The 55372-nt window shown below is 58.5% G+C and carries 62 protein-coding genes and 1 riboswitch (2 of these 63 running past the window's edge); of the genes, 36 read left to right on the forward strand and 26 right to left on the reverse strand.

Annotated features, from left to right (window positions below; genetic code table 11):
- The 3 genes from BLT54_RS12035 to smpB form a co-directional block, all read right to left on the reverse strand.
- A protein-coding gene (locus BLT54_RS12035) for an amino acid aminotransferase (protein WP_074645294.1) crosses the window boundary here: on the reverse strand, positions 1–1003 show its 5' portion. It extends 182 nt beyond the left edge of the window; 1003 of the gene's 1185 nt are visible here — the first part of the coding sequence; its start codon is at positions 1001–1003; its stop codon lies off the left edge, out of view.
- Positions 1003–1857 (reverse strand): 3-mercaptopyruvate sulfurtransferase, encoded by an 855-nt coding sequence (gene sseA, locus BLT54_RS12040; protein WP_074645297.1) that lies wholly within the window; start codon positions 1855–1857, stop codon positions 1003–1005. The genes BLT54_RS12035 and sseA overlap by 1 nt, the downstream gene beginning before the upstream one ends.
- A 155-nt stretch (positions 1858–2012) precedes the next feature.
- The gene (gene smpB / locus BLT54_RS12045) at positions 2013–2495 is read right to left on the reverse strand and encodes an SsrA-binding protein SmpB (protein WP_074645301.1); all 483 of its coding nucleotides are present in this window, start codon (positions 2493–2495) and stop codon (positions 2013–2015) included.
- Positions 2496–2600: 105 nt separating this feature from the next.
- On the opposite strand from smpB, the gene BLT54_RS12050 reads away from it, so the two are divergent.
- Complete coding sequence (locus BLT54_RS12050; protein ID WP_074645303.1) at positions 2601–3041, forward strand: ion channel; 441 nt, start codon at positions 2601–2603, stop codon at positions 3039–3041.
- Positions 3042–3090: 49 nt separating this feature from the next.
- Here the strand turns inward: BLT54_RS12050 and dapA are convergent, their stop codons facing one another.
- Positions 3091–3963: a 4-hydroxy-tetrahydrodipicolinate synthase gene (gene dapA / locus BLT54_RS12055; protein WP_074645305.1), complete on the reverse strand. Its 873-nt coding sequence runs from the start codon at positions 3961–3963 to the stop codon at positions 3091–3093.
- A gap of 170 nt (positions 3964–4133) precedes the next feature.
- Between dapA and BLT54_RS12060 the strand changes: the two genes are divergently transcribed.
- Positions 4134–6074, forward strand: a complete 1941-nt coding sequence (locus tag BLT54_RS12060; protein WP_074645307.1) for a lytic transglycosylase domain-containing protein — start codon at positions 4134–4136, stop codon at positions 6072–6074.
- A gap of 6 nt (positions 6075–6080) precedes the next feature.
- On the opposite strand, the gene BLT54_RS12065 is transcribed toward BLT54_RS12060, so the two are convergent.
- Both BLT54_RS12065 and mnmC2 read right to left on the reverse strand, forming a co-directional pair.
- Entirely contained in the window at positions 6081–6971 is an 891-nt protein-coding gene (locus BLT54_RS12065; RefSeq protein WP_074645309.1) for a DMT family transporter, read from the reverse strand.
- Positions 6968–7633, reverse strand: coding sequence for a tRNA (5-methylaminomethyl-2-thiouridine)(34)-methyltransferase MnmC2 (gene mnmC2, locus BLT54_RS12070; RefSeq protein WP_074645311.1), 666 nt, complete (start codon positions 7631–7633; stop codon positions 6968–6970). The genes BLT54_RS12065 and mnmC2 overlap by 4 nt, the downstream gene beginning before the upstream one ends.
- Before the next feature lie 76 nt (positions 7634–7709).
- Here mnmC2 and BLT54_RS12075 point away from each other — a divergent pair, with 76 nt between their 5' ends.
- Complete coding sequence (locus tag BLT54_RS12075) at positions 7710–8750, forward strand: NAD(P)/FAD-dependent oxidoreductase (RefSeq protein WP_074645314.1); 1041 nt, start codon at positions 7710–7712, stop codon at positions 8748–8750.
- A gap of 55 nt (positions 8751–8805) precedes the next feature.
- Here BLT54_RS12075 and cobO read toward each other — a convergent pair whose 3' ends face one another.
- The 3 genes from cobO to BLT54_RS12090 are packed head-to-tail and all read right to left on the reverse strand — an operon-like array spanning position 8806 to position 10508.
- Complete coding sequence (gene cobO / locus BLT54_RS12080; protein WP_074645316.1) at positions 8806–9420, reverse strand: cob(I)yrinic acid a,c-diamide adenosyltransferase; 615 nt, start codon at positions 9418–9420, stop codon at positions 8806–8808.
- A 12-nt stretch (positions 9421–9432) separates the two neighbouring features.
- Positions 9433–10149: an LrgB family protein gene (locus BLT54_RS12085; protein WP_074645318.1), complete on the reverse strand. Its 717-nt coding sequence runs from the start codon at positions 10147–10149 to the stop codon at positions 9433–9435.
- Positions 10146–10508: a CidA/LrgA family protein gene (locus BLT54_RS12090; RefSeq protein ID WP_176832877.1), complete on the reverse strand. Its 363-nt coding sequence runs from the start codon at positions 10506–10508 to the stop codon at positions 10146–10148. Before BLT54_RS12090 ends, BLT54_RS12085 begins: the two co-directional genes overlap by 4 nt.
- A 359-nt stretch (positions 10509–10867) precedes the next feature.
- Between BLT54_RS12090 and BLT54_RS12095 the strand changes: the two genes are divergently transcribed.
- Together BLT54_RS12095 and BLT54_RS12100 are read left to right on the forward strand one after the other, a co-directional pair.
- Positions 10868–11716 (forward strand): MOSC domain-containing protein, encoded by an 849-nt coding sequence (locus BLT54_RS12095; protein WP_074645320.1) that lies wholly within the window; start codon positions 10868–10870, stop codon positions 11714–11716.
- A 53-nt stretch (positions 11717–11769) separates the two neighbouring features.
- Positions 11770–12165, forward strand: coding sequence for a hypothetical protein (locus BLT54_RS12100; protein ID WP_074645322.1), 396 nt, complete (start codon positions 11770–11772; stop codon positions 12163–12165).
- Here the strand turns inward: BLT54_RS12100 and BLT54_RS12105 are convergent.
- Together BLT54_RS12105 and cobN are read right to left on the reverse strand one after the other, a co-directional pair.
- Entirely contained in the window at positions 12143–12622 is a 480-nt protein-coding gene (locus tag BLT54_RS12105; protein WP_074645324.1) for a GNAT family N-acetyltransferase, read from the reverse strand. The two genes, BLT54_RS12100 and BLT54_RS12105, sit on opposite strands and share 23 nt — an antisense overlap.
- Positions 12619–16296, reverse strand: a complete 3678-nt coding sequence (gene cobN, locus BLT54_RS12110; RefSeq protein ID WP_074645327.1) for a cobaltochelatase subunit CobN — start codon at positions 16294–16296, stop codon at positions 12619–12621. Before cobN ends, BLT54_RS12105 begins: the two co-directional genes overlap by 4 nt.
- Positions 16297–16365: 69 nt before the next feature.
- Here cobN and BLT54_RS22560 point away from each other — a divergent pair, with 69 nt between their 5' ends.
- A complete protein-coding gene (locus BLT54_RS22560) occupies positions 16366–16533 on the forward strand; it encodes a hypothetical protein (RefSeq protein WP_176832878.1) in 168 nt (55 codons plus the stop codon).
- Positions 16534–16561: 28 nt separating this feature from the next.
- Here BLT54_RS22560 and cobW read toward each other — a convergent pair whose 3' ends face one another.
- Together cobW and BLT54_RS12120 are read right to left on the reverse strand one after the other, a co-directional pair.
- Positions 16562–17626, reverse strand: a complete 1065-nt coding sequence (gene cobW / locus BLT54_RS12115; protein WP_074645329.1) for a cobalamin biosynthesis protein CobW — start codon at positions 17624–17626, stop codon at positions 16562–16564.
- 77 nt (positions 17627–17703) lie between these two features.
- Complete coding sequence (locus BLT54_RS12120) at positions 17704–18378, reverse strand: energy-coupling factor ABC transporter permease (protein ID WP_074645331.1); 675 nt, start codon at positions 18376–18378, stop codon at positions 17704–17706.
- Between the two features lie 35 nt (positions 18379–18413).
- Positions 18414–18636, reverse strand: a riboswitch (cobalamin riboswitch).
- A gap of 199 nt (positions 18637–18835) precedes the next feature.
- On the opposite strand from BLT54_RS12120, the gene smc reads away from it, so the two are divergent.
- The gene (smc, locus tag BLT54_RS12125; RefSeq protein WP_074645334.1) at positions 18836–22291 is read left to right on the forward strand and encodes a chromosome segregation protein SMC; all 3456 of its coding nucleotides are present in this window, start codon (positions 18836–18838) and stop codon (positions 22289–22291) included.
- Between the two features lie 41 nt (positions 22292–22332).
- Here the strand turns inward: smc and BLT54_RS12130 are convergent, their stop codons facing one another.
- From BLT54_RS12130 to BLT54_RS12145, 4 genes are read right to left on the reverse strand one after another with little or no spacing between them, the layout of a single operon-like run.
- Positions 22333–23505 carry a lytic murein transglycosylase gene (locus BLT54_RS12130; protein ID WP_074645336.1) on the reverse strand — a complete coding sequence of 391 codons (1173 nt, stop codon included), beginning with the start codon at positions 23503–23505 and terminating at the stop codon, positions 22333–22335.
- Positions 23506–23556: 51 nt separating this feature from the next.
- Entirely contained in the window at positions 23557–24462 is a 906-nt protein-coding gene (cbiB, locus tag BLT54_RS12135; protein ID WP_074645338.1) for an adenosylcobinamide-phosphate synthase CbiB, read from the reverse strand.
- Positions 24459–25394, reverse strand: coding sequence for a threonine-phosphate decarboxylase (locus tag BLT54_RS12140; protein ID WP_074645341.1), 936 nt, complete (start codon positions 25392–25394; stop codon positions 24459–24461). Before BLT54_RS12140 ends, cbiB begins: the two co-directional genes overlap by 4 nt.
- Complete coding sequence (locus BLT54_RS12145; RefSeq protein WP_074645343.1) at positions 25391–25786, reverse strand: DUF1636 family protein; 396 nt, start codon at positions 25784–25786, stop codon at positions 25391–25393. The genes BLT54_RS12140 and BLT54_RS12145 overlap by 4 nt, the downstream gene beginning before the upstream one ends.
- Before the next feature lie 184 nt (positions 25787–25970).
- Between BLT54_RS12145 and BLT54_RS12150 the strand changes: the two genes are divergently transcribed.
- A complete protein-coding gene (locus BLT54_RS12150) occupies positions 25971–26336 on the forward strand; it encodes a response regulator transcription factor (protein ID WP_074645345.1) in 366 nt (121 codons plus the stop codon).
- 21 nt (positions 26337–26357) lie between these two features.
- On the opposite strand, the gene BLT54_RS12155 is transcribed toward BLT54_RS12150, so the two are convergent.
- Positions 26358–27332: a glutathione S-transferase family protein gene (locus BLT54_RS12155; RefSeq protein WP_074645346.1), complete on the reverse strand. Its 975-nt coding sequence runs from the start codon at positions 27330–27332 to the stop codon at positions 26358–26360.
- Between the two features lie 297 nt (positions 27333–27629).
- Here BLT54_RS12155 and BLT54_RS12160 point away from each other — a divergent pair, with 297 nt between their 5' ends.
- The 8 genes from BLT54_RS12160 to BLT54_RS12195 all read left to right on the forward strand — a co-directional run bounded on the left by BLT54_RS12160 (position 27630) and on the right by BLT54_RS12195 (position 34775).
- Positions 27630–27845: a DUF6732 family protein gene (locus BLT54_RS12160; RefSeq protein ID WP_074645348.1), complete on the forward strand. Its 216-nt coding sequence runs from the start codon at positions 27630–27632 to the stop codon at positions 27843–27845.
- A 6-nt stretch (positions 27846–27851) separates the two neighbouring features.
- The gene (locus BLT54_RS12165) at positions 27852–29147 is read left to right on the forward strand and encodes a sirohydrochlorin chelatase (protein ID WP_074645350.1); all 1296 of its coding nucleotides are present in this window, start codon (positions 27852–27854) and stop codon (positions 29145–29147) included.
- 5 nt (positions 29148–29152) lie between these two features.
- Complete coding sequence (locus BLT54_RS12170) at positions 29153–29791, forward strand: precorrin-8X methylmutase (protein WP_176832879.1); 639 nt, start codon at positions 29153–29155, stop codon at positions 29789–29791.
- Positions 29788–31002, forward strand: coding sequence for a precorrin-6y C5,15-methyltransferase (decarboxylating) subunit CbiE (gene cbiE, locus BLT54_RS12175; RefSeq protein ID WP_074645354.1), 1215 nt, complete (start codon positions 29788–29790; stop codon positions 31000–31002). Before BLT54_RS12170 ends, cbiE begins: the two co-directional genes overlap by 4 nt.
- Positions 30999–31715, forward strand: a complete 717-nt coding sequence (gene cobI, locus BLT54_RS12180; protein ID WP_074645356.1) for a precorrin-2 C(20)-methyltransferase — start codon at positions 30999–31001, stop codon at positions 31713–31715. Before cbiE ends, cobI begins: the two co-directional genes overlap by 4 nt.
- A complete protein-coding gene (cobJ, locus tag BLT54_RS12185; protein ID WP_074645358.1) occupies positions 31706–33532 on the forward strand; it encodes a precorrin-3B C(17)-methyltransferase in 1827 nt (608 codons plus the stop codon). Before cobI ends, cobJ begins: the two co-directional genes overlap by 10 nt.
- The gene (cobM, locus tag BLT54_RS12190) at positions 33529–34296 is read left to right on the forward strand and encodes a precorrin-4 C(11)-methyltransferase (RefSeq protein ID WP_074645360.1); all 768 of its coding nucleotides are present in this window, start codon (positions 33529–33531) and stop codon (positions 34294–34296) included. The genes cobJ and cobM overlap by 4 nt, the downstream gene beginning before the upstream one ends.
- 125 nt (positions 34297–34421) lie before the next feature.
- Complete coding sequence (locus BLT54_RS12195) at positions 34422–34775, forward strand: hypothetical protein (protein ID WP_074645362.1); 354 nt, start codon at positions 34422–34424, stop codon at positions 34773–34775.
- Here the strand turns inward: BLT54_RS12195 and BLT54_RS12200 are convergent.
- Positions 34769–35947: a MalY/PatB family protein gene (locus BLT54_RS12200; protein ID WP_074645364.1), complete on the reverse strand. Its 1179-nt coding sequence runs from the start codon at positions 35945–35947 to the stop codon at positions 34769–34771. The genes BLT54_RS12195 and BLT54_RS12200 overlap by 7 nt on opposite strands.
- A 135-nt stretch (positions 35948–36082) precedes the next feature.
- Here BLT54_RS12200 and def (BLT54_RS12205) point away from each other — a divergent pair, with 135 nt between their 5' ends.
- The 6 genes from def (BLT54_RS12205) to BLT54_RS22565 are packed head-to-tail and all read left to right on the forward strand — an operon-like array spanning position 36083 to position 38896.
- On the forward strand, positions 36083–36604 hold the full coding sequence (def, locus tag BLT54_RS12205) for a peptide deformylase (protein WP_074645463.1): 522 nt from the start codon (positions 36083–36085) through the stop codon (positions 36602–36604).
- Entirely contained in the window at positions 36604–37095 is a 492-nt protein-coding gene (def, locus tag BLT54_RS12210; RefSeq protein ID WP_074645366.1) for a peptide deformylase, read from the forward strand. The genes def (BLT54_RS12205) and def (BLT54_RS12210) overlap by 1 nt, the downstream gene beginning before the upstream one ends.
- Positions 37092–37595, forward strand: coding sequence for a peptide deformylase (gene def / locus BLT54_RS12215; protein WP_074645368.1), 504 nt, complete (start codon positions 37092–37094; stop codon positions 37593–37595). Before def (BLT54_RS12210) ends, def (BLT54_RS12215) begins: the two co-directional genes overlap by 4 nt.
- On the forward strand, positions 37592–38497 hold the full coding sequence (gene fmt, locus BLT54_RS12220) for a methionyl-tRNA formyltransferase (protein ID WP_074645370.1): 906 nt from the start codon (positions 37592–37594) through the stop codon (positions 38495–38497). The genes def (BLT54_RS12215) and fmt overlap by 4 nt, the downstream gene beginning before the upstream one ends.
- Before the next feature lie 9 nt (positions 38498–38506).
- Positions 38507–38749 carry a hypothetical protein gene (locus tag BLT54_RS12225; protein ID WP_074645372.1) on the forward strand — a complete coding sequence of 81 codons (243 nt, stop codon included), beginning with the start codon at positions 38507–38509 and terminating at the stop codon, positions 38747–38749.
- Positions 38750–38758: 9 nt separating this feature from the next.
- The gene (locus tag BLT54_RS22565) at positions 38759–38896 is read left to right on the forward strand and encodes a hypothetical protein (RefSeq protein ID WP_176832880.1); all 138 of its coding nucleotides are present in this window, start codon (positions 38759–38761) and stop codon (positions 38894–38896) included.
- Between the two features lie 45 nt (positions 38897–38941).
- On the opposite strand, the gene BLT54_RS12230 is transcribed toward BLT54_RS22565, so the two are convergent.
- The 4 genes from BLT54_RS12230 to BLT54_RS12245 form a co-directional block, all read right to left on the reverse strand.
- Complete coding sequence (locus BLT54_RS12230) at positions 38942–39565, reverse strand: trimeric intracellular cation channel family protein (RefSeq protein ID WP_074645374.1); 624 nt, start codon at positions 39563–39565, stop codon at positions 38942–38944.
- On the reverse strand, positions 39562–40023 hold the full coding sequence (gene rnhA, locus BLT54_RS12235; RefSeq protein ID WP_074645376.1) for a ribonuclease HI: 462 nt from the start codon (positions 40021–40023) through the stop codon (positions 39562–39564). The genes BLT54_RS12230 and rnhA overlap by 4 nt, the downstream gene beginning before the upstream one ends.
- A gap of 89 nt (positions 40024–40112) precedes the next feature.
- Positions 40113–41063, reverse strand: coding sequence for a 4-hydroxy-3-methylbut-2-enyl diphosphate reductase (ispH, locus tag BLT54_RS12240; protein ID WP_074645378.1), 951 nt, complete (start codon positions 41061–41063; stop codon positions 40113–40115).
- 142 nt (positions 41064–41205) lie between these two features.
- Positions 41206–41766: a LabA-like NYN domain-containing protein gene (locus BLT54_RS12245; protein ID WP_074645380.1), complete on the reverse strand. Its 561-nt coding sequence runs from the start codon at positions 41764–41766 to the stop codon at positions 41206–41208.
- A 168-nt stretch (positions 41767–41934) separates the two neighbouring features.
- On the opposite strand from BLT54_RS12245, the gene folK reads away from it, so the two are divergent.
- The 13 genes from folK (at position 41935) to recO (ending at position 51827) form a co-directional block, all read left to right on the forward strand.
- Complete coding sequence (folK, locus tag BLT54_RS12250) at positions 41935–42513, forward strand: 2-amino-4-hydroxy-6-hydroxymethyldihydropteridine diphosphokinase (RefSeq protein ID WP_074645382.1); 579 nt, start codon at positions 41935–41937, stop codon at positions 42511–42513.
- Positions 42514–42595: 82 nt separating this feature from the next.
- A complete protein-coding gene (gene rpoZ, locus BLT54_RS12255) occupies positions 42596–42949 on the forward strand; it encodes a DNA-directed RNA polymerase subunit omega (protein WP_009569925.1) in 354 nt (117 codons plus the stop codon).
- A 39-nt stretch (positions 42950–42988) separates the two neighbouring features.
- Positions 42989–45106 carry a RelA/SpoT family protein gene (locus tag BLT54_RS12260; RefSeq protein ID WP_074645384.1) on the forward strand — a complete coding sequence of 706 codons (2118 nt, stop codon included), beginning with the start codon at positions 42989–42991 and terminating at the stop codon, positions 45104–45106.
- 24 nt (positions 45107–45130) lie between these two features.
- Positions 45131–45787 (forward strand): DUF2062 domain-containing protein, encoded by a 657-nt coding sequence (locus tag BLT54_RS12265; protein WP_074645386.1) that lies wholly within the window; start codon positions 45131–45133, stop codon positions 45785–45787.
- Between the two features lie 99 nt (positions 45788–45886).
- Positions 45887–46648, forward strand: a complete 762-nt coding sequence (locus BLT54_RS12270) for a pyridoxine 5'-phosphate synthase (RefSeq protein WP_074645388.1) — start codon at positions 45887–45889, stop codon at positions 46646–46648.
- A complete protein-coding gene (locus BLT54_RS12275; protein WP_083351800.1) occupies positions 46645–47268 on the forward strand; it encodes a LysE family translocator in 624 nt (207 codons plus the stop codon). Before BLT54_RS12270 ends, BLT54_RS12275 begins: the two co-directional genes overlap by 4 nt.
- Position 47269: 1 nt before the next feature.
- On the forward strand, positions 47270–47734 hold the full coding sequence (locus BLT54_RS12280; protein ID WP_074645390.1) for a hypothetical protein: 465 nt from the start codon (positions 47270–47272) through the stop codon (positions 47732–47734).
- Complete coding sequence (gene acpS, locus BLT54_RS12285; RefSeq protein WP_074645392.1) at positions 47731–48135, forward strand: holo-ACP synthase; 405 nt, start codon at positions 47731–47733, stop codon at positions 48133–48135. The genes BLT54_RS12280 and acpS overlap by 4 nt, the downstream gene beginning before the upstream one ends.
- Positions 48136–48273: 138 nt before the next feature.
- Positions 48274–49050 (forward strand): signal peptidase I, encoded by a 777-nt coding sequence (lepB, locus tag BLT54_RS12290; RefSeq protein ID WP_074645394.1) that lies wholly within the window; start codon positions 48274–48276, stop codon positions 49048–49050.
- A complete protein-coding gene (gene rnc, locus BLT54_RS12295; RefSeq protein ID WP_074645396.1) occupies positions 49047–49730 on the forward strand; it encodes a ribonuclease III in 684 nt (227 codons plus the stop codon). The genes lepB and rnc overlap by 4 nt, the downstream gene beginning before the upstream one ends.
- A gap of 1 nt (position 49731) precedes the next feature.
- Positions 49732–50655, forward strand: a complete 924-nt coding sequence (era, locus tag BLT54_RS12300) for a GTPase Era (RefSeq protein ID WP_074645398.1) — start codon at positions 49732–49734, stop codon at positions 50653–50655.
- On the forward strand, positions 50655–50993 hold the full coding sequence (locus tag BLT54_RS12305; protein WP_074645400.1) for a DUF1491 family protein: 339 nt from the start codon (positions 50655–50657) through the stop codon (positions 50991–50993). The genes era and BLT54_RS12305 overlap by 1 nt, the downstream gene beginning before the upstream one ends.
- An 87-nt stretch (positions 50994–51080) precedes the next feature.
- Positions 51081–51827 carry a DNA repair protein RecO gene (gene recO, locus BLT54_RS12310; protein ID WP_074645402.1) on the forward strand — a complete coding sequence of 249 codons (747 nt, stop codon included), beginning with the start codon at positions 51081–51083 and terminating at the stop codon, positions 51825–51827.
- Positions 51828–51932: 105 nt separating this feature from the next.
- On the opposite strand, the gene BLT54_RS12315 is transcribed toward recO, so the two are convergent.
- The gene (locus BLT54_RS12315) at positions 51933–53606 is read right to left on the reverse strand and encodes an acyl-CoA dehydrogenase family protein (protein ID WP_074645404.1); all 1674 of its coding nucleotides are present in this window, start codon (positions 53604–53606) and stop codon (positions 51933–51935) included.
- A 207-nt stretch (positions 53607–53813) separates the two neighbouring features.
- On the opposite strand from BLT54_RS12315, the gene BLT54_RS12320 reads away from it, so the two are divergent.
- Entirely contained in the window at positions 53814–54587 is a 774-nt protein-coding gene (locus tag BLT54_RS12320) for a sulfite exporter TauE/SafE family protein (protein WP_074645406.1), read from the forward strand.
- A gap of 9 nt (positions 54588–54596) precedes the next feature.
- Here the strand turns inward: BLT54_RS12320 and BLT54_RS12325 are convergent, their stop codons facing one another.
- Positions 54597–54881: a c-type cytochrome gene (locus BLT54_RS12325; protein WP_074645408.1), complete on the reverse strand. Its 285-nt coding sequence runs from the start codon at positions 54879–54881 to the stop codon at positions 54597–54599.
- 136 nt (positions 54882–55017) lie between these two features.
- Positions 55018–55372, reverse strand: the 3' end of a protein-coding gene (locus BLT54_RS12330) for a phosphoenolpyruvate carboxykinase (RefSeq protein WP_074645410.1). 1244 nt of this gene lie beyond the right edge of the window; only the last 355 of its 1599 coding nucleotides appear in the window; its start codon lies beyond the right edge, outside the window; the stop codon is at positions 55018–55020.

A 55372-nucleotide genomic window follows, 5' to 3' on the forward strand; every position in this document is an offset into this window, starting at 1 on the left:
ACCGATCCGAATTGGTCAGACGGCGCAGTTCATCGGCGAGTTGCGTGCGCAGACCCAACATGCCCAAACGGACCTCTTCAAGTTCCGCCATCCAATCGGCTTTCAACGCCGCATCGTCCAAGATCATCGTCACCAACCGCGCGCCGTGATCGGGTGGGAAGGAATAGTTTTGACGGTTGAGGAAGTTCAACGTGCCTTGGGTCACGGCGGTCTGTTCGGCTTTCTCGGAGATTGCCATGAGACAGCCGGTGCGCTCGCGGTAAATCCCGAAGTTTTTCGAACAGCTCGACGCGATCAGCATCTCAGGCAGTTTTGCGGCCAAAAGACGGGTCGCTGCGGCGTCTTCTTCAAGACCGTCGCCGAAGCCTTGATAGGCGATGTCCACCAGCGCCATCGCGCCTTTTTCAAGGATCAGATCGGCCACCAGATCGAATTGCTCCAGCGTCAGGTTCGCGCCCGTTGGGTTGTGACAGCAGCCATGCAACAACACCACGTCGCCGGATTTCACCTCTTTGAGGCTCTCCATCATCGCATCGAAATCGACGGTGCAATTGACCTCATCGAAATAGGCATAGGATTTGTTGGTCAGGCCCATGAATTTGATGATCGACACATGGTTCGGCCAGGTCGGGTTCGACGTCCAGATGGTCACATCCGGGTTCACCAATTTCGCCAATTCAAATGCCTGACGGATCGCACCGGTGCCGCCCGGCGTCGCAATCGCGCCGACGCGGGCGTGATCCACGCTATCCGCCAAAACCAGCGTTTTCATCGCCGCGCCAAAGGCCGGATCGCCGGAAAGGGCGGTGTATTTTTTGGTGGTCTCGACCTCCCAAAGCTGTTTTTCGGCGGCTTTGATCGCCCGCATCACCGGGGTTTCGCCATCAGCGTTTTTATAAATGCCAACGCCAAGGTCGATTTTAGTGTCGCGCGGATCGTCGCGATACAGCGCCATCAGTTCGAGGATTTTATCCGCAGGTTGCGGTTTCAGAGTGCTCAGCATTACGCTTCTCCAGTTGCGACACGCAGGTCGCCGTACATACCCCATTCTGCCCAAGATCCGTCATAGAGCGAGAATGTCGCCCCAAGACGGGTGAGCGCGAGGCCCAAAATGGCGGCGGTTATCCCCGATCCACAGGTGGTGATCGCCGGTTTAGAAAGATCGACCCCCGCGCCCACAAACACGGCACGCAGATTGTCAGTGGATTTCAACGTGCCCTGCGGGGTCAAAAGTTCCTGAAAGGGCACGTTGCGGGAATTCGGGATATGGCCAGAGCGCAGACCGGGCCGGGGCTCAGAGGCCTCGCCTTTGAACCGTGCGGCGGAGCGCGCATCAATGATCGTGTAATCGCCCAGCTTCGAGGAGGCCGCGACCTGTGTCACATCGCGCAGAAGCTCGGGCCGAATCTCGGTGATCATATGGCGGTCGCGGATGGTCGGCGGCTCGGCCGTCACAGGATGGCCCTCGGCCTTCCATTTTGGCAGACCACCATCAAGCACGGCCACATTGTCTTGGCCGAAATATTTGAACATCCACCACACGCGCGGCGCGGAAAACACGCCCGCCGTGTCATAAACCACAACCTGATGGCCATCACCGATGCCAAGCTCGCGCATCCGGGACATGAATTTTTCAACGGGCGGCAGCATATGCGGTAGATCGGAGCGCAGGTCCGCGACCTCATCGACATCGACAAACCGGGCGCCGGGGATGTGCTCGGCCTCATACTCGGCCCGGCAATCGCGATTGTCGGCGGGCATATACCAGCTTGCGTCAATAAGACGAAGCTCGGGAGATTTGAGATGCTCAGAGAGCCACTTGGTCGAAACCAAAGTTTTCGGGTCGCTGTAGGGCATATGATTTGCCTTTCCGGTCTTGGAGGGCGGTCGGATTTGCCTTAGCGGTCCCGGCGCGTGCGCGCAAGCGATCCGGTGGCTCTCGGGCCGATTGCAGCCACGAAAATGCGCCGGCATCCGCAAAACTGGCACAGACAAGTCTTAACCTCGGGGTCTCAATCCCCGTGACGCAACAGCCGCTGTTTTTGCCGACCCCAATCGCGCTCCGCTTCGGTGGCGCGTTTGTCGTGGTTCTTTTTGCCCTTGGCGATGCCGAGTTTGATTTTAATGCGGCCCTTATGGTTGAAATACATCACCAAAGGGACAAGCGTCATGCCTTGGCGACCTGTGGCCTGCCAAAGGCGTGCCAACTCGCGTTTCGAAACCAAAAGTTTACGCTTGCGGCGTTCTTCATGCGGGAACATCGCCTGTTGGTAGGGCGCGATGTAGGAGTTGGTCAGCCAAAGCTCGCCATCATCGACCGAGGCATAGCTTTCGGCGATGTTGGTTTGCCCGGTCCGCATGGATTTGACCTCGGAGCCAGACAACACAATGCCGCATTCTATGTCACTCTCGATGGCATAGTCATAGCGGGCCCGCCGATTTTCGGCGATGACCTTGTAGTTCTTTTCTTCGGGTGTTTGTTTTTTATTGGCCATGGTAGAGCGTCAGATAAGCACTCAGAGGCGATCTGTCCACTGGCCTGCGTGGCTCAATTCTGCCAAGTTCGCCGAAATTCGACATGAATTCGGCTTGGAGCGCAGATGTTTCTTCAGATTTTCGTAGGCACGGGCCTGATCGTCCTGTCCGTTTTTGTCGCCGCCTTGGGGTTCTTGCTGCTCGAACTGGTGCTGCAACGGGCGCATAATTGGCTGACCCGCGAACCGCATGGACCAAAATTGGCGCTTGTGCTGATGGCGGCGGTGGTCGCGGTGTTGTGGATGATCACGGCGGGCGTGTGGATTTGGGCGATTGCGTTTCGCATGATCGGCCTGTTCGCGCATTTCGAAGAGGCGCTGTATTTCTCGCTCGTGGCTTTTACCACGCTTGGGTTTGGCGATCTTTTGCTGCCCGAGGAATGGCGGCTTTTGGCTGGAATGGCGGCGACCAACGGGTTGTTGAACATCGGGATGATGACGGCGCTGTTGATGGAAGTGCTGCGCCATGTGCGGCGCAACCAATTGGAAAGCCGTCATCGGATGTGAGGCACAAAGGGACCACGAAAGGTCCCTTTGTGTGAGAGTGTAAGGATGGTTAGAGCAAACCAGCGTGTTCCATCGCCTCTTTGATCAGGTCTTTTGTGTCCTCATAAAGCGGGGTCAGCGGCAAACGCACCTCGTCTGAGCACAGGCCCAAAAGCGACAGGGCATATTTTGCGCCGACCACGCCGGGTTCGGCAAAGATCGCGATATGCAGTGGCATCAACATGTCGGTGATCTCCAAAGCCGTGGCGTAATCGCCCGCCAAAGTGGCGGCCTGCATCTGGGCGCAAAGTTTCGGCGCAACGTTGGCGGTCACGGAAATGCACCCGACGCCGCCATGGGCGTTAAAGCCAAGCGCGGTGGCATCTTCGCCAGAGAGCTGAACAAAATCGGTGCCACAGGCCAGACGGGTTTTCGGCACACGCGACAGATCGCCGGTGGCATCCTTGACGCCGATGATACGCGGCAATTTTGCCAATTCGCCCATGGTCGCAGGCGTCATGTCAATCACCGAGCGGCCCGGAATATTGTAAATCACGATGGGCAGATCGGCGGCATCATGCATGGCGGTGAAATGCGCGATCAGGCCTCTTTGCGTCGGCTTGTTGTAATAGGGCGTGACCACGAGGGCGGCGTCGGCCCCCACTTTGGCGGCATGTTCGATAAAACCGATGCCTTCGACCGTATTGTTCGATCCCGCGCCCGCAATCACCGGAATGCGGCCCGCTGCGGTTTCCACCACGATCTCGATCACGCGTTTGTGTTCGTCATGGCTCAGCGTCGGGGATTCGCCCGTGGTGCCCACCGGAACAAGCCCGTTCGACCCCTGTTCGATATGCCACTCAACGAGGGTCTTGAGCGTCTCGACATCCAGTTTGCCGTCTTTAAACGGCGTCACCAGTGCAGGAATGGATCCTTTGAACATCGAACGCTCCTTTTCGTCTTTGGATAAATTGGGCGTGAGTCGCCCGTGAATTGTCCGGCGGAAACTAGCCGTGTTCGCGGCCAATGCCAAGAATCAGTATTGCTGCGGATTGTGCGGTTGTTAAGCTATGGGCAAAAGCCCGAGCAGCCTCAAAAGACTTAGACCATATCATGTTCCGTTTTCCCCCGACAAAGGCAGTCTATGCCTTTGGAATAGCATTATTTTTCGCAACATCTTCCGAGGCGTCACCGCAGTCGGAGGCCTTGGTGCGCGCCTATGAGGCGCAGTGGTCCGGCGATTGGGATCTGGCCAAAAGCGAGGCACAGGGCGTTGGGGTCGACATCATTGAATGGAACCGGTTGCGCGCCGGGCGGGGGAGTTTCGCCGAGTATCAGAGCTTTTTGAAGCGCAACCCCGATTGGCCGGGTCTGCCGCTTTTGGCGCAAAAGGGCGAGGCGACGATCCCGGTGGATGCCGACCCAAATGCGGTTTTGGAGTATCTCAGTGCCTATCCGGCGCAGACCGGCGTGGGTGCGGTGCGGATGATTTCGGCCTATGAGGCCCGTGGCATGAATGCCGATGCACAGGCGCAAACGGTTCTGGTGTGGAACACATTGCCGATGGATGCCAAATCCGAAGAGGGGTTGGCGGCGCGCTATGCCTCAATTTTGGCGCCGCACCATGTTGCACGCACCGAGATGTTGTTATGGTCCGAGCGGTTTGACGATGCCGCCCGGATGATCCCGCGTTTGCCGACCGGATGGGACAAATTGATCACCGCCACGCGCAAATTGATGCGCGATGAGGCGGGCGTGGATGCGGCGCTGGCCGAGGTGCCGGGGGTGCTGGCTGACCATCCGGTTTTGGCCCATGCGCGGTTTGAATGGCGCGTGCGGCGTGGCCGCAATGAGGATGCGATGACGCTTTTGCTGCAACGCTCTACCGGGCGCGAAGGTTTGGGCAACCCCGAAGACTGGGGCAACCGTCGCCGTACTTTGGCGCGGCAAATGATGCGCGATGGCAAGGCGCAAATCGCCTATGCCGCCGCCTCCCGCCATGGGCTGAGCGCAGAGGAGGACCATTACGCCGATCTCGAATGGCTGTCGGGCTATATCGCTCTGCGCTACCTTGATGACCCGGCGCTGGCGCTCGATCATTTCAATCGCTTTCGCGTGTCTGTGACGACGCCGATCTCATTGGGTCGGGCGGGCTATTGGGAAGGCCGCGCCTTGGAGGCGATGGGGGCCGCGGATGATGCCGCTGCCGCCTATGCCTTTGGTGCGCAGTTTCAGACCGCATTTTACGGCCTGTTGTCGGCGGAGAAAATTGGCCGAAGCCTTGATCCGGCCCTGACCGGAGAGTTGCGTTTTGCCGATTACAAACAGGCGGCGTTTATGGGCTCTTCGGTGCTTAAGGCCGCGGTGTTGTTGGATGAGGCCGGGGACGCGCCCTTGGCCGCGCGGTTCCTGCGCCATTTGGGCGAAAGCCTTTCGCCGCAGGAATTGGGGCAATTGGGGGATCTGGCGCTGGACCTTGATCCTTACTTGGCGGTTTTGGTGGCGAAATTTGCCGCCGATCAGGGCATTGTGTTGAACCGGGCCTATTATCCGCTTCATGCCATGGCACAGGCGGAGTTGCCGGTGGAACCGGAACTGGCCTTGGCAATTGCCCGGCGCGAAAGCGAATTTTATCCGAAAGCGCGCTCCGGTGTGGGGGCGCGCGGGCTGATGCAATTGATGCCGCGCACCGGGGCGGCTATGGCGGAGAAATTGGGCATTACGGGCTTTGAAGAAGCCCAGCTTGATGATCCGATCCTCAACGCGCGGCTTGGCTCGGCCTATTTGGCGCAGCTCGAAGAGGAATTCGGCCGTAACATCCCGCTCATCGCCGTCGGGTATAACGCCGGTCCGTCGCGGGCGCGCGATTGGATCACGCGGTTTGGCGATCCGCGTGGGGGGAAGGTCGATCCGGTGGATTGGATCGAACATCTCCCCTTTCGAGAGACGCAGAATTACGTGATGCGGGTGGCGGAAAGCCTACCTGTCTACCGCGCGCGTTTGCATGGTGAGACCGGGCCGATCACCCTGTCCAAAGATTTGGCGTCAAGGTAAAGCGACTCAAGCCTGTTTGCGGCTCTTCATTTGACTGCGCAAAAAGGTGAATATCCCGGCGGCGACCACAAGGCTGGCCCCCACCGCAACATTGATCCGTACCGCATCGCCAAACACCACCACACCCAAAATGGACGCAAAGGCCAGTTGGAAATAGGCCAACGGTTGGATCGCTGAGGCCTCAGACAGCTCATAGGCGCGGATCAGTAAATAATGCCCCGTGGTTGCGGTCGCGCAGAGCAATCCCATCCACGCCCAATCGGTCAAGGTCATCGCCTCCCAATGCCACATGCCGATCAAGGTCGTGACCACCGCCCCTGCGATCCCGGTGTAAAAGAAGGTCACAGACGCGGGGTCTTTGCGCGCGACATAGCGGTTGAGCAGGCCGTAGAGCGCAAACAAGACCGCAGAGGCAAGCGGGAAGATCGCGGCGGGGGACATCACGCCGCCACCGGGATTGAGGATGATCAACACGCCGACAAAGCCGATCAGCACCAAAAGCCAACGCCGCCAACCGACCTTTTCGCCGAGGATCGGCGCGGACAGTGCGGTGATGATCAACGGGTAAGACGCAAACATCGCATGGCTTTCCACAAGGCCAAGTTTGACAAAACCGATCACCATGATGATGACCTCAAAGGCCAAGATCGCGCCGCGAAAGAATTGCAATTTGGGCTGGGCGCTGCGTATGGCCCGGCGCAATCCGCCCTGCGCGCGCATCGACCACAAGATCACAAAGCCCGCGAAGACCCAGTAGCGGATCATCAGCACCATATAGACATTGTATTCGCCGGCGAGGTGACGGGAAATACCGTCCTGCATTGCGAAAATGAACATGGTGAGCACCATGAGCAAGACGCCAAGGCGCGGGTTGGTTTCTGACTTGGTGATGCTCATGATTTTACCCCGATGCTCATATGACGTTTGCGGCCATGGCCGGGAACACGCGATACAGTGAACCCGGCATCGCGTAGTTTTTGCCGCACATGTCCGGCGGCCGTATAAGTCGCGAATGTGCCGTTTGGTGCGGTGTGACGACCGACTTCGGCCATGATGTCCTCGCCCCAAAGTTCGGGATTTTTCGCGGGGGAAAACCCATCCAAAAACCACGCGTCGGCCTGTCTGTCCCAGCCGTGTAGCGTGTCGCGGGCATCACCGATTTTGACGTCCACCTCGATCTGTCCCAGCCGAAATTGCCGCGCGCCTCTGTGCCATGCCGTCAGGAACGGATCGGCAATGACGCGCGCCTCGGGAAAGGCATTGAGCGCCGTGGCAATGTCGGCGCTGTCCATCGGAAACGCCTCAAAGGAGGTAAACCGCACCACGCCCGGCCCATTCCAAATCAAGGCCAAGGCGAGCATGTTCAGCCCGGTGCCAAAGCCCAGTTCCGCCACATGAAACCCGTCACCAAGGCGCGCAGGCAGGTCATTACCCGCCAAAAACACATGCCGCGTTTCCTCAAGCCCGGAGGCGAGCGAAAAATACGGATCGTCAAAGCGGGTCGAGACGGGAATGGTGCCGTCGCGCCATTCGATTTGGGCTGTCTGGTGGTCGGTCATGGGATGGCTTATGAAAGGGTTGATTACGCGCGACCATGAAGATCGGCGCGCGCGAGTACAATGGATAATTGCGCACATGGGCAGAGCAGAGATCACCATTTACGGGGCCGGTGCCTTTGGCCTGTCCTGTGGCTATGAGGCGGCGAAACGTGGCGCGACCGTGCGGGTGATTGATCCGAACGGGGTTGGGTTTGGCTCCTCTGGTGGTGTTGTCGGCGCTTTGGCCCCGCATACGCCGGAGCGCTGGAATGCGAAAAAAGAGTTTCAATTTCAAAGCCTGATCATGGCGCGCACCCATTGGCCCGAGGTCGAAGACATCGGTGGCGTCTCGTCGGGGTATGGCCCGATGGGGCGGGTTCAGGCCATCGCAGATGCACGTCAATTGGGCCTCGCCCATGAGCGCGCGGAACAGGCGAAAATGCTGTGGCAAGGTAAGGCCCTGTGGCGGGTTATCAGCCAAGGCGAGACCGGATATTGGGCCCCGATCAGCCCCACCGGCTATCTGATCCATGACACCCTGTCCGCGCGGCTGAACCCATGGCGCGCTTGCGCGGCACTGGCGGCGGCGATCACGGCGCTGGGCGGCGAGGTTGTGCGCGACGGCGCGGCGGAGGGCGCTGTGATCCATGCCAGCGGTTGGTGGGGATTGCAGGATTTGAACGCGGCCTTTGGGCGCGAGGTTGGCAATGGCGTCAAAGGACAGGCGATCCTGCTGGATTTGGCTCTGAACGATGCGCCGCAGCTGTATGGGGAAAGCCTTCATGTGATCCCGCACTCAGACGGCACCACGGCGATTGGATCGACCTCGGAGCGGTTTTTTGACACTCCGGATCAGACCGACGAACAGGCCGATGCCTTGTTGGAAAAGGCGCGGGCGCTGATCCCGGCTCTGCGCGAGGGGCGCGAAATCCGGCGGTGGGCCGGGGTGCGCCCCCGTGCCAAATCGCGCGCGCCGATGTTGGGCGCCTGGCCCGATCGCCCCGGTCATTTCATCGCCAATGGCGGCTTTAAAATCGGTTTTGGCATGGCACCAATGGCGGCCAAAGTGCTAATGGATTTGGTGCTGGAGGGGCGCGATGCGATCCCTGATGAGTTTAAGGTTGAAGCCTCACTTTGACGCCACGGCCCTCAGCACGCGCATCAGATGCCGAGAAGCTTGCGGGCCATCGGGTTTAATATTCCACGCCAATCTGGGCTTTGATGCCAGAGCGAAACGGGTGTTTCACCAGTTCCATTTCGGTCACCAGATCGGCTATTTCGATGAGTTCATCCTTGGCATTTCGTCCTGTCAGAACGACATGGGTGAGCGGCGGTTTTTCGGTGCTCAGAAATGTCACCACATCGTTGACGTCAATATAATCATAGCGCAGGGCGATGTTGATTTCATCCAAGAGTACCATTTTATTCTCGGGATTGCGGATCAATTCCTTGGCCTTTTCCCAAGCGGCCCGCGCCATTTCAATGTCGCGCTCTTTGTTTTGGGTTTCCCAGGTAAAGCCTTCGCCCATCGTGTAAAATTCACACAGATCTGCGAATTTGGCAGTGATCAAATCGCGTTCGCCACAATCCATGCCGCCCTTGATAAACTGCACCACGGCGGATTTCATGTCATGGGCGATACAGCGGAAGATCATCCCGAAGGCGGCCGAAGATTTGCCCTTGCCCTTTCCCGTGTGGATGATGATCAGACCCTTTTGATCGGTCTTGGTGGCCATGATTTTATCGCGCGCGGCCTTTTTCTTGGCCATTTTGCTGGCATGGCGTTCACTGTCGGATTGGTCGACCATAGGGACCCCCATTTACATGAAAAGTTGGACAAAAATTGGCGCAAGAAGCGCCGTGAGAATGGCGTTCAGGACCATACCGATCCCGGCAAAAGCGCCTGCGGTGCCTTGGACCTGAAAGGCACGGGCGGTGCCGATGCCGTGGGCGGCGACACCTGTGGCAAAGCCGCGGGCGCGATAATCCCGCACGCCGATGGCATTGAGCAACGGGGTTGTCACGACCGCGCCAATCACCCCGGTGATCAACACCAAGGCGACGGTGAGAGTTGGCAAGCCACCGATGGCTTCGGCCACACCGATGGCGACCGGCGAAGTGGCGGATTTGGGCACCAGAGACAAAAGCACATCCCCACGCAGGCCAAAGGCTGCGCCTATGGCGACCGCAGAGGCCATGGCGACAAAAGAACCGGCCAGGAGCGCGGCCAACATTGGCACGGCGGCGTCTTTGACCTTTTGCCAATTGGACCAAAGCGGAACGGCAAGCGCGACGGTCGCCGGGCCGAGCATAAAATGAACGAACTGTGCGCCCTCAAAATAGGTTGAGTAGGCGGTGTCCGTGACCTTCAGCAAGACGGTCAAGAGGATCATCGCAATCAACACCGGGTTCACAAAGGGTTTGCGCCCGGCAAGCCGAAAACAGCCCTCACCCACCAAATAGGCCACAAGCGTCAGCGTGAGCCAAAGCAATTGCCCCTCGGCCAGATAGCTCCAAATGTCGAGAATATCGGTCATAGCGGCGTCTCATCGGCAACCCCCAACAGGCGGTTGACGTATTTGAATGTCAGAGCGCCCGCAGCAATGGCCAGAACAGTCGAGCCGACAAGGGCCACGGCCAAGGGCAGGCCGATTTCAGACACTTGATCAAGATATTGCACGATGCCGACGCCCGCAGGCACATAAAGCAAGGACAGATGCGACAGAAATCCGGTCGCGGTTTTCTCAATGGCTGTGCCGATTTTGGGGCGCGTCAAAAGCAGCACCGCCAAGAGGATCATGCCGATCACCGGGCCGGGCAAGCGCAGCGCAAAAATCCGGGCGATTGCTTCGCCCATAAGCTGAAAACCCAGAAACAGTCCGAAATGTAGGATCACGTTGCGCCCTTTGTTTTATCTGTGCTGCAAAGGGTATCATCGCAGTGCGGGCTATGGGGTGCAAGCGGGATGACTGGACACAAGAAACCTGGACACAAGAAACTGGACACAAGAAAAGGCCGCACTCTCAGAACGTGTTTTTTCGGAGGGCGGGGAATACTGATTGCGTAGGTTTTGGTCGTGGAACGTTTCGTGCGCGGCCAAATTGGCGTAGGGTTCAAAGGAACGATTTGCAGTTGTGTCGGAGACGCCTGTTGACGCCCAAGGTCATGGGTCCGCCTGTCTTTTGAGCCAACTGCTCTTTCGTGAACGAATCACTTATGAGTGGGCCAATCTTGAACTGGCGACCTGAGGAGCCAATGAAACTTGCACGTATCACAACCTACCCTGTCAAAAGCGTCAGCGGCACGGATATGGCCGCGGCTCAGGTGCATGGTTTGGGCGTCGAAGGCGACCGGCGCTGGGCTGTGGTCTATGCCAATGGCGTGGTTGCGACCCGCCGGGAGTTGCCACGGTTGGCGCATTTGAGCGCGGTGACCACGCCGCATGGGATTTCGATCTCCTTTGAAAGTGACCGTTTTGATATTCCGGTTCCGTCCGGCGCGCCCTGTAAGGTCAAAGTGTTTTCGACCGGGATTGATGGGGTTGAGGATGCTGGCAACTACGCTTCGCATTTCCTCTCCTCCGCGCTCGAACGCGAAGTGAGGCTGGTCTATTTTCCTGACACGGCACAGCGTGTCGTGGACCGTGCCTATGCGCCGGGTGACCATTTCACGGCACTGTCCGACGGGTTTCCCGTGCTTTTGACCACGCAAGCCTCGTTGGCGGAACTCAATGCGGAGCTTGAAACCCCCGTTGAAATGCGCCGCTTTCGCCCAAATATTGTTATTGGCGGTGATATCGAACCTTGGTCCGAAGACACATGGAAAATGATCCGCATCGGGTCGACGATTTTCCGTGTGGTCAAGCCCTGTGAGCGCTGTGTCATGGTCACGCAGGACCCAAGCACCGGCGAGCAGACCCATCGCAACGAACCGTTGGCAACGCTGCGCCGTATTCACCGGGCAGTGACCGGAAAAATTATCTTTGGCCAAAATCTTGTGGTCGAAGAGCCGGGCAGCATCGTGCTTGGGGATGAGGTTGAAGTGCTGGAAGCTGGCCCCTCGAACCTTTTGGACCCCAAACGGGGCGACACGCAGTCGTTTTAGCTCTCTACGCTGTGTGATTGCGTTTGATAGGGACGTTTAACGCTCTGTTAACCATGTCCGGCCAATCTGGGCGGATGAAACACATCCGCGCCCTTTTGCCGTTTTTGCTCCTCCCTGCCTGTGTCGCCGACAGCCCGGCCTTGGGCTATTCCCGCGCAGGGTTTTCCTCCGTCGAACTGGGCGGAAATACCTATCGCGTCTACACCGAAGAGACCCGAAATTGTGTTGAGGTGCATCGGGTGAACATGGTATTCCCGCTGCCCTCACGCCTGCAAATCCTGTTGGAAATGGAAGAAGCTGCGGTTCAGGTGACGGGCTGTGCCCTCAAAAAGGGGACGTTCGTGGGGGATCAGGCCATGTCCAAGGGGCAGTTGGAGTGTAGCAAAGGGACTGCGGCCAAAGAGTGGGTCGCGGGGACCTGTAACATCAAACCTTGGCGGTGGCGCTGAGGCGTTTTTGGAACGTGATCGAGGTGGGTCGATCATATCCGGCATGTGCCGTACGCTCACGCTCCTCAAAGCCCAAGGCGCGGAAGGTGGCATGGTTTTCGACCAATTCCACCCGCGTCTGAAGCTCCAAAACCGCAAGCCCCAAGTCCAAAGCCCGCACTTCGGCATGATGCATGAGGTGACGGGCAAGTCCCGTCCCGCGCAGAGGTTTTGCCACCGCAAGCTTGCCGATATACAGCCGCCCGGGCTTTGGCGTCAGGATCACACAGGCACCGGGCGGCGTACCCATGGCCCAGATTTCATCCGTCTCTGCCTCCGTCGCAAGAGAGTCCAAAGTGAGGCGATGCATCGAGGAGGGTGGATCAATCCGCCCATCCATATCGGCAAATTCCGTTTGGATCAGCCGCAAAACCTGAGGCAGTCGTGGATCATGTGCTAAAATCCGTTCCGGGATCATGTGAGCCCCTCCAATCTCGCGCGCGCCGAATTGGATCGAGGCCGCCACAGCCCACGCTCTATCGCTTCCATCAGTCGCTCTGCGATCTCTTTGAGCGCAGGCGCGTTGTGATCGGCAATAAACATACGGGTCTCGTCATCCTCAATGAAGGCGCCATACACCAAATCGAAATGGTGGTCCTTGACCGCATGGGTGGTGGCCGAAAAGGCAAAGAGGTAATCGACCGTTGCGGCGATTTCAAAGGCGCCTTTGTAGCCATGGCGTTTGACCCCGTCGATCCATTTCGGATTGACCACACGCGATCGGATCACCCGGCCGATTTCTTCGTCCAATGTGCGGATCACCGGGCGTTCCGGGCGGGAATGGTCGTTGTGATAGATCGGTCGATCTTGCCCCTGCAATGTCGCGACCGCCGCCGCTGCGCCACCCTCAAATTGGTAGTAATCGTCACTGTCCAACAGGTCGTGTTCGCGGTTGTCTTGGTTTTGTACGATGGCTTCGACTTCGGACAGGCGTGCGGCAAATCCGGCGCGGTCTTTGACGCCCTCTTGCCCCGCGCCATAGGCATAACCGCCCCATTCCAAATAGGCATCGGCCAGATCGGATCGGTTGTCCCAAATCCGCTCATCAATCATCGCCTGAAGCCCCGCGCCGTAAGCGCCGGGTTTCGACCCAAACACCCGTGCCGTGCTTTCGCCCCTGCGCGCCCGCGCCGCGGCGGGGTTGTCCGCATCAGATTCGTCCAAGGCCTGAACCGCGCGCGCAGCACTATCGACCAGCGCGATCAGTTGCGGAAAGGCATCGCGGAAAAAGCCAGAGACCCTGAGCGTCACATCCACGCGGGGACGGCCCAAAACGGAAGCCGGCAGGATTTCAAACCCGGTGACGCGGCGCGACATCGCATCCCATGTCGGTTTGACCCCCATTAGCGCCAAAGCCTGTGCAATGTCATCGCCGCCCGTGCGCATATTGGCCGTGCCCCATGCGGTTACCAACATCGCACGTGGCCAGTCACCTTGGTCCTGTAGATGTCGTTCAATCAAAAGATTGGCCGATTTCCATCCCAGTTGCCATGCGGTTTGTGTTGGCACGGCGCGGGCATCGACAGAGAAAAAGTTGCGCCCGGTGGGCAGAACATCCAACCGTCCGCGTGTGGGCGCACCTGAAGGGCCGGGGGGAACAAAACGCCCATCGAGGCCGGTCAAAAGCGCGGACATCTCGGCCGGACCACAGGCAGTCACCATTGGCAAAACGGTATCGCGCAGATGCGTCAACACCACAGCCGAGGCGGGACCGGGAGCCTCGGTGCCCGCATCCAAAAGGGTTGCACAAAACAGCTCCAGCCGCTCAACCGTGTCGCCATGACTGCGCCAATTTGAATTGCTGACTTTGGTCAGACAGTCCGGTGTCGGTCCCTCCCAAGGCGCGGCCATGTCACAGTCGAGCGGATCGAATTTGAGAGCCAAATCCAACGCTAAAGCCCGCATAAAGGAGGCATCAGCCCCCGTGCCGTTGCCCCGTGGAACACGCACCAAAGCCAGACCCAAATCTCGTGCCAAACGGCCTTCGGGGGCGGTGCCAAAGATGTGTAAGCCATCGCGAATCTGCGCTTCTTTCAGTTCGCACAAATAGGCATCCAACTTGGCCAGATCGCCATCTTCATCGCGTCCGGTCATGCCGACGTCGTGGTCCAGACCGGTCACGGAGGAGAGGCTCAAAATCTCTTTGCGCAGGCTGGCGATGCGGCGCGGGTCGACGCCCGCGGCTTCGAAATACTCGTCCACCAAGGCCTCAAGATCGCGCAGTGGGCCGTAGGTTTCGGCGCGCGTCAAAGGCGGGGTGAGGTGATCCAAAATCACCGCTTGCGCGCGGCGTTTGGCCTGTGTGCCCTCACCCGGATCGTTGACGATAAACGGATAAAGATGCGGCATCGGCCCCATGATCACTTCAGGGTAACAGGTCTCCGAGAGAGCAAGCGCCTTGCCGGGCAGCCATTCAAGGTTGCCATGTTTGCCCATATGGACCAGCGCATCGGCGCCAAATTCAAACCGCAGCCAAAAGTAAAAGGCCAAATAGTTGTGCGGCGGAACAAGGTCCGGGGCATGATAGGTCTCGGTCGGATCAATGTTATACCCGCGCGCGGGTTGGATGCCGACGACTGCGTTGCCATAGCGTAGCACAGAAAGCGCAAAGCCATCTTGGCCCACAAATGGGTCGTCTTCGGGGGGACCCCAACGCGCCTCAATCTCTTGGCGGACTTCGTAAGGCATAGAATTATATGCACTTTTATACGCGTCGAGCGACAAGCGCACGCCGCCATCGCGTTTGGCGCGATCTGTCAGCCAATTGGTTGGCCCGGCCAGAATCGCCTGCATCAAGGCATCGCTGTCATTAGGTGCGCCCTCGACTGAGTAGCCCTCACAGGAGAGCGCTTTGAGGGTGTTCACCGTGGCGGCGGGAGTGTCCAGGCCGACGCCATTGGCCAGTCGTCCGTCTTTGTTTGGATAGTTGGCGAGGATCAGTGCGAGTTTGCGATCCGCCTTGGCGGTGCGGCGCAGATGGGCCCAGCGAGCGGCCAGTTCAGCGACAAAAGCGATGCGCGATCCGTCCGCATGATAGGTGGCGATGGTACATTCTGTGGCGGCGTCAAAATAGGCCTCCCCTTTGAACGACACCGCGCGCGACAAGATGCGCCCGTCGATTTCGGGCAGGGCCACGTTCATCGCAATGTCGCGGGCCGACAAGCCGGTTGTGCCCTCCTCCCATGTGTCATGCGACGAGCCTGCAAGCACGACTTGGAACACCGGGGCCTGATTGGCCGAAGGGGCGGCGAGGGGATTGTCCGGGCCGCCGCCCTCGGGTGTGCCGACCGCAAAGGCAGTGCAATTGAGAATGACATCCGGCGGCGCGTCTAAAAACAGCGCTTCTAATGTGGCGGCAGAAATCGGGTCTTTCAGTGAGGCGACAAAAATCGGCATCGGGTTGAGACCCTGACGCAACAGCGATTTCACCAAACGGTTGATCGGCGCAAGCCCCGCGCCCTGTACCAGCGCGCGATAAAAGATCAGCGGCACAACGGGGGCATCCTCTTGCCACTGTGATTTTAACTGATCTAGGTCAGCTATCCCGTCGCCGGGCCAATAGAACCCCGCGCGCAAGAGCGGTTTGGCGGGGCCGGGTTTGTCACTGCCGTCAATCAAGGCACGCGCATAGGACAAAAACGCCACCGCATTTTCCGCGCCACCTTCGGTCAGATAGGCCCAGAGTTGGTGATAGTCTTCTGTTGGGATTGTCGACAAAGCCGCCAGTTCCGCATCGGGTTTGTCATCACCGGGCAGGGCCACAAAAGGCACGCCCGCCTCATGGAGCCGCGCGGCATATTGCTCCAAGCCGTATTTCCAATAGCCCGAGCCACCCAAAACCCGTGCAATCACCAGTTTGGATTTGGTGGCGCAGTCATCCAGATGCATGTCGACCGACATCGGGTGACGCAGATGCAACATTGAGGCCAGGCGCATCGTTGGAGGCGCAGCCATCATGGCGCGCGCCTCAGAGAGCAGGGCAAGTTCCGTATCGGCGGCGGAAATCACCACCAGATCGGCGGGGGTTTGACCCAGATCGACCGCGTCTTTGCCGTCATCAATGGAGCCGGGGGTGGCCGCGAGCAGGTGCATCGCTTTCTCTTTCCTTGTCTTACCGCGCGTCTTGCGTCATGAGCGGGGAAACTCGCAGGAGACCCCTCAATGGATTATGGTAAAATGGGCGCCCCAAAACGTGGCAAGAACGCACCGAAGCATGATGAACACAATGCCAAGGGGACATCGAAAAACCCCTATGGGACTAAGACGCCCAAGGCGGAGCTTTTGGCCCGGATGAAAGCGGCGGCTGAGGCGAAGAAGAAAGCCGATTGAGCCGCCGCACATGGGTTAGGCACTGAGGTTAGGCACTGAGCGCGGCTTCGATTGCCAACTGATCCAGACCCGCTTCGCCAATCACAACCAGCCGCGTGTCGCGGGGGGCCGCGCCGAAAGGCTGGTCGAAATAGTGATCGACGCGGGGGCCAACGGCCTGAACGGTGAGGCGCATTGGTTTGCCCTCGACCGCCACAAAGCCTTTGAGGCGCAGGATGTCATGGGCGCGGATCACCTCGGCGATTTGGCTGGCAAAGGCCTTGGGGTCTTTGATCTCGCCGCGTGTCACCACAAAGCTTTCAAATTCGTCGTGGCCGTGCTCGTGGTGATGGTGATCGTCGTGGTCATCATCGTCATCGTCATGATGATGGTGATGCACTTCGCCACGCGCGTCCATGTCGCCCTCTGATCCGATCCCCTGACCCAAGAGCACATCAATCGGCAACACGCCCATGCTTGCACGGACAACCTGAACGCCGCCGCGTGCCTCACCTTTGAGTTTGGCAACCAAAGCGTCGGCGTGGTCTTCGCCCAAAAGATCGGCTTTGTTCACCACGATCATATCGGCACAGGCGATTTGATCCTCGAACAGCTCGGACAGCGGGGTCTCGTGGTCGAGGTTTTCGTCCAGTTTGCGTTGGGCGTCGACGGCGGCGACATTATGGGCAAAGCGCCCCTCATCAACCGCCTTGCCATCGACGACGGTGATTACACCATCGACCGTGACTTTGGTCGAAATCTCCGGCCAATTGAACGCGCGCACCAAAGGTTGCGGCAGGGCAAGCCCGGAGGTTTCAATCACGATGTGATCGGGTTTATTGTCCCGCTCCAACAGTTTTTGCATGGTCGGAATAAAATCCTCCGCGACCGTGCAGCAGATGCAGCCATTCGAGAGCTCCATGATGTCGTCTTCGGTGCAGGTCTCGTCGCCGCAGCCTTTGAGGATGTCGCCATCGACGCCCAGATCGCCAAATTCATTGATAATCAAAGCGATGCGTTTGCCGCCCGCGTTGGCCAACATGTGGCGGATGAGGGTGGTTTTGCCCGCGCCAAGAAAGCCGGTCACAACCGTTGCTGGAATTTTCGCAGCCATTTTAGATGTCCTTTATGAAAACGCCGGGGCCACAGGATGTCCCGAGCCCCGGCGCGAAATCATTGAAATGAGCGGTCTCAGGCGGCCAAGGTGCGCGGCGACACGAGGCCGGTGTTGCCCAGACCTTTGATCGCTTTTGCCCCGGCCAAAACGGCCAAATCCACCAGCGGTTCGATCAGGATGACGGTCATGTAAGCCGCGCCAAATGTACCGACGGAGGCCAGTGTGGTGGCGGAGACCCCTTGGCCGTAAAACGCCCAGAAACCGACCCAAGCCACGATCCCGGCCTGATAGGTGGTCGAGAGCGCGAGGGCTTGTTTATAGCTGATATCGGCATAGGCGGTACCTGGTGTAATGATGCGATCTGCGACGGCTTTGATACCAAAGAGCGGCACGAGCAGGGTGGTGACATTCATGCCATATTGCGGCAGATCGAAGGGAGCAAAGAACAGGCCCTGCGCCAAAAGGCCAAGGGCCAAACCAAGCGCGGCAGGGGCCGCACCGAACAGCAAGAACAATGTGGAGCCGAGGATCAAATGGACCTCAGACACACCAACCGCGTGATGTGGCAGCACTTGGAAAAAGGTGAACACCGCCGCCGTTGACAGCGTGGCGCGGGCCGCAAAAGAGGCCATGCCTTTTTCGCCCAATGCGGCGATGGATTGTTTGAGAGTGTAGAGACCAGCGCCAGCGGCGGTGGCATAAGACAGCGCAATTTTTGCGCCAGTGACGATTCCGGGTTCGATATGCATCGACAAGTCCTCCTAGGCCGTCATCCCCGACGGCGGGTTGGTATGAGGTCACGGCAGGTTTCCTGGCTCGCGGGTCAAAGCGCCTTCGTCACCTTCCCAGAACAGGGTGTTCCAGTGGCATGTCGACGGGCACTCACCGCTTACAGTCGCGGGGGCGGCTGTGGTTTTGCGCCCCGATTTGGGTCTCGCGCACCACATTCCCATTTCTCCCCTAAACGCTTGGCGTCGTGATGGGGAACCATAACGCCTCTATTTGGCGCATCGGCTTGCGTAGGGTCAAGCGCTTTGATCCTCTGCATCGACTTTCTGTGTCCATGCACAAAGAGAGTGAGCGCCAAACCGCAATATTTTGTGGATAACTCGGGTGTTTCGCCCAGATGTCGGTGTCACCCGGTTGACACATCCGTCGCAGTCCCAAACAGTTTTATCCACAAAGGAATCAACACCGAGGCCCCATTTGCGTTTCACCCGCCTGCGTCTCAATGGCTTTAAAAGTTTTGTTGACCCCACCGATCTTGTGATCGCGGATGGGCTGACGGGGGTTGTCGGGCCGAACGGCTGTGGCAAATCCAACCTGCTTGAGGCGCTGCGCTGGGTCATGGGGGAAACCCGTCCCAAGGCGATGCGTGGCGCGGGAATGGAAGACGTGATTTTCGCCGGTGCGGCTTCGCGTCCGGCGCGCAATTTCGCCGAAGTCATGTTGATGATCGACAACTCGGATCGGTTGGCCCCCTCCGGGTTTAATGACAGCGACACGGTTGAGATCATCCGGCGGATCACCCGCGACGCAGGGTCCGCCTATAAGGTGAACACCAAGGACGTGCGCGCACGCGATGTGTCGATGTTGTTCGCCGATGCCTCCACCGGCGCGCATTCTCCGGCACTGGTGCGTCAGGGCCAGATTTCCGAATTGATCAACGCCAAACCAACCTCGCGGCGGCGCATCTTAGAGGAGGCGGCGGGGATTTCGGGCCTTTATCAGCGTCGCCATGAGGCGGAGTTGAAACTCAAAGGCGCGGAAACCAATTTGGCCCGCGTCGATGATGTGATCGAACAGCTTGCGGCGCAATTGGCCTCACTGGCGCGTCAGGCGCGACAGGCCGCGCGCTATCGCGAGATCGGCATTGAATTGCGTCAGGCCGAGGGGCTTTTGTACTATCGCCGTTGGCGCGATGCCGACCACGCCCGCGTTGAGGCCGAGGATGTGTTGCGCACCCGCCTCAAACAGGCGTCTGAGGCCGAACGCCTCGCGCGTGATGCCGGAAAACAACGCGAAGCCAAAGAGTTGGCCCTGCCACCCCTGCGCGAAGAAGAGACCATCGCCAGCGCCGTGTTGCAGCGGCTCACCGTGTCGCGTGACCAACTTGCCGATGAGGAAAAGCGCGCCCGCGATATGATCGAAACCCTGTCACGCCGGATTGATCAATTGGTCGCCGACATGGCCCGCGAAGAGCAACTCAACCGCGATGCGGTGGAGACGATTTCACGGCTCGAATGGGAGCAAAAGGAACTGATCAAGGCCTCCGAGGGGCATGGCCCGCGCCTGACGCAATCGAGTGCGGAGGCGTCCGAGGCCAGTCAAATTTTGGCGGATCGCGAAACCACGCTGACCGAAATGACCGAAGATGTCGCCCGGCTGGCCGCGCGCCATCAATCCGCAAACCGTTTGGTCGAGGACAATCGCAAGACCTTGGAACGGGCGCGCGGCGATGCTGACCGTGCGAAAGCGGCGGTTGAAGACGCGAAATCGACGCTGTTTCGTTCAGCGGATGCGTTGGCCATGGCGGAAGAGGCACAAGCCGAGGCAAGCGAGCGGGCGGAATACACCGAGGCGGCGTTGATTGAGGCGGATGAGGCGCGGACCGAAGCGCAGACACGCGAATCCTCGGCGCGTGCGGCGCGGTCCGAGGCAGAGGGTGAGGTGGGTGCCCTCAAGGCCGAAGTTCTGGCTTTGGGTCGGATGCTCGATCGTGATCAGACTGCGGGTACGCAGGTGCTTGATTTGATCCGCGTGACTTCGGGGTATGAAAAGGCGCTGGGTGCTGCGCTGTCGGATGATTTGCGCCAACCCGCGATTGAGGCCTATCAAGCCTCCGGTTGGGTCACTTTGCCAGACTATGCGGACGAACAAGACCTGCCTTACGGCGTAGAGCCGCTGAGTGACTATGTCACCGCCCCTGCGGTTTTGGCGCGGCGCTTGTCACAGATCGGGCTTGTGCGCGCCGAAGATGGCCCGCGTCTTCAGGCCGATTTGGAGCCGGGACAACGGTTGGTGTCGGTCGAGGGCGACCTGTGGCGCTGGGACGGCTATCGTGCCGGGGCCGAGGATGCACCCTCAACGGCAGCTTTGCGCCTACAACAACTCAACCGTTTGGAAGGGTTCAAACAGGACCTCGTGGCCGCCGAAGCCAAGGCGGCAGGCGCGCTTCAGGCGCATGAGCATTTGAAGGCGGAATTGACACGGTTGAGCGAGGCCGACCACGCCGCCCGCGAAGCCCGCCGTGCCGCAGACCGCGCCCTGTCCGAGGCGGCGCGGGCGTTGTCTCGTGCCGAAAATGACCGCACCTTGGCCGAGGGCAAGGTCGAGAACCTCGGGCTGGCCGTGTCCCGCCACGAAGAGGATGCGCGCGGCGCAGAGGTTCGGTTGCGCGAGGCGGAAAAAACCGTGTCGGAATTGCCGGACCTGAGTGCGGCGCGCTCAGATATCGAAGAGGTCAAACTCGCGGTTGAAGCGGCGCGGATCACCATGATGACGAAACGCTCGTCGCATGACGAAATCCGCCGCGAAGGCGAGGCGCGCACCCGGCGTTCGCAAGAGGTGACCAAGGAGTTGTCCGGTTGGCGGCACCGTCTTGAAACCGCGGGTAAACGGGTGGCGGAGCTTCAGGCGCGCAAAGAAACCTCTGAGGAGGAACTGTTTGAGGCGGCGGCGCAACCCGAGGAAATCGCTGAGAAACGCGAGGCGCTTTTGGAGCAAATTGCCGAGGCCGAGAGCCGTCGCAAGCAGGCATCCGATGCCTTGGCTGCGGGGGAAACTGCGCTGCGCGATGCTGTGACAACCGAGCGCGAGGCGGAACGCGTGGCCTCGGAAGCGCGAGAAATCCGCGCGGCCTCCGAGGCCCGCCGCGATGCTGCGCGCGAGATGGTCGACGCCGCCGTCGAACGCATCCGTGAGGAGTTGAACAGCACACCTGTTGCGCTGCTTGAGGAATTGGATGTCGATCCCGATACGATCCCGCCGCATGAGACGATTGAGGTCGATGTGAACCGCCTCAAACGCCTGCGCGAAAGCCTTGGGGCGGTGAACCTTCGGGCCGAAGAAGACGCTTTGGAGGTCCGCGAAGAGCACGACAGTTTGGTGAGCGAAAAGCAAGATTTGGAAGAGGCGATCAAAACCCTGCGCTCGGGGATTGCCTCGCTGAACCGCGAAGGGCGCGAACGCCTTTTGACTGCGTTTGAGCAGGTGAACGAGAATTTTTCGATGTTGTTCACCCATCTGTTTGGCGGTGGTGAGGCCAAGTTGATGATGGTGGAAAGCGACGATCCGCTGGAGGCCGGGCTTGAGATCATGTGCCAGCCACCGGGCAAGAAATTGTCGACCCTGTCGTTGCTCTCGGGGGGGGAACAAACGCTGACGGCTCTCGCGCTGATCTTTGCGGTGTTCATGGCCAACCCGGCGCCGATCTGTGTGTTGGACGAGGTCGACGCGCCTTTGGACGATGCGAACGTCACGCGGTTTTGCGATATGTTGGACGAGATGACCCAACGCACCGACACGCGGTTTTTGGTCATCACCCACCACGCCGTCACCATGGCGCGGATGGACCGCCTGTTTGGTGTGACCATGCAAGAACAGGGTGTGAGCCAGCTTGTGTCGGTGGATTTGAAAAAGGCAGAAGCTTTGGTCGCTTGATATTTACCACGACCAAAGCCGATTTTTAAACCTTTATATGATCAGAGCTTGGCCAACAGCGCAGGTGTCGGCCAGGCATCGGCAGGCATCCCAAGACGCTCTTGCTCCTTCTGTACGGCCTCGCGGGTCTTTTCGCCCAAAATGCCATCCACGCCGCCCACGTCATGGCCCCGGCTTTGCAGTTTTTGTTGCAGCTGTTTCATTTGCCCGTCGGACAATCCGGTCTCGGGAGACCCCGCATTAAAAACCGGTGCGCCTTCGAGGCGGGTGGCGAAATAGGCGGCGGTGGTCACATAGACAAAGCTCTTGTTCCACTCAAAATAGACCTCGAAATTCGGATAGGCGAGAAACGCCGGTCCTTTGCGCCCCATCGGCAACAACACGGATGCCTGAAGCGACGGGGCCCCGAGCGATCCTGCGCGGGGTTTGATCCCGAGTTTTGCCCATTGCGCCACGGTCATTTTGTGATTCAGTCCGGTTTTGGACCAATCGAGATCGGTCGGAACAACAATCTCCTGAAGCCACGGCTCATTCGCCCGCCAGCCCAAATGTTTGAGCATTTTCGCGCCCGACATCAACGCATCAGGAGCCGAGGTTTTCAGGCGGACATGGCCATCACCATCGCCATCTACACCGTTTTGCAGGATGTCTTTCGGCAACATTTGCACCATGCCGATTTCCCCTGCCCAGGCGCCTTTGGTTGTGGTCGGGTCGAAATCGCCATGTTTGTAAAGCTCAAGCGCGGCCAGGATTTGCGGTTGGAACAGTTCGGGGCGGCGACAGTCATGGCCCAAAGTCATGAGCGCATTCAATGTGTTAAAGTCGCCCTGCACCTGACCAAAGTCGGTTTCCAGCGCCCAAAATGCCAAAAGTACGCCGCGCGAGACGCCGTAGTCGCGGGCGATGCGGTCAAAGGTGGCATTGTATTTCTGCGAATGCTTGCGGCCATTGTCGATGCGGTTTTGGCTGATCACGGCGCGGGAAAAGTCGATAAACGGCTTTTGGAAAAACCCCTGTGCACGGTCGGCTTTGAGCACCGATTGCGTCTGCTGGGCGGAGGCGAAAAACCGATCCACCGTGGCTTTGTCATAGCCTTTGGACAGGGCTTCGGATTTTATTTTACCGACAAAGGAGGAAAACGACCCGCCGCAGGGTACGTCAGCGACGGCAGGGGCGGCGAAGGTCAGGGCAAGAGCAAGGCTCAGAAAACGCATGGGTTTACCTTTTACATTGAGTTATGCGCCACGATAGCGATCAGGCGCAAGTTACGCAAATGACAGCGTGATGACGCAGACGAGAGTAAAGGCCCAAGCGACCCAAAGACGCGCGCAGGCCATGTCGATGTCGCGCGGGGTGGCGTTGGGGCGACCTTGCGGATTGACCCAAGGGTAGTCACGCAAGGTGCCATGATAGGCGCGCGGACCGGAAAGCGCCACGCCCAGACTGCGTGACAGGGCGGCTTCGGGCCAACCGGCATTGGGCGAGCGATGGCGGCGCGCCTCTGTGGTGATGCTCCGCCAAAGCGACAGAGGCTTGCCCCATGGGAACAGCAACACAGCGGTGAGCCGCGCCGGGATCAGGTTCAACAGATCGTCAAACCGGGCCGAGGCCCAGCCGAAATCGCGGTATTGATCGGTGCGATAGCCGATCATGCTGTCGGCGGTGTTGACGGCTTTGTAGATCAGGATGCCGGGCAGGCCGAGCAGCAAAAACCAAAACGCGGGGGCGATCACACCGTCTGAGAAATTCTCAGCGGCGGATTCGATGGCGGCGCGGGACACGGCGGGCGCGTCCATGTCGGCCGTGTCTCGACCCACGATCATTGCCACAGACGCGCGACCATCGGCAAGCGAGGTTTCAAGCGCGCGGGCCACCGCTTTGACATGTTGGATCAAAGACTTATGCGCTAAAAGGATTGCGCCCAAGACGATGTCGACAACGGGAATTTGCTCAAGGATGAGACCAAGGGCCCCGCTACCGACCACCAAAGCGAAGAGTAAAATCACACCCTTGGCCTTGCGCCCCGCCCCATGGTTCATCCGCCGATCCGCCCAGCCGATGAGCCGACCGATCAGTACCGCAGGATGGGGCAGGCGATCCCAAAGCCATTTCGGTTCACCCAAAAGCGCATCAAGGATCATGGCCAGAGACAGCGCAAAAGCCGTGGTCACAACGCGGCCTCAAATTGATCCCAACGATCCGGGGCAGGCAAGCCAAGGCGGACCCATCTTTCGGAATAGGGGAAGATGCGCGACCAAACCCGACCTTTGGCCAAATGATCCTGAAAGGCACGGGCATTGTCGACCTCATAAAGGCGAAAGAGATCGGTTCCGCCGATCAGTTTCGCGCCTTTATTTTGCATTAGTCTATCCATTTTTGCCGAAGACTGTGCCAAATTGATACATGTCTGCAGCGCCCATTCCGGGTCATTCAGCGCCCTTGTGCCAATCGCAAGCGCCGGGCCGGAAACCGCCCAAGGGCCGGTGAGGGTTGAGAGCCGATTGATCCATTCCGGCGCACCAATGGCAAAGCCAAGCCGCAGACCGGCCAGCCCCCAGAATTTGCCAAAACTTTTGAGCACAATCGTGCGCCCATCGGTGACACGCGCAATATGGCTTTTCTCTGGCATCACATCGCAAAAACTTTCGTCGATAACCGTGATCGGCGCGGTCAATTCATCCGCGCGCCAAAGCCGCCCATCCGGGTTGTTGGGATGAACGGCGACCTGAACGGATGGGTCGGTATCGCCCACCGTCCAACCATGCGCCTCAAAGGCGGCGGCATGTTCGTTATAGGTTGGCGTTCTGATCTCAACGCGGGCTTTGGGCCAAAGCGCGGGCAGACGGGCGATGAGCGCAGAGGCACCGGGGGCGGCTAAAATGGAGGCCCCGCGCGGGACGTTCCAAAATGTACGCGCGGCTTGGATCAACGAATCCTGCGCTGCGGCATCGGGCAAGGTTTCCCAGGCACTTGGCGGCATTTCGCCTATTGAATAGGCGGTCGGGTTGATGCCGGTGGAGAGGTCGATCCAGTCGGATTTCTCGCCGCCAAACCGCGCCACGGCGGCATCAAGGCCGCCGCCATGATCCCGGTGCCGGCTCATGCGTCCTCTGCGGGATCAGGGGGGGGCGGCAAGTGGCGGGAGACGAAATGACCTTTGACGCCTTGCGGCCAGTCGCGGAACGGAACCTGCCCAGACGGAGAGGCGGCATGTTGTGTGGCGTAGCTGACGATAGCATCCGCGTCCGCGTCATTTCCGTCAAACTTTCCAAGGGAATAGCCGATTTTTCCCGCGCCCTGAACGATGATGTTACAGGCGCGTTCACAGCCCATCGTGCAGGCCACGCGGCGGGTTTTGATCCCGGCGGCCTCGGCGCGCTGTTCAATCGCTTCGGCCAAAATTTCGCCATCGGTTTTATCCATCCCGCGCTCTGCCCAATCAGGCAATTTGCAGGTTTCGCAGATGGTGATCCAGGTGGGGGCTTGATGTGTCATGCGCTCTGTTTTGCCTTAGCGCGGGCGGAGTGCAAGTTAAAATCTTAGCTTTTTCTCAGGGCTTTGTTTCGGCGGCTTTGATTGACCCTGATCTTAAGGGTTCGTAAGGGTGTCTTACAAAAGGTTTAAGGTCGGATAATCAGTGCAAAACGCGCTCAGTTGATGGTCACGATTTAGGAAGAGTATGCGGGTATTGATTGTTGAAAGTAACCCTGACCTGGGGCGGATCTGGATGCGCTATCTTGAGCGTCAGGGCATGAATGTGGTCTTGGTGTCGGGGCAGGACGCAGCGATTGCGCGCATGCAACAAGAGGCCCCGGATCTGATTGTTCTGGATTTGGTTCTGAACAATGGCTCCGCCTTTGCCGTCGCAGATTATGCCAATTATCGTTGCCCGAGTGCGCGGGTGATATTTACCACCAACGCCAGTTTTTTCTCGGACGGTTCCATTTTTCAACACGCGGCCAACGCCTGTGCCTTTGTCACCAAACAGGTCGACCCAGAGGACCTGTCGGCCATGGTCGAACATTACGGCAAAGCGGCCTCATAAGGCGCGATTTTCAGCGACGCCTCAGTCTCGCCCATGCGGCGCATCAAAATCCAAATCCGGCGTGATTGGCACAATCCGATGCGGGTTGATCGTGTCGTGGCTATAGTAATAGTGCCGCACAATATGATCGAAATTCACCGTCTCGCGCACCCCCGGCCATTGATAGAGTTCGCGGGTGTAGGCCCAAACGGCGGGGTAGTCTTTCACCATGCGTTTGTTGCATTTGAAGTGGCCGTGGTAGACCTTGTCAAACCGGATGAGCGTGGTGAACAACCGCCAATCGGCCTCGGTCACCTGATCACCCATGAGATAGCGGGTCTCTGAGAGATGCGTTTCAAGCCAATCGAGACTGTCAAACAGAGGTGTGATTGCGGCGTCATAGGCCTTTTGAGACGTGGCAAATCCGGCTTTATAGACGCCATTATTCACCGTGTCATAAACGCGGGCATTCACCACGTCGATCTTGTCACGCAGGGCGAGGGGCCAGAAATCATGAGTGTTTCCGGTGATCGCGTCAAAGGCCGAATTGAACATGCGGATGATTTCAGAGGATTCGTTTGAAACAATCGTGCCTCGTTTTTTGTCCCAGAGAATCGGCACAGTGACACGGCCCGACACGCCAGGGTCGGCTCTGGTATAAATGTCGCGCAGGAAAGGTTTGCCAAAGAGCGCATCCCCGGTTGCACCGGGAAAATCCTGTGCAAAGGTCCAGCCGTCGCTCAACATATCCGGGTGAACGACGGAGACGGAAATCAGCTCTTCGAGGTCTTTTAAAGCCAGAAAAATCAGAGTGCGATGGGCCCAAGGGCAGGCGTAAGAGACATAGAGGTGATAGCGCCCCGCCTCGGCCGCAAAGCCGCCCTCGCCAGACGGCCCCGCCGCGCCATCGGGCGTGATCCAGTTGCGAAAGCCCGCTGTGCTGCGTTCGAAACGACCGCCTGACGTCGATGTGTCGTACCATTCGTCATGCCAGATACCGTCTTTTAAATGTCCCATAGGGGCCTCCTCATGTTCCGTGTGCACCCTAAACACCCTAGGTCCGCGCGCAAACTGGTGTGAGAGCGCAGGAATGGTGCGCTTGCGCACATTTGTCCCACCGCCTTGGCGCTAAAGCATTTGCGCGCCTTCTGCCCCCGGCCTATAGATGAGACCTATGACGACGCCCCGATATGGGGCCGGAGAGGTTGGCAGTGGCGGATCGACCCAAACCGGGGATTGCGCGCAGCATCGTCAAGTGTCCCAGCCTCCTTGAACCACGACCGCCCCATTCGGGCATAACGACAAGGATATGACATGTTTCGCGCTATGACGCTCACGCTGACGTTTTTTGCCACCCCCGTGTTGGCTCATCCCGGCCATCTTGCCGAGGCCGCAGGCCACAACCATTGGCTTGCGGGTGTTTTGATTGGCGGTGCGATTGCGGCCGCCATTTGGGGGGCGATCAAAGGCAAAAAACAAAAGCCAGAGCCGGCAGAACCCGAACATGAGGCTGAGCCGCAGGAGGCATAATTTAAGATGAAAACTGGTGTGATGATTTGTGGCCATGGCTCGCGCAGCCAGGCCGCCGTGGACGAATTTGCCGTTTTGGCAGAGAAGCTTCCCGCCCTGTTGCCCGCCGATTGGATGGTGGATTACGGCTATCTTGAGTTTGCCAATCCGGTGATCCGCGACGGGTTGGACCGTCTGCGCGAGGCTGGATGCGAGCGCATTCTGGCCGTGCCCGGCATGTTGTTTGCCGCGATGCATGCGAAAAATGACATCCCGACCGTGCTCAACACCTATGCCGCCAAACATGGCATCACCGTCAGCTATGGTCGCGAATTGGGCGTTGATCCCAAGATGATCGCCGCCGCCGGGGCGCGCGTGTGCGACGCCGTGGAGCGCGCGAATGCCGAGCTTGGGGACATGCCGCTGCATGAGACCGCTTTGGTCGTCATCGGGCGCGGCGCGTCTGATCCGGATGCCAATGGCAATGTCTCGAAAATCGCGCGGATGTTGTGGGAAGGCATGGGGTTTGGCTGGTGCGAAGTCGGCTATTCCGGTGTCACCTTTCCGCTTGTCGAACCCTGCCTGCAACATGTCACGAAACTCGGCTACAAACGCGTCATCGTGTTTCCATATTTCCTGTTCACGGGCATCCTGATCGACCGGATTTATGGTTTCACCGACCAAGTTGCGGCCCAGCACCCCGACATTCAATTCGTCAAAGCCGGCTATTTGAATGATCACCCCAAAGTGTTGCAAACCTTTGCGGAACGGGTGTTGGAACAGGACGGCGACGTGCCGATCCCGAACTGTGGCATCTGTGCCTACCGCACCCAAGTGCTTGCGATCGAAGGCTTTGAGCCCCGCAAAATCACACCCGAAGAGCGCGCCGCTGTGCGTGAAAACGGCAAGGGCCATCCGGCTTTCGGCGATGTGCCGCCGCCGACTTGTGTGCTGTGCAAATACCGCACGCAGGTGCTTGGGTTTGAGGCTGAGGTCGGTGCGGTTCAGGAGAGCCATCACCACCATGTCGAAGGCCAAGGCGCGTCTGCCCCCGGCTCGAATGTGGCCGATTGCGCGCTTTGCGATACGTTCTGTACGGGGCTGTGTCGTTTGGAAAACGCCGTGCATGTGCACCATCACCACGATCACACCCATGATCATGACCATAGCCACGATCATGCGCACAGCCATATCCACGGACATGACCACGATCATCATTTTGACCATCACGACCATGGCCACTCCCATGATCACGTCCACCCGGAATACCCCCACGCCAAGCATCCGCACGGACCCGAATCCGCGCGCAAGTCTAAGGTCTGATCCCGGTGCGCCCCTATGACAAAGACCCGCAGTCGATCTATGCCCAAAGCTTTGCCACTGTGCGAAAAGAGGCGCGGTTGGATCGGTTTGACGCCGGGATGGAACGCCTCGCGATCCGTCTGATCCATGCCTGCGGCATGGTTGAGGTGGCGGACCGTTTGGCCTTTTCGCCCAATGCCTATGCGGCTGGTCATGCCGCTTTGAGTGCGGGAGCGCCGATCCTATGTGATTGCGAAATGGTCGGCGCGGGCATCATCCGGCGCTACCTTCCCGCCGACAATCAGGTGATCGTCACGCTCAATGACCCGCGCACACCTGAGCGTGCCAAAGAGATCGGCAACACCCGCTCCGCCGCCGCTGTTGAGCTATGGGAACCGCATCTGAAAGGCGCTGTTGTTGCCATTGGCAATGCTCCGACCGCGCTGTTTCACCTGTTGGAATTGATCGACCAGGGCGCGCCCAAACCCGCTGTCATCCTCGGGTTTCCTGTGGGTTTTGTCGGCGCGGCAGAATCCAAAGCCGAACTGGCGGGTAACCCGCGCGGTTGCGATTTTGTCGCTTTGCGCGGCCGTCGCGGTGGATCGGCCATGGCCTCGGCGGCGGTGAATGCGTTGGCCGTGGGATTGCCGGAGATCGGCGAATGAGCATGGCCAAATGGCTTCACATCATCGGCCTCGGCGACGATGGTTTTGAGAGTCTGAGCCCCGCCACGCGCAGCGTACTTGCGGATGCAGAGGTGATTTTTGGCGCGGAGCGTCACCATGCGCTGACCCCGTCGCTTACAGGGGAACGCCGGGCTTGGCCTTCGCCGTTCGATGCCTTGATCGAGGAGTTGAAAACCCTGCGGGGGCGTCGCGTGGCGGTGCTCGCAACGGGAGATCCGCTTTGGTACTCAGTCGGTGCACGGATCGGGCGCGAGATCGACCCGGCTGAAATCTTGTATCATCCGCAACTGTCCGCCTTTCAACTCGCCTCGGCGCGCATGGGTTGGTCGCTTGCGGATGTGGAAACGCTGACGGTGCACGGACGCCCGGCAGAGCAAATCATTCCTTTTCTCAGTCCCGGAAAAAAATTGCTCATTTTGACAAAAGACCAAAAAACACCGAAAGAAATATCCACTATTTTGAGTAATCTCGGTTTCGGACCTTCGCATTTGACTGTCTTGGCCCACATGGGAGGTGCGAACGAGGTCCGCTTTGATGGTTCCGCCGAAAATTGGTCCCATGAGGTGCCGGACTTTCACACACTCGCGGTCGACTGCATCGCCGAGGAGGACGCAAGGCCTTTGCCCCGTTTTGGTCTGCCCGACAGCGCCTTTGTCTCTGATGGGACTATGACCAAGCAAGAGGTCCGTGTCATCACTCTGGCCAAACTCGCGCCAAGGCGTGGCGCGCTGCTTTGGGACATCGGCTGTGGTTCTGGCTCGGTCGCGATCGAATGGATGCGCGCGGCGCGCGATGCCCGCGCCATCGGGATCGAATGCCGTGCCGATCGCCGCGCCCTTGCGGTGCAAAACGCGCTGGCCCTTGGCGCGCCGGGTCTCAAACTGATTGATGCCACCGCGCCTGAAGGGCTTGCCAATCTGCCAATGCCGGATGCGGTGTTCATCGGCGGCGGTTTGACGCGCGCGGTGTTTGAGGCCGCATGGGCCGCACTCGCACCATTTGGACGTTTGGTGGCCAATGCGGTGACGCTTGAAGGTGAGGCCATGTTGGTTGCACTGCGCAACGAATTTGGCGGTGACTTAACCCGCCTGTCGGTGTCGCGGGCCAAACCTGTGGGCGCTCTTTCGGGCTGGAAGCCATTCATGCCGGTCACCCAATGGAGCCTGACCAAAGGAGGGTGCGCATCATGAGTGGGACTGTGTATGGCATCGGTCTTGGCCCCGGCGACCCGGAGTTGATGACGCTCAAAGCCGCCCGCCTGATTGGTTCGGCCAAAGTGATCGCCTATCCAACCTTAGCGGGCGGCGCGTCTTTTGCCCGCTCGATTGCGGCGGCGTATATCCCCGAGGGCACACGCGAGATTGTCATGGATGTGCCGATGACCGTGGACCGCGCGCCCGCACAGGCGGCCTATGACATCGGCGCGGATGCGATCCGATGCGCGTTGGATGCGGGCGAGGATGTGGTCGTTTTGTGTGAAGGCGATCCGTTTTTCTACGGCTCTTTCATGTATCTTTTTGCCCGCCTCAAACGCGACTATGCGGTCAAAGTCGTGCCCGGCGTGACCTCTGTGACCGCCTGTGCCGCCGTCGCCGGATTGCCTATGGCGGCACGCAATGAGGTGGTCACCATCCTGCCCGCGCCGGAACTTGTCGCACGCATGGAGGGTGGACATCCTATGGATGTGCTGCACAGCTCCGACACTCTTGTGGTGATGAAACTTGGCCGCCATTTCGCCCGCGTGCGCGCGGCGATTGAGGCGGCGGGGCTGACTGAGAAAGCCGTCTATATCGAACGGGCCTCAACGCCTCATGAGGTGGTCCTGCCACTGTCGCAAGCGCCCGAAAAGGCACCGTATTTTTCTATGATCCTCATCGTGAAAGGGGCTGATCCATGGCTGTGAGCCCGGTAGTCATCGCACTCAACGCGTCTGGCGAAAAGACCGCCGCCCGCATTGCCGTCGCATTCGGGTTTGAACTCCATGGACGCGAGGGGCGCATAGAGGCAAAGATCAGCTTTGCCAATGCGTTAGACCATGTGCGCACATTGTTTGCGGCGGGCGTTCCGGTGATTGGAGTGTGTGCCTCGGGCATCTTGATCCGCGCCGTGGCCCCTTTGCTCTCAGACAAAAAGACCGAACCACCGGTGATTTCGGTCTCTGACGATGGGTCCGTGGTTGTGCCGCTTTTGGGCGGGCATCGCGGGGCCAATCGCTTGGCCTTGGAGATTGCGCAGGTGCTGGACGCCAAAGCGGCGATCACGACGGCGGGCGACGTGTCGATGGGCATCGCTTTGGACGAACCGCCGCTTGGATGGCGCTTGGGCAATCCAGAAAATGCCAAATCGACCATGGCCGCAATGTTGGCCCATGGCGGCGCATTGGTGACGGGCGATGAGGCGGGCAAGGCGGCGTGGTTGGCGGATGTTCCACTGGCCGAGGGGGCGGAGTTGATCTGTACCGTGCAGGACACGGTGCAGCAGGTATCTGCACCCGGTGAGACGACCCTCGTGTATCACCCGCAACGCTATGTTCTCGGTGTCGGTTGTTCTCGCAACTGCCCATCTGAGGAGCTTGCCAATCTGGTTGGCACGCTGTTGCAAAAGGCCAATATTTCACCCAAGGCATTGGCCGCGATCGCGACCGTGGATGTGAAGGCGGATGAACCGGCGATTTTGGCATTGGCGAAATCCTTTGATGTTCCGCTGCGCCTGTTCACGGCGGCAGAGCTTGAGGCCGAAACGCCACGCTGTGCCACCACGTCGGAGGTGGTGTTTGCGGAAATTGGCAGCCATGGCGTGGCCGAAAACGCCGCTCTGGCCTGTGGTGGCGCTTTGGTGACGCTTGATCAGCCAAAGATCAAAAGCGCGATGGCCACGGCTGCTTTGGCGGTCTCGGGTGAGGTGATCGCGACGCTTCATGGCCGTCCGCGTGGACGTCTGTCCGTGGTTGGTATCGGTCCGGGGCAGGCGGCATGGCGCACGCCGGAAGTGTCCAAACTTGTCGCGGAGGCCGAAGAACTCGTTGGTTATGGCCTCTATATTGATCTTTTGGGTCCATTGGCGGTTGGAAAAATCCGTTCCGATTTCCCGTTGGGTGGCGAAGAGGATCGGTGTCGCTATGCGTTGGAACAGGCCGCCAAAGGCAAAAATGTTGCACTGGTCTGTTCGGGCGATGCGGGGATTTATGCCATGGGCGCATTGGTGTTTGAGCTGTTGGATCGTGGACCGAAAGACCATGGCGTATCGGACGCCGCGCATCGGGTTGAGGTGATCTGTTCGCCGGGTGTTTCGGCGCTGCAAGGGGCCGCTGCGCGTGCAGGTGCACCTTTGGGCCATGATTTCTGTGCCATCTCGCTGTCGGATCTTTTGACTCCACGCGCGGATATTATTCGCCGTCTCAAGGCGGCGGCAGAGGGCGATTTTGTCATTGCCTTCTACAACCCGGTGTCGAAAAAACGCCGCACGCTTTTGTCTGAGGCGCGGGATATTTTGCTCCAGCATCGCCCAGCAGACACACCGGTGATGTTGGCGTCGAACCTTGGACGGCCGACAGAATATGTCCGCTACCGTCGCTTGGAGGACTTGCGGGTGGATGAGGTCGATATGTTGACTGTGGTTCTCATTGGCTCGTCCAACTCTCGCCTTGCCCAGCTTGGTGAAGGCCCGCGCATGTACACGCCGCGTGGCTATGCCCGCAAAATTGATGGAGACCTCGCATGACTGTTTTCTTTATTGGCGCAGGGCCGGGCGATCCTGAGCTTTTGACCAAAAAGGCCGAGCGGATCATCGGCGAATGCCCGGTTTGTTTGTATGCGGGCTCTTTGGTTCCGGCGGAGGTGGTCGCCTGTGCCCCCGAGGGGGCGCGGGTTTTGGATACGGCACCGATGACGCTGGATGACACCCATGCGGAAATCAAAATGGCACATGAAAAGGGATTTAATGTTGCGCGTGTGCACAGCGGCGACCCTTCTTTGTACGGCGCAATTGCCGAGCAAATTCGTCGGTTGCGCGCCGATGGGATCGACTATGAGATCATCCCCGGCGTGCCCGCCTATGCCGCCGCTGCCGCCGCTTTGGGGCAGGAGTTGACCATCCCGGAGATCGCGCAGAGCATCATCCTGACCCGTGTGTCGATGAAATCCACGTCGATGCCTGCGGGCGAGACGCTTGAGAATTTCGCCAAAACCGGCGCGACCTTGGCGATCCATCTGGGCATTCGCAACCTGCGCGAAATCGAACGGCAATTGGTGCCCTATTATGGCGCGGAATGTCCCGTTGCGGTGGCGTATCGCGTGGGTTGGCCGGACCAGATGTTGATCCGTGGCACGTTGAGCGACATTCGCGAGAAAGCGCGCGAGGCGAAAATCACCCGAACCGCCTTGATCCTTGTTGGGCCAGCCTTGGGTGAGGTCGCGGATTTCAAAGACAGTGCGCTCTATGATCCTAAAATGCCGCATGTGCTGCGCCCGAAAGTGACGCTGTAAACTGCGGCAATCAGGTGACTCTTGGGGACGGGATGCAATCTGCCGTTACGGTTAACTTGACCGAAACCAATCTAGGTCCATCTTTAGACTATCACTCAACCGGTGAACCGCTCGGGAGATTTGAGATGTCTGATTTTCTGCCCAAAGAAGTCCGTGAAGGCTTAGAACAGGCACGTAAGGCCAAGCTGAAACGCCGCTCTCGTTTGCGCGTGCGCGTGGGGGATATGACCTATCCCATCCTGCGGTCTTGGGAGACGGGGTTTGCGCTGGATCGTGAAAATTCCACGCATTTGCGGGGGCTTGTGGATGTGTATGACGGCTCAAAGTATCTCTATCAGGCACTGATCGTGGCCGCGCAGGAAGACGGTCAAGAGATGAGTTTTGATTTTAAACGCGCGACACTTGCAACCGACAAGCCGCCTTTGGATTACGACCGAGCCGATGACGCCCCGGTCGCGCTTTTGCCGATCTTTCACTGAAGATCGCTGAAGGCCTCGGTCAAACGGGTACAGGCGGTTTCGACAATGCTGCGCGGCGTGGCCAAATTGAAGCGTAGAAAGGTTTCACCGCCTTTGCCAAAGGTCGGACCATGGTTTGGCGCAATGCGGGCGGATTTTTCGACCCGCGCGGTGAACTCTTCGCGGCTCATGCCGGTGCCGGAAAAATCCACCCAAGCCAGATAGGTTGCTTCGAGTGGCATCGAGGTCAGGCCGGGGATCGCGGCGAGGGCCGCATCGAATATTGCACGGTTGCCGTCCAAATACTCCACCAGCGCGTCAACCCACGCCGCCCCTTCGGGCGAATAGGCGGCGGTGGCCATTTCCAAACCAAAGGAGTTGGGTGAAATACCCAAGGCACCCATCCGAGCCGCAAAGCGCGCGCGCAAGGCGGGATCGGGGATGATCACATTACCCGAATGCGTGCCCGCGATGTTAAACGTCTTGGTCGTCGCCGTCATCATCACCAAACGATCCGAAATCCCGTTGATCAAGGCCATCGGCGTATGCGTCTGGCCGGGCATCACCAGATCGTGGTGAATCTCGTCTGAGACAAGGATCAAATCATGGCGTTTGCAAAACTCTGCGACGCCTTCCAACTCGGCGCGGGTCCAAACACGACCGCCCGGATTGTGCGGTGAGCACAACACCAACATGGTCTCGCGACCCGTCATCTGCGCATCCCAAGCGTCGAAATCGAGGGTATAGCGGCCATCATTCAGCGCCAATTCACATTCAACAACCTCGCGCCCGGCGGCTTTGATCACGCGGGCAAAGGCGTGATACACAGGCGTCATCAAGACCACACCATCGCCGGGTTGGGTGAAGGTATCAACGCAAAGCCCGGTGCCATTGACCAAACCATGAGTGGTAAAAATCCAATTGGGCTCAATGTCCCAGCCATGGCGGTTTTTCATCCACCATCCAATGGCGGCCCGGTAGTCGCTGTCATCACCGAAATAGCCGTAAATGCCATGGGCGGCCATTTTTTCTACCGCCTTTTGTACACAGACGGGCGGGCGGAAATCCATGTCGGCCACCCACATCGCAATCCCGTCTTCTTTCGGCACACCGTAGAGCGGCTCCATCATGTCCCATTTCGAACAATGGGTGCCAAAACGGGGGATCACGTCGTCAAAAAATGGCTGGGTCATGGGGGCTCCTGATCTGTTGCGTTCAGGGTAATCAGCACAAGAGGGGAAGGGAAACCACAATTCTTGATCAAGGGCGTTGCGCTCTTTGATGGCGGGGAGTTGCGCGGGCGGCGCGGTTTGACTAAATGCATATTCATGACCCTGAAACCGATCCTCATCCACCCCGACCCGCGCCTGAAAAAGGTCTGTGACCCTGTGACCGAGTTCGACCGCGACTTGGCCCGGTTTGCCGACGATATGTTACAGACCATGTATGAGGCGCCGGGTATTGGCCTTGCCGCGCCGCAGGTTGGTTTGACCAAACGCATGTTGGTGATGGATTGCGCCAAGGAGGCCAATGGCACGCCGGAACCGATGGTCTTGGTGAACCCGGCGGTGACCTGGTCGAGCGAGGAAAAGAACGTCTACGAAGAGGGCTGCCTGTCGATCCCCGGTCAATATGCCGATGTGGAACGGCCGAAAAGCGTGCGGGTGAGTTGGCTTGATGTCGAAGGCAAGGCGCATGAAGAGGAATTCGATGCGCTGTGGGCCACCTGTGTTCAGCATGAAATCGACCACCTCGACGGCATTTTGTTCATTGATTATCTCAAGCCGCTCAAACGCCAGATGATCACCCGCAAAATGCAAAAACTCAAACGTGATCGGACGCGGGCCTGATGGCCGTTTTGGAGATTTTGCTTTGGCCGGATGCGCGGCTGAGTACGCTCTGTGCCCCGGTGGATCAGATCACGGACACGATTCGCAAGCTGGTCGCGGATATGTTTGACACCATGTATGCCGCTCCGGGACGCGGTTTGGCGGGACCGCAAGTCGGCGCGATGCTGCGGTTGTTTGTCATGGATGCGACGTGGAAAGAGGGGGTCAAATCGCCCCTCGTGATGATCAATCCCGAAATCCTGTCCCACTCTGATGATCGCGTCGAAATGGATGAGGTCTGCCTGTCCATTCCCGGTGTGGAAGCGCCCGTGACCCGACCCACTCGAATCACGATCCGTTGGATGGATTTGGACGGCGAGACACATGTCCGCGAGATGGACGGGGCAGAGGCCCGCATCGCCCAACACGAATTCGATCACCTCAATGGCCGTGTGCATTTTGATCGTCTCGATGCCAAAGCCCGCGCCCATTTGGAGGCCGCATATCTATGACCCAGCGCCCGTTTATTCCCTATCCCGACAAGCGCCTGAAAACGGTGGTGCCACCTGTGACGGAGATCACCGACGAGATCCGCGCGATCTGGGACGACATGATTGAGACCATGGATGCGATGCCGGGATACGGGCTTGCCGGACCGCAAATCGGGGTGATGATGCAACTCGCCGTGGTCGATTGTTCGGACGAGCGCGGCAAGGCCGTGCGCATGGCCAACCCCAAAGTGCTCCACGCCTCGGTGCAGCCGCGTGACCACGAAGAGGCCTCGCCCAACCTGCCGGGTATGTCGGCGGTCATCACACGCCCGCGCGCGGTGACGGTGCAGTTTCTCAATGAGGCGGGAGAGATCGAGGAGCGCGATTTCGTGCATCTTTGGGCCACCTCGGTGCAGCATCAGATCGACCATCTGAACGGCAAAATGTATTTCGACCATCTCAAGCCTGTGAAACGTCAGATGTTTTTGAAAAAGGCGAAAAAAGCGGGGGCGATGACATGAGGGTGATCTTTATGGGGTCGCCGGAGTTTTCGGTGCCCGTGCTTGAGGCTCTGGTGGACGCAGGTCATGAGATTGCGTGCGTCTATTGCCAGCCGCCGCGCCCGGCGGGGCGGGGCAAAAAGGATCGGCCTACGCCGGTTCAGGCGTGCGCCGAAGCGATGGGTCTGCCCGTGCGCCATCCGGTCAATTTCAAGACCTCCGAAGATGTCGCCGAATTTGCCGCGCTCGATGCCGATATTGCCGTGGTCGTGGCCTATGGGCTTTTGTTGCCGCAGAGCATTTTGGATGCACCGGAACAGGGCTGTTTGAACATTCACGCCTCGCTACTGCCGCGGTGGCGCGGGGCCGCGCCGATCCACCGCGCAATTTTGGACGGCGATGATGAGACTGGCGTTTGCATCATGCAGATGGAGGCGGGTCTCGACACCGGCCCTGTGTTGTTGCGCCGTGAAACGTTGATCTCGGCGGAGGATACCACGGCGAGTTTGCATGATCGGCTTTCGGAAATGGGTGCTAAGGCCATCGTTGATACGCTTGCTGATTTACCGAATTTAATCGCGGTGTCACAGCCCGAAGAGGGCGTGACCTACGCCAAAAAGATCGACAAATCCGAGGCTAAAATTGACTGGACTCGTCCGGCCACCGAGATTGACCGCCAAATTCGCGGGCTGTCGCCCTTTCCCGGCGCTTGGGCGGACTACCAAGGCGAGCGGATCAAATTTCTTTCCTCGCGTCTGGCCGATGGAGCGGGCCAACCCGGTGAGGTGATGGGCACGTTTACCATTGCCTGCGGTGACGGCAGTGTCGAAATTCTCACCGCGCAGCGCGAGGGAAAACGTGCTATGGCTGTCAGCGACATTCTAAAGGGGATGGATGTCCCAAAAGGCAGCCATTTTGTGTGAGGTCACCCGATGTTTCCAGTTTTGATCGGCACAGTGTTTATCGCCGGGATCGTTGGCTATGCCGTTGAAAAAACGGGATTTACCAATAACGGCTACCTGCCCTCGATCATCATCTGTATTGGTGGCGCGTTTTTGGCCTATTTCCTCAAACTGATGTTTGGCATCGGGTTAAACCCGCCCGGCGTGAATGCCATCGTCTCCTCGCTCGGCGCACTGATCATTGTGCCGACCCATTGGCGCAAGCGCCGTTAGGAGAGTTGCATGTTTGGGCTTTTGGCACTTCCGGGGATGGTGGTACGGCTGTTGTTTGGCCTCTGTCTTTGGCTGATGTTTCGCCCCGGCGGATGGTTTGTCGTCTGTTGCATCGGCATTGCGGCAACGTGGTACATCAAGGCCTAAAGCGTTCCGCCATAAACCTGAATCACGGGTTTATGGCGGGGCGCTTTAAGACCGCGGTGGACGCGATTTATAGACGGGCAGGGACCAGCCAAAAATCAGGCTTCCGGCGCGCAGGCTGAATGTCAAAACAGCACATGAAATATAAGAATAAATTGGCGTAAAATCCAAATAAGATGTGATGATCATCGCGACCGCACCAGCCAAAGCCGCCGAGGCGTAAAGCTCGCCTTGGGTCAAAACCAACGGGACTTCGTTACAGACCACATCGCGCATCAAGCCGCCAAAACACCCGGTGGCCACGCCCATCAGCGCAATGATCACTGGCGGTTGTCCCAGTTTGAGCGCCACCCCTGCCCCTGCCGCCACGGCGACGCCAAGGGCAATCGCATCAGCCCACATCAGCGCTTTCAAACGGCTTTCAAACAGATGCGCGGTGAAAAACACCACGGTGGCGATCAGCGTGGCAATCAGGATGTACGCGGGATCGGAGATCCAAAACACCGCATCGCGATTGAGCAACACATCGCGGATCGTGCCGCCGCCGACCGCCGTCAAACAGGCGACAAAGGCAAAACCGACGATGTCGAGCTGGGCGCGTGAGGCGGCCAAAGCGCCGGAAATCGCAAAGACGATCACCGCAGTATAATCGAGTGCGGAGAGCACGCTCATTTTGCGGCTTTCTTAAACGGGGCCATCCCGGCGCGGGCAAGCTCGTCGGCCTGTTCATTTTCGGCGTGTCCGGCGTGGCCTTTGATCCATTTCCACGTCACGTTGTGTGTGTGTTGCGCCGCATCAATGCGCTGCCACAGATCGACGTTTTTCACCGGCTTTTTGTTTGCGGTTTTCCAACCGTTGCGTTTCCAACCATGAATCCAACCCGTTACGCCGTTTTTGACATAGGCGCTGTCCGTGGTGATGGTGATGTCGGTGGGGCGGGTCAGGGTTTCGAGCGCATTGATCGCCGCCAAAAGCTCCATCCGGTTGTTGGTCGTATCGGGCTCGCCGCCTTTAAGCTCACGTTCCTTAACGATCGTCTCCCCGTCCATCGCCCGCATCACCACGCCCCAACCACCGGGGCCGGGGTTTCCAGAGCATGCGCCATCGGTCCAAGCGTGAATTTCGGGCATGTTGTTCCTTTTCGTGAAGTTTAAGGTGACGCGTTACGTCTTGGTCAACGCCGGGGCAAGGGCAATTGCGCGGGCGCGTCGTTCGTGGATCATGCCAGTTCTCGCAACACGCGCGGCACTTTGAATTCGACGTTTTCCTGTGCGGTTTCGACCAATTCGACGGTGACATCATAGCGGGATTTGAAAGCGTCGATCACCTCATTGACCAAAAGCTCCGGGGCGGAGGCACCGGCGGTGATGCCGACGGATTGGATACCCGTCAAGGCGCGCCAATCAATGTCGGTGGCGCGTTGGACAAGTTGAGAATAGGCACAGCCATTGGCCGAGCCAACTTCGACCAAACGTTTGCTATTTGAACTATTGGGCGCGCCAATGACCAAAAGAGCGTCGATATGTGATGAGATGGCTTTGACCGCCGCTTGCCGGTTGGTTGTGGCGTAGCAGATGTCTTCTTTGTGCGGGCCGATGATGTTCGGAAACCGCGCGCGCAGGGCGGCGATCACATCCACAGTGTCATCGACCGACAATGTGGTCTGGGTGATAAAGGCCAGTTTTTCAGGATCACGCACAGAAAGCCCGGCGACATCTCCCGGCGTTTCGACCAAAAGCACCTCGCCCACGGGCAATTGCCCCATGGTGCCGATGGTTTCCGGGTGACCGGCGTGGCCGATCATCACCATTTGAAGCCCGGCCTCGAAATGACGCTCGGCCTCGATATGCACTTTGGACACCAGCGGACAGGTGGCATCGACATAGACCATCTCGCGTTTGGCGGCCTCGGCGGGCACGGCTTTCGGCACACCATGGGCCGAAAAAATCACTGGGCGATCATCGGGGCAATCGTCCAACTCTTCGACAAACACGGCTCCTTTGTCGCGCAGGCTATCCACGACGAATTTGTTGTGAACGATCTCGTGGCGCACATAGACGGGCGCACCCCATTTTTCAATCGCCAGTTCAACGATCTTGATGGCGCGATCTACACCGGCGCAAAAGCCGCGGGGGGCGGCAAGGTAAAGGGTCAAAGTGGGTTTGGTCATGGCGCGCTCCTGTTGTCACAAGAGGTAGGGCGAAATGGGGGCGGGTGCAATGTTTCGGGATGCGTCGATGCCAATCGTCTCAACAAAAATGGCCCGAACATCTGTCCGGGCCATGATCCGTGTGACGTTGTAATCAGCGGGCTTATTCGTCGAAGGCACCGTCTTCGCGCGGCTCGCGTGCCGGGCGACCGATCACATTGCGCAGCTCTTCGAGTTCGATGAAATTGTCGGCCTGACGGCGCAGTTCGTCGGCAATCATCGGCGGTTGCGAGCGAATGGTCGAGACCACGGAGACGCGCACGCCTTGGCGTTGCAGGCTTTCGACCAGCGGGCGGAAATCGCCATCGCCGGAGAAAATCACAATGTGATCAATCCGGGGCGCAAGCTCCATGGCATCAACGGTCAATTCGATGTCCATATTGCCCTTGATCTTACGACGGCCCATGGAATCAGTGAATTCCTTGGCAGGTTTGGTCACCATCGTGAAGCCGTTGTAATTCAGCCAATCGACCAGCGGGCGGATCGGAGAATATTCATCGTTTTCGAGCAGAGCGGTGTAATAAAACGCACGCAGAAGTTTGCCGCGGCGCATGAATTCCTGTCGGAGAAGTTTGTAATCGATATCGAAACCCAGCGACTTGGCGGCCGCATAGAGGTTCGATCCATCGATGAACAAGGCAAGCCGTTCATCTTTGTAAAACATCAAAAGGTCCTTTTGGGTTGTTTTTTGTTGGGCCGTCCCGAATGGGTGACCAAGTGTTCGTGGCTTTCTGGCGCAGTCAGTAGTACGAAACGCATCAAATATGAACTTGTCTAAAAATATAGGGTGGAGGCGTCCGTGTCGCGAGGTGTTGATGAAAAATGCGCGAAAATGCGCGCATGGGTTGCATTTGGTGCCAATTTGCCCTCGAAAACCGGGGAGCCGGCCGAAACGCTGTCTGTTGCGGTGCAGGATCTGCGCGATATGGGCGTGACTGTCAGGAGGGCGAGTCGTGTCTTTGAGACGTCGTGTTTCCCTGTTGGGGCCGGCCCCTCTTATATCAATTTTGCGATTGAAGTCGAAACAGCGCTGACGCCTGAGGCGCTTTTGGCTTTGCTGCATCAGGTAGAGGCCCGGCATGGTCGGGTGCGCAAAACGCGGTGGGCGGGGCGGTCGATTGATCTTGATCTGATGGCGATGGAGGGCGAAGTGCGCCCCAATGCAAAATCTGTTCAGGCCTGGATGGATTTGCCGATGAGCGCGCAGACCACGCAAGCGCCTGATACGTTGATCCTGCCACATCCGCGCATTCAGGATCGGGCGTTCATGCTGATTCCCTTTGCCGATCTGGCACCAGATTGGACCCATCCGTTGATCGGCAAAACTGTACAAGAGATGTGTGATGCCCTGCCCGATGTGGATAAATCCGAGATAAAAGCGCAATCTGGTCTTGAAATCCCCGTGAATTAAGGGGAGAGGGCGCTTGCCAATGGGACGCCTTGCGCCTAAATAGGGCCTTTGTACCCCATCCGTCCAACGATTGGAGATCCACATGGCCCGCGTCACAGTTGAAGATTGCGTCGACAAAGTCCCGAACCGTTTCGAGCTTGTGATGCTTGCGGCTCACCGTGCGCGTGAGGTTGCGGCGGGTTCTGCACTGACCGTGGATCGTGACAACGACAAAAATCCGGTTGTGGCTTTGCGTGAGATTGCTGAGGAAACTCAGTCCGCCGACGCGCTGCGCGAGCGGATGATCGAAAGCCAACAGACCCAGATCGAGGTCGACGAGCCGGAAGACGATCAAATGGCTCTGCTCATGGGCCAAGAACAGGACAAGCCGGTCGAAGACGACATGTCCGAAGAGAAACTCCTGCGCGCCTTGATGGAAGCTCAGGGCCAAAACTAAGGGCGCCATGGCGCCCCTCAAAGGAGTTTGCGGACCGAAATGATCGACGTCGAAGACCTGATCGCCCTGGTCCGCAACTACAACCCAAAGACAAACGCCGATCTCATCCGCGAGGCTTATGCCTACGGGCGGGAGATGCATGAGGGGCAGTTTCGCCGCTCGGGCGAGCCGTATTTTACCCATCCCGTTGCCGTTGCCGCGATCCTGACCGAACAGGCGCTTGATGATGCCACCATCATCACCGCCCTGTTGCATGACACGATCGAGGACACGAAATCGACCTACAGCGAGGTCGAGCGCAAATTCGGCACCGATGTGGCCGAACTGGTCGATGGGGTGACGAAACTCACCAACCTGCAACTGTCGAGTTCCGAGACCAAACAGGCGGAAAACTTTCGCAAACTGTTTATGGCGATGTCGAAAGACCTGCGCGTCATCTTGGTCAAACTCGCCGACCGCCTGCACAACATGCGCACGATCAAGTCCATGCGCCCGGAAAAGCAGCTGCAAAAAGCGCGCGAAACCATGGACATCTTTGCGCCGCTTGCCGGTCGGATGGGGATGCAATGGATGCGCGAAGAGTTGGAAGATCTCAGCTTTCGCGTGATCAACCCGGAGGCGCGCAATTCGATCATCCGCCGCTTTATCACGTTGCAGCGCGAGACCGGCGATGTGATCCATAAGATCACCAACGACATTCGTGCCGAACTTGAAAAAGAGGGCATTGAGGCGGATGTGTTTGGCCGCGCCAAAAAACCCTATTCGATCTGGCGCAAAATGGAGGAGAAACAACAAAGTTTCTCCCGTCTGTCAGACATTTACGGCTTTCGCGTCATCACTCGCTCAGAGGGCGATTGCTACCGTGTTTTGGGGGTGATCCACCAACGGTGGCGCGCTGTGCCGACCCGGTTCAAAGACTATATCTCGCAGCCGAAATCCAACGGCTATCGGTCGATCCACACCACCGTGTCGGGTCGCGATGGCAAGAGGGTCGAGGTGCAAATTCGCACCCGGCAAATGCACGAAGTGGCTGAGTCTGGCGTGGCGGCGCATTGGTCCTATCGCGACGGTGTGCGCGCCAAAAACCCGTTTGCGGTCGATCCGGCCAAATGGCTGGCGCAGCTCACCGAACGGTTTGAAAACGCTGAAGATCACTCCGAGTTTCTCGAACACGTCAAACTCGAAATGTATTCGGACAAGGTGTTCACCTTTACACCGAAAGGCGAGGTCGTGTCCTTGCCGAAAGGCGCGACGCCTTTGGATTATGCCTATGCGATCCACACCCGGATTGGGAACAGCTGTGTTGGCGCCAAGGTGGACGGCATCCGTGTGCCGCTTTGGACCCGGTTGAAAAACGGCCAGTCGGTCGAAATTCTCACTGCCGAAGGGCAGCGCCCGCAAGCGACGTGGATCGACATCGTTGTGACCGGACGCGCCAAGGCCGCGATCCGTAAATCCCTGCGTGAAGAGGACCGCGAACGGTTTATCAAACTGGGCCGGGAATTGGCGCGCGTCGCTTTTGATCATGTCGGCAAAAAATCCTCGGAAAAGGCATTGGCGACGGCGGCCAAACAAATGTCTCTGGTGAGCGCCCAAGAACTATTGGCGCGGCTGGGCTCGGCCGAATTGGCCGCCTCCGATGTGGTCCGCGCGGTCTACCCCGAATTGGTGCGCACCAGCGGGGCGATTGATTCCAAACGCGCGGTTCTGGGTTTGTCCGAGGGCGAAAGCTACAATCGTGCACGATGCTGCCAACCGGTGCCCGGCGAGCGCATCGTTGGCATCACCTATCGCGGCAAGGGCGTGGTGATCCACGCGATTGATTGTCCGGCTCTTGAGGAACTTGAGGCGGAAACCGGGCGTTGGGTGGATTTGCAATGGCACGCCGGCCCTCATGCCGCCGAACACACGGTGTCACTCGACATCACGATTTCGAATGACACTGGCGTTTTGGGCAGAATTTGTACCTTAATCGCCGAACAAAAGGCCAATATCTCTGATTTGCAATTTGTTGATCGCAAACCGGACTTTTACCGTTTGATTGTAGATGTCGATCTGCGAGATGTAGAACATCTTCATGCTGTTATGCTTGCACTTGAGGCCGAAAGCGACGTTGCGCGCGTTCGGCGATACAGGGATTTGACCAGAAAGCCCTAAAACACGAGATCCACGGGGGATAATGTGGTCTTCAAGCGCCGGGAAAAACTGACGCCATTGAAATGGCTGTCGCAGGCGATCTGGCCGAAAGGCGGTTGGTCCCGCGCTGCGCGCTATCTTCAACACCGTCTTCACCGCCTGCCAGACACGCCGCATAAAATCGCGCGTGGGGTGTTTGCGGGCGTGTTTACCGTGTTCACCCCTTTGTTCGGATTTCACTTTTTCATTGCCTACGCCATTGCCAAACTCACCCGTGGCAATGTGATTGCCGCCTTGCTTGCCACCTTTGTCGGCAATCCGTTGACCTATGTTCCGATTGGCGTGATCTCGATGAAAATGGGACATTTCATTTTGGGCACGCGGTTTGATCACGAGGCGGAGCGCTCATTGGTTGGCAAATTCTTTGATGCTGCTGATGATTTCTGGCAAAACTTTCTGGCGCTGTTCACCGAACACGACACCAATTGGGACGCGCTCATTCGGTTCTTTCACGAGATTTTTCTGCCCTATCTGGTCGGGGGGATTTTGCCGGGGATCGTCGCGGGTTTGGCGGCCTATTACGTCACTTTGCCGATGATTGCCGCGTATCAGAAAAGCCGCCGCGGGCGCTTGAAAGCCAAGCTTGAGGAACTCCGTCGCAAAAAAGCCGCCGCCAAAAAGGGTCCGCCAAATCAGGTGTGAACAGGATGTGATCGGTCTGATCAAGAATTCGCGGTTTTCTTTCGACACAGGCGCGGTATTGTCAGCCGCAAACCGAATAAACCGTCAAGGACACTGAATATGACTGCGACAAGCGTGCTGCGTCTTGGGATGAACATCGACCATGTGGCCACCGTGCGCAATGCGCGTGGCTCGGCTTACCCGGACCCGATCCGAGCGGCTAAATTGGCCGAAGAGGCGGGGGCGGACGGGATCACGGCGCATCTGCGCGAAGATCGCCGTCATATCACCGACGATGACATTGACCGCCTTGTCGCCGCGCTCTCTGTGCCGCTGAATTTCGAAATGGCCGCGACAGATGAGATGCAAGCCATTGCGCTCCACCACAAACCCCATGCAGTCTGTATCGTGCCCGAAAAGCGCGAAGAACGGACCACCGAAGGCGGGCTTGAAGTTGCGCGCGAAGAGAACAAATTGGCCCATTTCATCGCACCCTTGCGGGACGCGGGCTGTCGCGTGTCAATCTTTATCGCGGCGGACAAACGCCAAATCGAGGCCGCGCATCGGATCGGGGCCGCCGTGGTCGAACTGCACACCGGGGCCTATTGCGATTTCCATGCAGAGGGCGATTTTGCGGCGCGTGACGAGGAACTGAAACGCCTCGCCGAGATGGCCGCGTTTGCGGCGGATTTGGGTCTGGAAGTCCATGCGGGCCATGGCCTAACCTATGACACCGTCGCGCCGATTGCCGCCATGCCGCAAATCGTAGAGCTCAACATCGGCCATTTCCTCATCGGTGAGGCGATTTTTCGCGGCATCAAACCGGCGATTGCCGAGATGCGGCGGCTGATGGATGCGGCGCGTGCTGAGGCATCTGCGTGATCCCGTTGTCTGACCTCTGGCCGATTTTGCTGGGCTGGGCGATTGCCGTTGGCTCTCCGGGTCCGGCGATTTTGGCCATCGTCGGGGCCGCCATGGGCGGCGGGCGCGCCAATGGATTTGCCGTGTCCACCGGCGTTTGGTGCGGCTCGGTGTTTTGGGCCCTTCTTGCGGGCTTTGGCCTTGGCGCTGCGATGATGACCCATGCCTGGGTGCTCGACGCGCTGCGCTATATTGGGGCCGGGTATCTTTTGGTCCTCGCAGTCAAATCGGCGCGGGCCGCGATGGCAAAGGGTGAGGCCAAGGTCCGCGCCGTCAACGAGCCGCTGCGCGTGTCCTTTCTCAAAGGTCTGACCATCCACGTCATGAACCCGAAAGCGATCCTGTTTTGGGGCGCGTTGTTCGCGGTCGTGATCCCCGAAGGCGCAGAACCCATCGCGCTTTTGCAAGTCGGCGCATCCTGTCTGGCGGTGTCATTCACGGTCATGTCCACGATGGCCTTTGCGTTTTCGACCCGCTTCATCGCGCGGGGCTATTTGCGCCTTCATCGTGTGTTTGAGGGGGCGTTTGCGGCTCTTTTCGGCTTTGCCGCCCTCAAAGTTTTGACAGCGAAAGTGGTGTGACATGACGGGCATTCGAGAGTTCTTTGCGCTTTTCATCGCAACCTTGCCGCTCATGGCGCAGGCACAGGAGGCCACGCCCTGTGACTGGCGCGCCTCAGCTGCCTCTGTGGTTGAACCTTGGGATGAAAACGCCCGGACCTTTGCCAATGGCGCGGTGCGGCTGGCGCTTTTGGATACGATTGAACCCGCCGCTGCCGCTTTTCACGTTTTGGTTCTGTCGCCGCCCTTTGACGAGGTCGGTGGGCGGCAGTGCCGGATCATTTCCGCGGATGCGGCAGGCTCCGGGTTTGAAGCAATAGATTTTGCTGCCCTTGAGGCCGATTATGAGCCTTCAACGGGGCTTTTGTTCATGATGCCCGCCCGCCTGTATGATCCCGAGGATGGCCCGGTCAAAATGGGCCGGCTGAGTTTTGCGCTGAATCAGGCCACGGGTGAGATCGCCACGTTGTTTGAGGCCCCGAAATGATCCTTGGGATTGGCACCGACCTTGCCAATATTGACCGTATTTCCGGCACGTTGGCGCGCTTTGGTGATCGGTTTAAAAACCGTGTGTTCACCGAAACGGAGCAACGAAAAGCCGAACGTCGGCGCGATGTTGCGGGCACCTATGCCAAACGCTGGGCCGCCAAAGAAGCCTGTTCCAAAGCCTTGGGGACGGGGCTTGCCATGGGAATTTCGTGGAAAGACATGGCGGTCAAAAATCTCGCCTCCGGGCAGCCGGTGATGGAGGTCACTGGATGGGCCAAAGAGCGGCTTGAGGCGATGACCCCGCCGGGGCATGAGGCGATCATCCACGTCACGCTGACCGACGATCACCCTTGGGCGCAGGCCTTTGTGGTGATCGAGGCGCGCCCGACCGCGCTGTGAGCGTCGCAAAAGCCGCGAAAACCCACTCATTGCGGGGGTTTCACGGGGCTTTGCCTTGACTCCAATCGCGCCGCCTTCCATGTAGCCGGGGACCGGTATCCAAATCTCCGCCAACGCCCCCAAAGGACCTGAATTCAGATGAGCAGCACCAAAGACAGTGTGGTCGAAACCATCAAAACCATCGTCTACGCCCTTTTGATCGCGGGGATTTTTCGGACTTTCTTTTTCCAGCCGTTTTTCATCCCCTCAAGTTCGATGAAAGACACGTTGCTGATCGGCGATTTCTTGTTCGTCAATAAAATGAGCTATGGCTATTCGAAATGGTCCTGCCCGATGGCCTTTATGTGCCCGGTGTCCGGGCGCATCCTGTTCACCGAACCGGAGCGTGGCGATATTGTGGTGTTTGAACACCCGACCAAACATGTCACCTATGTCAAACGTCTGATCGGCCTGCCCGGCGATCAGGTTCAACTGAAAGACGGTGTGGTCTTTATCAATGGCGAAGAGGCTGTACAAACGCCCGATGGCGTGTTTGTCGAGACCTTTGAGCCGCAAGGTGCCGCAGGCAATCCGCCGCGCTGTGCCAACCCGGCGCCGGGGCTTGGCGGCGACTGCGTCAAAGAGAAATTCATCGAAACTCTGCCCGGCGGGCGTCAGCATTCGGTGCTCAATGCCGCCGTTACGGGCGTGGACAACACCAATGTCTACACGGTTCCAGAAGGTCAGTATTTCTTTATGGGTGACAACCGCGACAACTCCGTCGACAGCCGGATTGCACAGCCATCGGGGGTGGGTTTTGTGCCTGCGGAATATCTGCTCGGTCGAGTGGATCGGGTGATCTTTTCATCCGCGGGCAAACACCTTGTGTATTTCTGGACATGGCGCAAAGATCGTTTCTTTAAGGGGCTTCAGTGAAGATTTCGACCGAACTCCAAGCGTTTCAACAGCGCCTCGGCTATGAGTTTTCTCAGCCCGAGCTTTTGATGCGTGCCGTGACCCACAGTTCGATTTCTTCGGCCACCCGCCCCGACAACCAACGGCTTGAATTCTTAGGCGACCGGGTGCTTGGGCTGGTGATGGCGGAGGCGCTGTTTGAGGTCGACCGCAAAGCGTCCGAAGGTCAACTTGCACCGCGTTTCAACGCGCTGGTGCGCAAAGAAACCTGTGCCGATGTGGCGCGCGAGATTGATCTTGGGGCTGTGCTCAAACTGGGCCGGTCCGAGATGATGTCTGGCGGACGCCGCAAAGAGGCGCTTTTGGCCGATGCGATGGAAGCCGTGATTGCCGCCGTCTATCGTGATGGTGGGTTTGCCGCGGCCAAGACGCTTGTGCGACGGCTGTGGAGTACGCGGATCGACATGGTTGAACATGATGCCCGCGACGCCAAAACCGCGCTGCAGGAATGGGCCCAAGCGCGGGGCCAGAAGCCGCCAAAATATACCGAAATTTCTCGCAAAGGCCCCGATCATGCGCCCGTGTTCACCATCGAAGTGACACTGGAAAGCGGTGAGACGGCGCAATCCGAGGCAACGTCCAAACGTCAGGCCGAACAAGCGGTCGCCAAGGCGCTTTTGACCAAACTGGAGGCCAAATAACATGGCTGAGACACGTTCTGGCTTTGTGGCTCTGATCGGCGAACCGAACGCCGGCAAATCGACCCTTCTCAACCGGATGGTTGGGGCCAAAGTGTCCATCGTCACCCACAAAGTGCAAACCACCCGTGCCCGCATTCGCGGCGTGGCGATTGAGGGGGATGCCCAAATCGTTTTCGTCGACACGCCAGGCATATTCAAGCCCAAACGCCGCTTGGACCGCGCCATGGTCACCGCCGCATGGGGTGGGGCCGCGGACGCCGATGTGGTCGTGTTGCTGGTCGAGGCTCATCGAGGCCTGACCGAGGGCGTCGAGGCGATCCTTACAGCGCTTGACGAACAAGACGCTCAATACAAAGGTCCGCCGCGCAAAATTGCTTTGGCGATCAATAAGATCGACATGGTGCCGGTCGAAAAACTATTGGATATGACCAAGGTTTTGAACGAACGCCGTGCCTTTGTGGAGACCTTTATGATTTCTGCCGAAAAGGGCCGTGGCGTCGATGATCTGCGCAAATGGTTGGCCAAAGAATTACCCGTCGGCCCTTGGCTATACCCCGAAGATCAGATCGCCGATCTGCCAATGCGGATGATCGCGGCGGAAATTACCCGCGAAAAGCTGACGCTGAATCTGCACCAGGAATTGCCCTACCAGCTCACGGTCGAGACCGAAGCCTGGGAAGAGCGCAAAGACGGATCGGCGCGTGTCGATCAGATCGTCTATGTGTCCCGCGATGGTCACAAGGGCATTATTTTGGGCCACCGGGGCGAGACGATCAAACGGATTTCACGCGCGTCGCGGGAAGAGTTGGCCGAGTTTTTGGGTCGGCCTGTGCACCTGTTTTTGCAGGTCAAAGTGCGCCCGAACTGGTTGGAAGAGGCCGAACGCTACGGCGAGATGGGTCTTGATTTCAAAGACGGAAACTGATGGCGCGGCTGACCGCAGATGTCTGGGTTTCGGCCTATTTGACGCGGTTGCGCTTGGCCGACATTCCGGTGTTTGTGGTGAAAAAGGGCGACCTGACCGCAGGGGCCGTGATGATCAAGCTCAACACGCTGGATGGCAAAGCCAAAGCGTTTCAGCGCGAATTTAACCTGATGGAGGACCGCCGCGATTGGGCGGTCCTGTCCGAGGGGGACGAGCGCGATGTCGATGCGGCGTTGATGAAACAACGCAGTTTTGACCCCGATCTTTGGATCATCGAGGTTGAGGACCGTCTGGGACGCACGCTTTTGGATGAACCCGGTTTAAGCGATTGGGCCTAAGCGATTGAACCTGTCTGATTGACGCGGGGCGTGTTGCGGGGCAGGGTTCCATGAGTATTTTTGCCAAAAAGAAGCAGGGGCGCGCGCATGATTGAATGGCGCGATGAAGGGGCGGTTTTGGCGGTGCGCAAGCATGGCGAAACCTCCGTGATCGTTGAGGTGTTCACCGAAAACCATGGCCGCCATGCCGGGGTCGTGCGCGGTGGCATCTCGCGCAAAATGACACCGCATCTGCAACCCGGTGGGCAAGTCAGCGTGACGTGGAAAGCGCGGCTTGAGGATCATTTGGGTGCATTCACCTTTGAACCCGTCAAAGGACGTGCCGCCGCCGTGATGGATGATCCTCTGGCGCTTGCAGCACTCAATGCGGTCACCGCGATGTTGGCCTTTGTGTTGCCGGAACGCGAGGCGCATGGCTATCTTTACGTCGACAGTATGCAGCTTTTGGACCGTCTCGGCACGGACCCGATGTGGCCTTTGGCCTATCTGCATTGGGAGGTGTCCCTGCTCGAAGAACTGGGGTTCGGCCTTGATCTCTCGGCCTGTGCAGTGACCGGATCGCATGAGGATCTGATCTATGTTTCGCCCAAATCCGGTCGTGCGGTGTCGCGCGCGGGAGCGGGGGAATGGGCGGATCGGATGTTGCCGTTGCCGCAATGTTTGCTGGGGCAATCTTCGCTTGATTTCGTGGAGATTGCGCAAGGGTTGACCACCACCGGGCATTTTCTGACCCGGATCGCGGCGGAACTGTCTGATCGACCGATGCCCGCCGCGCGCGACCGGTTTTTGGACCGGATCGCCAAAAAGGCGGCGCAGGAGGCACCGCCTTTTTAAAGCTGGTTCAACAGCGGGTTAACCCAAAATGCGACGGGCGATCACCTGAGCCTGAATTTCCCCGTGCAGGGGAGGAAACTGTCCCCCGGACACTTTCCGAGAGCATCAGCCGAGGAGCCTTCGTGCGATCACTTGCGCTTGGATTTCCCCTGCACCCTCAAAGATGTTGAGAATGCGCGCGTCACAGAGGATGCGTGAGATTTGATACTCAAGCGCAAAGCCGTTGCCACCATGGATTTGCAAGGCATTGTCGGCGGCGGCCCAAGCGACACGCGCACCCAAGAGTTTCGCCATGCCTGCTTCAACGTCACAGCGATGCCCGTGATCCTTTTCCCAAGCGGAGAAATAGGTGAGCTGACGCGCGACCATGATCTCGACCGCCATCATCGCCAGCTTGCCGGAGACGCGGGGGAATTCGATCAGGGACTTGCCAAATTGCTTGCGGTCCTCGGCGTATTGCATCCCAACTTCGAGCGCATTTTGCGCCACGCCAATGGCGCGCGCGGCGGTTTGGATGCGGGCAGACTCAAAGGTCTCCATCAGCTGTTTAAAGCCTTTGCCCTCTTCGCCGCCCAACAGGTTTTCGGCCTTCACTTTGAACCCGTCAAAGGCCAGCTCGTATTCCTTCATGCCGCGATAGCCCAAGACCTCAATCTCGCCGCCGGTCATACCGGGGGTCGGGAAAGGGGCCTCATCCGTGCCCGGCGTTTTCTCCGCCAAGAACATCGACAGGCCTTTGTAATCCGTGGTGTTCGGATCGGTGCGCGCCAAGAGCGTCATCACATGGGTGCGCGCGGCGTGGGTGATCCAGGTTTTGTTGCCGGTGACGGTATAGGTTTCGCCCTCTTTCACCGCACGGGTGCGCAAGGAGCCGAGGTCCGAACCGGTGTTCGGTTCGGTGAACACGGCGGTCGGCAGGATTTCGGCGGAGGAGAGTTTTGGCAACCAATTTTGCTTTTGCTCTTCGGTGCCGCCGCTGAGGATCAATTCGGCCGCGATCTCGGAGCGTGTGCCCAAAGAGCCGACGCCGATATAGCCACGCGACAGTTCCTCGGAGACCACCACCATTGCCGCTTTCGGGAAGCCAAAGCCGCCGTATTCTTCGGGGATGGTCAGGCCGAACACGCCAAGTTCGGCCAACTCTTCGATGATTTCCATCGGGATCAATTCGTCTTTGAGGTGCCATTCATGGGCGAAGGGCACGACTTTTTCGTCGGCAAAGCGGCGGAACTGTTCGCGCACCATTTCCAACTCGTCATCAAGGCCGGAGGCGCCAAAAGTGGCGTGGCCCTGATTGTCGCGCATCAAAGCGACAAGGCGGGAGCGCGCGGCAACGGTGTTGCCCTCCAGCATGAGTTTGACGACATCTTTATGGCTTGGCTGTACGAGGCCAAGACCCAGATCGGCCAAACGACAGACCTCGCCTTGGTTCATCGGAATGCCGCCATAGATTTGATTGAGGTATTCGCCAAAGGCGATCTGATGGATCAGCTGTTCCATCTCGCCAAATTTACCATCATCCGTCAGGGCCAAGGCCCATTTTTGCATCTGACGCAGCGCCTCGACATAGGTCGCAAGCCACGCAAGGCCATGGGCCGCCGTTTGGTTGGCCTCAAGTTTGGTGCCGGAGATGCGATCTCCGTCCAAAAACGCGGTGCGCAGCGACGCGCGGGCGCGATCCAAAAGGGCCTCAGCGGGGGCCACTGCAGCGCCGGTCAACGCCAGAAGATCGGGCAATATGGGGTTCGACATGGTCATCTCCTGTTGATCAAGGGCCATGGGAATCTCTCCTTCTCGGGGTCATGGGACTGTCTAATCCCTTCGCAGTTGCAGCGCAATATTATTTTGCATTGGATCGCATTTAGGACCAAAAGTGTCGCGGGCAAGCTAAATTTGCCTGTGGCCCTGAGAAAGTTTTGGACTGGCTGCATCGGGTGGGCGCGAATTCTCTGGTCACACGGGGATCACAGGCCCTATGACAAACCCATGGATTTCAACGCGCTCTTCTCCCTGCTCACCCTCCCGCAAATGGCGGTTTCCCTCGCCATTGCCCTGCTCGCCGGTTTCGTCAAAGGTGCAACGGGTTTTGCCATGCCGATGATCATGATTTCGGGGCTTGGGTCATTCCTGTCGCCGGAAATGGCATTGGCGGGGCTGATCCTGTCGACCGTGGTGTCCAATATTTGGCAATCGCTGCGTGGCGGCGTGGCCGAGGCGGTGCAGGCGGCGAAGGTCTATAAACTCTATATCGCAGCGCTTTTGGTGATGATCCTCCTGTCGGCGCAGCTTGTCGTGATCTTGCCACAATCGGTGGTGTTTTTGACGCTTGGGATCATTGTGATCGTCTTGGCGAGCTACCTTTTGATTGGGCGGGCGCTGCATATCCCGGACCATCATCGTGGCTTTTACGATCTTGGTCTTGGTGCGGTTTCGGGTGTGATCGGCGGGGTTGCGGGGATTTGGGGGCCGCTGACGGTGGCCTATTTGACGGCGGTAGACACGCCGAAAAAAATGCAGATCAAAATCACCGGCGTGATCTTTGGCGCGGGGGCTTTGATGCTGTTTATGGCGCATCTGCACTCGGGTGTGCTTAACGCGCAAACGCTGCCGCTGTCCTTCGCGCTGTTGTTTCCGGCGCTGTTGGGGATGGTGATTGGCCATCAGGTACAAGACCGTTTGGATCAAAAGAAATTCAAACGCGCGACCTTGTTTGTGTTGCTTGTGGCCGGGGCCAATTTGGTTCGACGCGGGCTTTTTTAACACTCTGTTTTAACGGGTGATCTGGGCTTCAAACCGCAGTTTTTGCGCGGCGATCTCGGGCGCAAGTGACATGAGGTAGGTGGCAATGGCCTGCTGCTCCGCCTCGCTCAAGTCAATCTCCGGCATTTGATCCATCCCACGGGTGGCGATCACGACATCGTTCAGGGTCGACCCCTGAATGTCCGGTCCGTTGCCCCCAAGCGCATGTAGGCCATGACAGGCAGCGCAATGATCGGTAAATTGCGTCTGGCCCTGATCATCCGCCCATAAGGGCAGAGGGGTCAAAGCGAACATACACAGTGCAAGTAGGAGCAAAGGGCGCATATCGCCTTATCTCAGCTCTGGGTAAAATCCGAGTGACAGCAGCGAAAAGAAAACGCCCCAAACCATAAGGCTTGGGGCGCTGTACTCAAAGATAAAGAGAAGGGGCTTAGCCGATGGCTGCCGCTTTCACATCTTCGTCAATGTAGGGCAGGTACTGTTCAAAGTTCGCGGAGAACATTTTGACCAGCTTCTCAGCCTGTGCATCAAAGGCGTCTTTGTCGGCCCAGGTGCGGCGCGGGTCCAAAAGAACGTCCGCCACGCCCGGAACGGACACAGGAACTTCAAAGCCAAAGTTCTCGTCCTTGCGGAATTCGACCTCGGCCAAGGTGCCTTCTAGCGCGGAGTGCAACAGGTTGCGCGTGGCTTTGATCGGCATACGCGAGCCAGTGCCAAAGGCGCCACCGGTCCAGCCGGTGTTAACCAACCAACAGGTCGCGCCATGTTTCGCGATCTTTTCGCGC

The sequence above is a fragment of the Celeribacter baekdonensis genome (assembly GCF_900102315.1).
GTDB classification, from domain to species: Bacteria; Pseudomonadota; Alphaproteobacteria; order Rhodobacterales; family Rhodobacteraceae; genus Celeribacter; species Celeribacter baekdonensis.

Coding starts and splice junctions, on each gene's coding strand:
- sseA (WP_074645297.1), bottom strand. CDS start 1,857: ATGCCCTACAGCGACCCGAAAACTTTGGTTTCGACCAAGTGGCTCTCT.
- BLT54_RS12200 (WP_074645364.1), bottom strand. CDS start 35,947: ATGACCCAGCCATTTTTTGACGACGTGATCCCCCGTTTTGGCACCCAT.
- acpS (WP_074645392.1), top strand. CDS start 47,731: ATGATCCTTGGGATTGGCACCGACCTTGCCAATATTGACCGTATTTCC.
- def (WP_074645463.1), top strand. CDS start 36,083: ATGACCCTGAAACCGATCCTCATCCACCCCGACCCGCGCCTGAAAAAG.
- BLT54_RS22565 (WP_176832880.1), top strand. CDS start 38,759: ATGTTTGGGCTTTTGGCACTTCCGGGGATGGTGGTACGGCTGTTGTTT.
- BLT54_RS12270 (WP_074645388.1), top strand. CDS start 45,887: ATGACTGCGACAAGCGTGCTGCGTCTTGGGATGAACATCGACCATGTG.
- rpoZ (WP_009569925.1), top strand. CDS start 42,596: ATGGCCCGCGTCACAGTTGAAGATTGCGTCGACAAAGTCCCGAACCGT.
- cobN (WP_074645327.1), bottom strand. CDS start 16,296: ATGCACCTGCTCGCGGCCACCCCCGGCTCCATTGATGACGGCAAAGAC.
- BLT54_RS12095 (WP_074645320.1), top strand. CDS start 10,868: ATGAAACTTGCACGTATCACAACCTACCCTGTCAAAAGCGTCAGCGGC.
- BLT54_RS12305 (WP_074645400.1), top strand. CDS start 50,655: ATGGCGCGGCTGACCGCAGATGTCTGGGTTTCGGCCTATTTGACGCGG.
- BLT54_RS12105 (WP_074645324.1), bottom strand. CDS start 12,622: ATGATCCCGGAACGGATTTTAGCACATGATCCACGACTGCCTCAGGTT.
- BLT54_RS12260 (WP_074645384.1), top strand. CDS start 42,989: ATGATCGACGTCGAAGACCTGATCGCCCTGGTCCGCAACTACAACCCA.
- BLT54_RS12315 (WP_074645404.1), bottom strand. CDS start 53,606: ATGGCCCTTGATCAACAGGAGATGACCATGTCGAACCCCATATTGCCC.
- ispH (WP_074645378.1), bottom strand. CDS start 41,063: ATGACCAAACCCACTTTGACCCTTTACCTTGCCGCCCCCCGCGGCTTT.
- mnmC2 (WP_074645311.1), bottom strand. CDS start 7,633: ATGACCGACCACCAGACAGCCCAAATCGAATGGCGCGACGGCACCATT.
- BLT54_RS12155 (WP_074645346.1), bottom strand. CDS start 27,332: ATGGGACATTTAAAAGACGGTATCTGGCATGACGAATGGTACGACACA.
- BLT54_RS12280 (WP_074645390.1), top strand. CDS start 47,270: ATGACGGGCATTCGAGAGTTCTTTGCGCTTTTCATCGCAACCTTGCCG.
- BLT54_RS12325 (WP_074645408.1), bottom strand. CDS start 54,881: ATGTTCGCTTTGACCCCTCTGCCCTTATGGGCGGATGATCAGGGCCAG.
- recO (WP_074645402.1), top strand. CDS start 51,081: ATGATTGAATGGCGCGATGAAGGGGCGGTTTTGGCGGTGCGCAAGCAT.
- BLT54_RS12160 (WP_074645348.1), top strand. CDS start 27,630: ATGTTTCGCGCTATGACGCTCACGCTGACGTTTTTTGCCACCCCCGTG.
- cobM (WP_074645360.1), top strand. CDS start 33,529: ATGACTGTTTTCTTTATTGGCGCAGGGCCGGGCGATCCTGAGCTTTTG.
- BLT54_RS12145 (WP_074645343.1), bottom strand. CDS start 25,786: ATGACACATCAAGCCCCCACCTGGATCACCATCTGCGAAACCTGCAAA.
- BLT54_RS12150 (WP_074645345.1), top strand. CDS start 25,971: ATGCGGGTATTGATTGTTGAAAGTAACCCTGACCTGGGGCGGATCTGG.
- BLT54_RS12320 (WP_074645406.1), top strand. CDS start 53,814: ATGGATTTCAACGCGCTCTTCTCCCTGCTCACCCTCCCGCAAATGGCG.
- BLT54_RS12075 (WP_074645314.1), top strand. CDS start 7,710: ATGGGCAGAGCAGAGATCACCATTTACGGGGCCGGTGCCTTTGGCCTG.
- era (WP_074645398.1), top strand. CDS start 49,732: ATGGCTGAGACACGTTCTGGCTTTGTGGCTCTGATCGGCGAACCGAAC.
- BLT54_RS22560 (WP_176832878.1), top strand. CDS start 16,366: ATGGATTATGGTAAAATGGGCGCCCCAAAACGTGGCAAGAACGCACCG.
- fmt (WP_074645370.1), top strand. CDS start 37,592: ATGAGGGTGATCTTTATGGGGTCGCCGGAGTTTTCGGTGCCCGTGCTT.
- BLT54_RS12195 (WP_074645362.1), top strand. CDS start 34,422: ATGTCTGATTTTCTGCCCAAAGAAGTCCGTGAAGGCTTAGAACAGGCA.
- BLT54_RS12130 (WP_074645336.1), bottom strand. CDS start 23,505: ATGCGTTTTCTGAGCCTTGCTCTTGCCCTGACCTTCGCCGCCCCTGCC.
- rnhA (WP_074645376.1), bottom strand. CDS start 40,023: ATGCCCGAAATTCACGCTTGGACCGATGGCGCATGCTCTGGAAACCCC.
- BLT54_RS12085 (WP_074645318.1), bottom strand. CDS start 10,149: ATGACCGATATTCTCGACATTTGGAGCTATCTGGCCGAGGGGCAATTG.
- BLT54_RS12050 (WP_074645303.1), top strand. CDS start 2,601: ATGTTTCTTCAGATTTTCGTAGGCACGGGCCTGATCGTCCTGTCCGTT.
- cobO (WP_074645316.1), bottom strand. CDS start 9,420: ATGGTCGACCAATCCGACAGTGAACGCCATGCCAGCAAAATGGCCAAG.
- BLT54_RS12225 (WP_074645372.1), top strand. CDS start 38,507: ATGTTTCCAGTTTTGATCGGCACAGTGTTTATCGCCGGGATCGTTGGC.
- def (WP_074645368.1), top strand. CDS start 37,092: ATGACCCAGCGCCCGTTTATTCCCTATCCCGACAAGCGCCTGAAAACG.
- lepB (WP_074645394.1), top strand. CDS start 48,274: ATGAGCAGCACCAAAGACAGTGTGGTCGAAACCATCAAAACCATCGTC.
- folK (WP_074645382.1), top strand. CDS start 41,935: ATGCGCGCATGGGTTGCATTTGGTGCCAATTTGCCCTCGAAAACCGGG.
- def (WP_074645366.1), top strand. CDS start 36,604: ATGGCCGTTTTGGAGATTTTGCTTTGGCCGGATGCGCGGCTGAGTACG.
- BLT54_RS12120 (WP_074645331.1), bottom strand. CDS start 18,378: ATGCATATCGAACCCGGAATCGTCACTGGCGCAAAAATTGCGCTGTCT.
- BLT54_RS12065 (WP_074645309.1), bottom strand. CDS start 6,971: ATGAGCATCACCAAGTCAGAAACCAACCCGCGCCTTGGCGTCTTGCTC.
- smpB (WP_074645301.1), bottom strand. CDS start 2,495: ATGGCCAATAAAAAACAAACACCCGAAGAAAAGAACTACAAGGTCATC.
- cobI (WP_074645356.1), top strand. CDS start 30,999: ATGAGTGGGACTGTGTATGGCATCGGTCTTGGCCCCGGCGACCCGGAG.
- BLT54_RS12140 (WP_074645341.1), bottom strand. CDS start 25,394: ATGAGCCGGCACCGGGATCATGGCGGCGGCCTTGATGCCGCCGTGGCG.
- BLT54_RS12165 (WP_074645350.1), top strand. CDS start 27,852: ATGAAAACTGGTGTGATGATTTGTGGCCATGGCTCGCGCAGCCAGGCC.
- BLT54_RS12060 (WP_074645307.1), top strand. CDS start 4,134: ATGTTCCGTTTTCCCCCGACAAAGGCAGTCTATGCCTTTGGAATAGCA.
- cobJ (WP_074645358.1), top strand. CDS start 31,706: ATGGCTGTGAGCCCGGTAGTCATCGCACTCAACGCGTCTGGCGAAAAG.
- BLT54_RS12245 (WP_074645380.1), bottom strand. CDS start 41,766: ATGTTTTACAAAGATGAACGGCTTGCCTTGTTCATCGATGGATCGAAC.
- cobW (WP_074645329.1), bottom strand. CDS start 17,626: ATGGCTGCGAAAATTCCAGCAACGGTTGTGACCGGCTTTCTTGGCGCG.
- cbiE (WP_074645354.1), top strand. CDS start 29,788: ATGAGCATGGCCAAATGGCTTCACATCATCGGCCTCGGCGACGATGGT.
- BLT54_RS12100 (WP_074645322.1), top strand. CDS start 11,770: ATGTCCGGCCAATCTGGGCGGATGAAACACATCCGCGCCCTTTTGCCG.
- BLT54_RS12230 (WP_074645374.1), bottom strand. CDS start 39,565: ATGAGCGTGCTCTCCGCACTCGATTATACTGCGGTGATCGTCTTTGCG.
- dapA (WP_074645305.1), bottom strand. CDS start 3,963: ATGTTCAAAGGATCCATTCCTGCACTGGTGACGCCGTTTAAAGACGGC.